The organism is Marinomonas sp. CT5, assembly GCF_018336975.1.
Taxonomy (GTDB): domain Bacteria; phylum Pseudomonadota; class Gammaproteobacteria; order Pseudomonadales; family Marinomonadaceae; genus Marinomonas.
This window is the reverse complement of the sequence record NZ_CP025572.1, coordinates 3,538,008-3,581,011: the sequence shown is the minus strand read 5'-3', so window position 1 is coordinate 3,581,011 and position 43,004 is coordinate 3,538,008. Positions and strand designations below refer to the sequence as shown.

Annotated in this window: 42 protein-coding genes and 5 tRNA genes; 24 read left to right on the top strand and 23 right to left on the bottom strand. The window is 41.6% G+C overall.

All coding sequences use genetic code 11. The annotated features are described in order from the left end of the window. Window positions 1–915: 915 nt before the first annotated feature. The 5 genes from C0J08_RS17180 (at window position 916) to C0J08_RS17160 (ending at window position 4,784) form a co-directional block, all read left to right on the top strand. Entirely contained in the window at window positions 916–1,125 is a 210-nt protein-coding gene (locus C0J08_RS17180; protein WP_024024079.1) for a cold-shock protein, read from the top strand. Window positions 1,126–1,275: 150 nt separating this feature from the next. Next, window positions 1,276–1,818: a DUF2058 domain-containing protein gene (locus tag C0J08_RS17175; protein WP_212653134.1), complete on the top strand. Its 543-nt coding sequence runs from the start codon at window positions 1,276–1,278 to the stop codon at window positions 1,816–1,818. Between the two features lie 393 nt (window positions 1,819–2,211). Next, on the top strand, window positions 2,212–3,159 hold the full coding sequence (locus C0J08_RS17170; RefSeq protein WP_212653133.1) for a porin: 948 nt from the start codon (window positions 2,212–2,214) through the stop codon (window positions 3,157–3,159). Window positions 3,160–3,406: 247 nt separating this feature from the next. Continuing rightward, window positions 3,407–4,045 carry a cupin domain-containing protein gene (locus tag C0J08_RS17165; protein ID WP_212653132.1) on the top strand — a complete coding sequence of 213 codons (639 nt, stop codon included), beginning with the start codon at window positions 3,407–3,409 and terminating at the stop codon, window positions 4,043–4,045. A 31-nt stretch (window positions 4,046–4,076) separates the two neighbouring features. Beyond that, window positions 4,077–4,784, top strand: coding sequence for a fumarylacetoacetate hydrolase family protein (locus C0J08_RS17160; protein ID WP_212653131.1), 708 nt, complete (start codon window positions 4,077–4,079; stop codon window positions 4,782–4,784). Here C0J08_RS17160 and C0J08_RS17155 read toward each other — a convergent pair. Beyond that, on the bottom strand, window positions 4,774–5,232 hold the full coding sequence (locus C0J08_RS17155; protein ID WP_212653130.1) for a DTW domain-containing protein: 459 nt from the start codon (window positions 5,230–5,232) through the stop codon (window positions 4,774–4,776). The genes C0J08_RS17160 and C0J08_RS17155 overlap by 11 nt on opposite strands. Before the next feature lie 146 nt (window positions 5,233–5,378). After that, window positions 5,379–6,590 carry an ammonium transporter gene (locus C0J08_RS17150; protein ID WP_212653129.1) on the bottom strand — a complete coding sequence of 404 codons (1,212 nt, stop codon included), beginning with the start codon at window positions 6,588–6,590 and terminating at the stop codon, window positions 5,379–5,381. Window positions 6,591–7,013: 423 nt separating this feature from the next. On the opposite strand from C0J08_RS17150, the gene C0J08_RS17145 reads away from it, so the two are divergent. Both C0J08_RS17145 and C0J08_RS17140 read left to right on the top strand, forming a co-directional pair. Beyond that, window positions 7,014–7,226: a cold-shock protein gene (locus C0J08_RS17145; RefSeq protein ID WP_212653128.1), complete on the top strand. Its 213-nt coding sequence runs from the start codon at window positions 7,014–7,016 to the stop codon at window positions 7,224–7,226. Window positions 7,227–7,339: 113 nt separating this feature from the next. Then, window positions 7,340–7,999: a glutathione S-transferase gene (locus C0J08_RS17140; RefSeq protein ID WP_212653127.1), complete on the top strand. Its 660-nt coding sequence runs from the start codon at window positions 7,340–7,342 to the stop codon at window positions 7,997–7,999. 20 nt (window positions 8,000–8,019) lie between these two features. On the opposite strand, the gene C0J08_RS17135 is transcribed toward C0J08_RS17140, so the two are convergent. Further along, window positions 8,020–8,862, bottom strand: coding sequence for an outer membrane protein assembly factor BamD (locus tag C0J08_RS17135; RefSeq protein ID WP_212653126.1), 843 nt, complete (start codon window positions 8,860–8,862; stop codon window positions 8,020–8,022). A 159-nt stretch (window positions 8,863–9,021) separates the two neighbouring features. Here C0J08_RS17135 and rluD point away from each other — a divergent pair, with 159 nt between their 5' ends. The 3 genes from rluD (at window position 9,022) to clpB (ending at window position 13,571) form a co-directional block, all read left to right on the top strand. Continuing rightward, window positions 9,022–10,005 carry a 23S rRNA pseudouridine(1911/1915/1917) synthase RluD gene (rluD, locus tag C0J08_RS17130; RefSeq protein ID WP_212653125.1) on the top strand — a complete coding sequence of 328 codons (984 nt, stop codon included), beginning with the start codon at window positions 9,022–9,024 and terminating at the stop codon, window positions 10,003–10,005. A 63-nt stretch (window positions 10,006–10,068) separates the two neighbouring features. Next, a complete protein-coding gene (pgeF, locus tag C0J08_RS17125) occupies window positions 10,069–10,815 on the top strand; it encodes a peptidoglycan editing factor PgeF (protein WP_212653124.1) in 747 nt (248 codons plus the stop codon). 173 nt (window positions 10,816–10,988) lie between these two features. Then, the gene (clpB, locus tag C0J08_RS17120) at window positions 10,989–13,571 is read left to right on the top strand and encodes an ATP-dependent chaperone ClpB (protein ID WP_212653123.1); all 2,583 of its coding nucleotides are present in this window, start codon (window positions 10,989–10,991) and stop codon (window positions 13,569–13,571) included. A gap of 78 nt (window positions 13,572–13,649) precedes the next feature. Here clpB and C0J08_RS17115 read toward each other — a convergent pair whose 3' ends face one another. The 13 genes from C0J08_RS17115 to C0J08_RS17055 form a co-directional block, all read right to left on the bottom strand. Next, window positions 13,650–14,222 carry a TIGR04219 family outer membrane beta-barrel protein gene (locus C0J08_RS17115; protein WP_212653122.1) on the bottom strand — a complete coding sequence of 191 codons (573 nt, stop codon included), beginning with the start codon at window positions 14,220–14,222 and terminating at the stop codon, window positions 13,650–13,652. 118 nt (window positions 14,223–14,340) lie between these two features. Further along, window positions 14,341–14,415 (bottom strand) — tRNA-Gln (locus C0J08_RS17110). Window positions 14,416–14,426: 11 nt separating this feature from the next. After that, a tRNA-Met gene (locus C0J08_RS17105) sits at window positions 14,427–14,503 on the bottom strand. A gap of 29 nt (window positions 14,504–14,532) precedes the next feature. Beyond that, a tRNA-Gln gene (locus C0J08_RS17100) sits at window positions 14,533–14,607 on the bottom strand. An 11-nt stretch (window positions 14,608–14,618) separates the two neighbouring features. Further along, window positions 14,619–14,695, bottom strand: a tRNA-Met gene (locus C0J08_RS17095). A gap of 11 nt (window positions 14,696–14,706) precedes the next feature. Beyond that, window positions 14,707–14,781: transfer RNA gene (locus C0J08_RS17090), tRNA-Gln, on the bottom strand. Between the two features lie 114 nt (window positions 14,782–14,895). Continuing rightward, on the bottom strand, window positions 14,896–15,987 hold the full coding sequence (gene ychF / locus C0J08_RS17085; RefSeq protein WP_212653121.1) for a redox-regulated ATPase YchF: 1,092 nt from the start codon (window positions 15,985–15,987) through the stop codon (window positions 14,896–14,898). A 25-nt stretch (window positions 15,988–16,012) separates the two neighbouring features. Then, entirely contained in the window at window positions 16,013–16,597 is a 585-nt protein-coding gene (pth, locus tag C0J08_RS17080) for an aminoacyl-tRNA hydrolase (protein WP_212653120.1), read from the bottom strand. A 19-nt stretch (window positions 16,598–16,616) separates the two neighbouring features. Then, window positions 16,617–17,195, bottom strand: coding sequence for a 50S ribosomal protein L25/general stress protein Ctc (locus tag C0J08_RS17075; protein ID WP_212653119.1), 579 nt, complete (start codon window positions 17,193–17,195; stop codon window positions 16,617–16,619). A 68-nt stretch (window positions 17,196–17,263) separates the two neighbouring features. After that, window positions 17,264–18,211: a ribose-phosphate diphosphokinase gene (locus tag C0J08_RS17070; RefSeq protein ID WP_212653118.1), complete on the bottom strand. Its 948-nt coding sequence runs from the start codon at window positions 18,209–18,211 to the stop codon at window positions 17,264–17,266. A gap of 70 nt (window positions 18,212–18,281) precedes the next feature. Next, window positions 18,282–19,157 carry a 4-(cytidine 5'-diphospho)-2-C-methyl-D-erythritol kinase gene (gene ispE, locus C0J08_RS17065; RefSeq protein ID WP_212653117.1) on the bottom strand — a complete coding sequence of 292 codons (876 nt, stop codon included), beginning with the start codon at window positions 19,155–19,157 and terminating at the stop codon, window positions 18,282–18,284. Then, window positions 19,142–19,720 (bottom strand): lipoprotein insertase outer membrane protein LolB, encoded by a 579-nt coding sequence (gene lolB, locus C0J08_RS17060; RefSeq protein ID WP_212653116.1) that lies wholly within the window; start codon window positions 19,718–19,720, stop codon window positions 19,142–19,144. The genes ispE and lolB overlap by 16 nt, the downstream gene beginning before the upstream one ends. Then, complete coding sequence (locus tag C0J08_RS17055) at window positions 19,717–21,510, bottom strand: tetratricopeptide repeat protein (RefSeq protein ID WP_249344356.1); 1,794 nt, start codon at window positions 21,508–21,510, stop codon at window positions 19,717–19,719. The genes lolB and C0J08_RS17055 overlap by 4 nt, the downstream gene beginning before the upstream one ends. Before the next feature lie 221 nt (window positions 21,511–21,731). On the opposite strand from C0J08_RS17055, the gene hemA reads away from it, so the two are divergent. From hemA to prmC, 3 genes are read left to right on the top strand one after another with little or no spacing between them, the layout of a single operon-like run. After that, the gene (gene hemA / locus C0J08_RS17050) at window positions 21,732–23,000 is read left to right on the top strand and encodes a glutamyl-tRNA reductase (RefSeq protein ID WP_212653114.1); all 1,269 of its coding nucleotides are present in this window, start codon (window positions 21,732–21,734) and stop codon (window positions 22,998–23,000) included. A 3-nt stretch (window positions 23,001–23,003) separates the two neighbouring features. After that, window positions 23,004–24,092: a peptide chain release factor 1 gene (gene prfA, locus C0J08_RS17045; protein ID WP_212653113.1), complete on the top strand. Its 1,089-nt coding sequence runs from the start codon at window positions 23,004–23,006 to the stop codon at window positions 24,090–24,092. A gap of 21 nt (window positions 24,093–24,113) precedes the next feature. Then, window positions 24,114–24,956 carry a peptide chain release factor N(5)-glutamine methyltransferase gene (gene prmC, locus C0J08_RS17040; protein WP_212653112.1) on the top strand — a complete coding sequence of 281 codons (843 nt, stop codon included), beginning with the start codon at window positions 24,114–24,116 and terminating at the stop codon, window positions 24,954–24,956. Window positions 24,957–24,991: 35 nt separating this feature from the next. Here the strand turns inward: prmC and yaaA are convergent, their stop codons facing one another. Then, the gene (gene yaaA / locus C0J08_RS17035) at window positions 24,992–25,774 is read right to left on the bottom strand and encodes a peroxide stress protein YaaA (protein ID WP_212653111.1); all 783 of its coding nucleotides are present in this window, start codon (window positions 25,772–25,774) and stop codon (window positions 24,992–24,994) included. Between the two features lie 91 nt (window positions 25,775–25,865). Between yaaA and C0J08_RS17030 the strand changes: the two genes are divergently transcribed. The 3 genes from C0J08_RS17030 to C0J08_RS17020 all read left to right on the top strand — a co-directional run bounded on the left by C0J08_RS17030 (window position 25,866) and on the right by C0J08_RS17020 (window position 28,699). Continuing rightward, complete coding sequence (locus tag C0J08_RS17030; RefSeq protein ID WP_212653110.1) at window positions 25,866–26,051, top strand: hypothetical protein; 186 nt, start codon at window positions 25,866–25,868, stop codon at window positions 26,049–26,051. Between the two features lie 54 nt (window positions 26,052–26,105). Next, on the top strand, window positions 26,106–27,017 hold the full coding sequence (locus tag C0J08_RS17025; RefSeq protein WP_212653109.1) for a hypothetical protein: 912 nt from the start codon (window positions 26,106–26,108) through the stop codon (window positions 27,015–27,017). 134 nt (window positions 27,018–27,151) lie between these two features. After that, window positions 27,152–28,699, top strand: coding sequence for a methyl-accepting chemotaxis protein (locus C0J08_RS17020; RefSeq protein WP_212653108.1), 1,548 nt, complete (start codon window positions 27,152–27,154; stop codon window positions 28,697–28,699). Between the two features lie 64 nt (window positions 28,700–28,763). Here C0J08_RS17020 and C0J08_RS17015 read toward each other — a convergent pair whose 3' ends face one another. Genes C0J08_RS17015 through hemC form a run of 4 tightly spaced genes read right to left on the bottom strand, consistent with a single transcriptional unit; the run spans window position 28,764 to window position 32,945 of the window. Continuing rightward, the gene (locus C0J08_RS17015) at window positions 28,764–29,993 is read right to left on the bottom strand and encodes a heme biosynthesis HemY N-terminal domain-containing protein (RefSeq protein WP_212653107.1); all 1,230 of its coding nucleotides are present in this window, start codon (window positions 29,991–29,993) and stop codon (window positions 28,764–28,766) included. Further along, window positions 29,990–31,249, bottom strand: coding sequence for a uroporphyrinogen-III C-methyltransferase (locus C0J08_RS17010; RefSeq protein WP_212653106.1), 1,260 nt, complete (start codon window positions 31,247–31,249; stop codon window positions 29,990–29,992). Before C0J08_RS17010 ends, C0J08_RS17015 begins: the two co-directional genes overlap by 4 nt. Further along, the gene (locus tag C0J08_RS17005; protein WP_212653105.1) at window positions 31,242–32,003 is read right to left on the bottom strand and encodes a uroporphyrinogen-III synthase; all 762 of its coding nucleotides are present in this window, start codon (window positions 32,001–32,003) and stop codon (window positions 31,242–31,244) included. Before C0J08_RS17005 ends, C0J08_RS17010 begins: the two co-directional genes overlap by 8 nt. Window positions 32,004–32,021: 18 nt before the next feature. Continuing rightward, window positions 32,022–32,945 carry a hydroxymethylbilane synthase gene (hemC, locus tag C0J08_RS17000; protein ID WP_212653104.1) on the bottom strand — a complete coding sequence of 308 codons (924 nt, stop codon included), beginning with the start codon at window positions 32,943–32,945 and terminating at the stop codon, window positions 32,022–32,024. Between the two features lie 156 nt (window positions 32,946–33,101). Here hemC and argH point away from each other — a divergent pair, with 156 nt between their 5' ends. After that, on the top strand, window positions 33,102–34,502 hold the full coding sequence (gene argH / locus C0J08_RS16995; RefSeq protein ID WP_212653103.1) for an argininosuccinate lyase: 1,401 nt from the start codon (window positions 33,102–33,104) through the stop codon (window positions 34,500–34,502). Window positions 34,503–34,576: 74 nt separating this feature from the next. Here argH and C0J08_RS16990 read toward each other — a convergent pair whose 3' ends face one another. Beyond that, complete coding sequence (locus C0J08_RS16990; RefSeq protein WP_212653102.1) at window positions 34,577–35,458, bottom strand: hypothetical protein; 882 nt, start codon at window positions 35,456–35,458, stop codon at window positions 34,577–34,579. Between the two features lie 175 nt (window positions 35,459–35,633). Here C0J08_RS16990 and lptM point away from each other — a divergent pair, with 175 nt between their 5' ends. From lptM to trxA, 6 genes are all read left to right on the top strand, one after another. Further along, window positions 35,634–35,753, top strand: coding sequence for an LPS translocon maturation chaperone LptM (gene lptM / locus C0J08_RS16985; RefSeq protein WP_212653101.1), 120 nt, complete (start codon window positions 35,634–35,636; stop codon window positions 35,751–35,753). Between the two features lie 14 nt (window positions 35,754–35,767). Continuing rightward, window positions 35,768–37,021, top strand: a complete 1,254-nt coding sequence (gene lysA, locus C0J08_RS16980; protein WP_212653100.1) for a diaminopimelate decarboxylase — start codon at window positions 35,768–35,770, stop codon at window positions 37,019–37,021. Between the two features lie 10 nt (window positions 37,022–37,031). After that, on the top strand, window positions 37,032–37,862 hold the full coding sequence (gene dapF / locus C0J08_RS16975; protein ID WP_212653099.1) for a diaminopimelate epimerase: 831 nt from the start codon (window positions 37,032–37,034) through the stop codon (window positions 37,860–37,862). Between the two features lie 7 nt (window positions 37,863–37,869). Next, window positions 37,870–38,535, top strand: a complete 666-nt coding sequence (locus C0J08_RS16970) for a DUF484 family protein (protein WP_212653098.1) — start codon at window positions 37,870–37,872, stop codon at window positions 38,533–38,535. Continuing rightward, entirely contained in the window at window positions 38,532–39,245 is a 714-nt protein-coding gene (locus C0J08_RS16965) for an HAD family hydrolase (protein ID WP_212653097.1), read from the top strand. Before C0J08_RS16970 ends, C0J08_RS16965 begins: the two co-directional genes overlap by 4 nt. Window positions 39,246–39,350: 105 nt before the next feature. Then, window positions 39,351–39,677, top strand: a complete 327-nt coding sequence (gene trxA, locus C0J08_RS16960) for a thioredoxin TrxA (RefSeq protein ID WP_212653096.1) — start codon at window positions 39,351–39,353, stop codon at window positions 39,675–39,677. A 73-nt stretch (window positions 39,678–39,750) separates the two neighbouring features. On the opposite strand, the gene C0J08_RS16955 is transcribed toward trxA, so the two are convergent. Continuing rightward, entirely contained in the window at window positions 39,751–41,157 is a 1,407-nt protein-coding gene (locus tag C0J08_RS16955) for a peptidoglycan DD-metalloendopeptidase family protein (protein ID WP_212653095.1), read from the bottom strand. Between the two features lie 108 nt (window positions 41,158–41,265). On the opposite strand from C0J08_RS16955, the gene tyrS reads away from it, so the two are divergent. Then, window positions 41,266–42,570, top strand: coding sequence for a tyrosine--tRNA ligase (gene tyrS, locus C0J08_RS16950; RefSeq protein WP_212653094.1), 1,305 nt, complete (start codon window positions 41,266–41,268; stop codon window positions 42,568–42,570). The last annotated feature ends 434 nt before the right edge of the window (window positions 42,571–43,004 follow it).

Below are 43,004 nucleotides of genomic sequence, written 5' to 3'. Positions count from 1 at the left end.
TGATCCCATCCCGAACTCAGAAGTGAAAAGCGCCATCGCCAATGGTAGTGTGGGAGATCCCATGTGAGAGTAGGTCGTCGTCAAGCTTTATATTGAAAAGAACCCCGTCCTGCTCAGCAGGGCGGGGTTTTTTCGTATTGGTGGTGTAATAGGGTTTTCCTCCCAAGCAAGTGCGTGTGGGGTTCTTTATCAAAGACACGCATGTGAGAGTCGGCATCAGTCGTTAAGCTTTACATTAAGAAGGCCCTGATCGCTAACGCTGTCAGGGTTTTTTTTCGCCTGCAAGAAATGCCATCTTGCATTGCTTCGCTTGCGTCTGTTTCGCAAGCTCAACGCGTCAGCGCGAATCCAATGCCAAGACAGTATGAGTCCTATCGTAAACCGCCATGAAATAATGAGGCAATGTCATATCCGAAGAGGCATATACTCGTCATTCCTGTTAAGGCATGAATCTAGTTGGCTAGTTATTTACCCTAAAGTGTCATACTTGTTCTGGTCATAGAAAGCATCTTTTTTGGTTCATCAAAGTAAATTTTAATCTTTTAAATTTAGAATAGGCGATATAGTTTCTGCAACGAGTAAATTTTTATAATTTTTTTAGTGACTTTATTTTTTAATTTTTTAAAGAAAAAATCTTTAAATACATAAAGATAGGTTTTTTCTGTACGGATGGTTAGTCTTTAAGTTCCAATATTTTGCTAAATTTATGTAGAACATGATTGACCCCATGGATGAAAGCGGACTACAATCAATTTCGTTTAAAAGAGTTGGCAATATTTATGTCCAGAGTTGCGAATATTACGTCATGTATGTTCGGTCCTGTTAAGTCATAAGTAATACCGAGTTTTTTTAGCACTATAACGTAGATGGCTTTCATATACGTATAAATTAACTTAACCTACAGGATAAACAGACATGTCTGACGTAGTAACTGGTACAGTAAAATTTTTCAACGAAACTAAAGGTTTCGGTTTCATTACACAGGATTCAGGTCCTGATGTTTTTGTTCATTTTTCTGCAATCAACACTTCTGGTTTCAAAACTTTGGCTGAAGGCCAAAAAGTTGAATTCCAAGTAGCTCAAGGCAAAAAAGGCCCAGAAGCTCAAAACGTTACTCCTTTATAAGGTAACGTTGCTGAGGATTCTCTCAGCAGTGCGAATGCTAAAAAGCGACTTTTATAGTCGCTTTTTTTGTTTTTATAGCATGGGATTTCCCTTTTTCATTTGGGTCATAATGTCATAAGAAGGTTTTGGTTAAATAGTGAGGAGATATAGATGGCAGCGAAATCTTTACAGGAGCAGTTGTTGGGCGTTGGACTTGTTGATAAGAAGAAAGCTAAAAAAATAAAAGCGGAGTCTTTACAGCACAAACAGAAGGTAAAAAAAGGTAAGGCAGTTGCTAATGATAGTGAGCGTCAGCTTGAATTAAAACGGCAGAAAGAACAAAAAATTGAAAGAGACAAGGCTTTGAATCTTGAGCGTCAGAGACTAGCTGAGCAAAAGGCTGTACAAGGTCAGATCCGTCAGATGATAGAGCAAAATCGAGTGCGTAAAGAAGATGGCGATATCGCTTATCATTTTACAGATAGTAAGAAAGTTAAACAGCTTTATATAAGCCAATCTATGCATGATGACTTGAGTCGAGGTCGCTTAGCCATTGCTAAACTTGATCTTCAATACGAGCTTATCCCAGAACCTATCGCAGTGAAAATAACTGAGAGAGATCCGTCATATATATTGGTTTGTAATAACCGACAAGAAAGTATGGAAGATGATCCCTATGCTGATTTTCAAATTCCTGATGATTTAATGTGGTAATTCTCATTTTATTAACTAGAGGGGCTTTCCCTCTAGTTTTTTTACACTGTATTAGCTAATTCCTTCGATTATTATTTTTTTAGCTCTGCTTAATTATTGCTAAGCTTTTCAGATTTTCCTTTTGTCCTCATTTAGTAAAGATTTTTTTGTTACACATTTATTGCTAATAAATATTAGGCCGTTGATTTTATTGGTTTTTTTATTTTTTTTATTTGTTGATAAATTCTTTAAAAATCTTAATTTCACAAAAAAAGAACATAAAATGGATACTTGGTGCAATTAGTTTGTGTCTAGTTGTGTATTTCTGCGAAATGTTTAGATTGTTATCACGTTGCTTGCATACATCAAGCGCCTACAAGAAAAGCGTAAATACCATTTAAAAGGGAAACGAGAATGAAAAAATCGATTATTGCTATTGCTGTTTCAACTGCAGCACTTGCTTCTGTACCTACTTTTGCGGCTGAAGGTTCTACTGCAGATGTTTACGGTAACATTCAATATGCTTACTCTAATGACAATGCAACTGGTAAAGGTAGTAACTTTGAAGACAATGGCTCTACTATTGGCTTGAAAGGTGAAACAACGGTTTCTGATAGTCTAACTGCTTTTTTTAAGTACGAAGTAGAGATCGAAGCTGATCAAAAAGCAAATGGGCCAGATTCCGGTAAAGTTAATCTTGATCAAGCCTATGTAGGTTTGAAAGGTGACTTTGGTAAAGTGCAAGTTGGTTCTTTCGATACTATCTACAACAATGCAATCCAAGATGGTATTAACCAATTCGAATACCTAAGCCCTACTAAAGCTGCTAATACTTCCGAAGGCGATACTATTGCTTATTTCTCTCCTTCTATGAATGGTTTTGAAGTTCAAGTTGCAGCACAAGTTAAAGGTGATAACAGTGAACTTGCAGCTGCTAAACAAGATGGTACTGCTGCAATGGCCGTTGTTAAATACTCAACAGGCATGGTTTCTGTAGCGTTGGGTCATGATACTCGTGATAATACAGCTGCGTCAGACGCTAAAGCGACAACAGGTTTATCTGTCACTGTAGCTCCTCTAGAAAACCTTTCTGTTATTGCTAAGTACGAAACTACAGAAGACACTAAAGACATTATTGGTTTAGCTGCTCGTTACGGTTACGGCGCAGGTGATGTTTACGCTTCTTACCAGAATGTTGATGAAGACACGGCTGGTGCAGATAAGTTTAACGAAGTCGCTGCGGGTGTTACTTACAACCTAGCTTCAAACGTATATGTGTTCGGTGAAGTTGGTAGTTTCGGTAATTCAGCAAACAGTGATACAGATACAAAATCAGCTGTAGGTGTTTACTACGGTTTCTAAAATCTCCTTTTAGTTGATTTTATTTACTCTAAGGCTCCTGTTTATTTAGGAGCCTTATGTTAAGTAAGATCATTCAAGGTTCCATATTTCTTCTCTTGTAGGCTGATTGTTGGAACATTTGGCACCTAGTGGCAACACTCGGTGCCTTTTTTATTTTATGGCATTGCCATCTAAACTTAGTAAATGCTTGATTGTTATTTAACCAAACCGTTAAACTGAATTTTCATCCTAGAATTGGTGGACATTTATGCTTAACATGGATTTTGCTCAGACAGTATTTATGGACACAGATAAAGCTGATTGGGTGGCGAGTCCCATGTCTGGCGTATACCGCAAGCCATTGGCAAGAGAGGAGGCAGAGCGGGGGCATGCTACAAGTCTTGTGAAATATGAAGCTGGTTCTGTATTCCGACCTCATCCTCATCCATTGGGCGAAGAAATTCTTGTTTTAGATGGTGTTTTTTCTGATCAAAAAGGTGATTTCAAAGCGGGTAGCTACTTTAGAAATCCTCCCGGAAGCAGTCATGCACCTCATAGTATTGATGGTTGTTTATTATTGGTTAAGCTCCATCAGTTTCAAGTGTCCGATTTGAATCAAGTTTATATTGATACTCCAAGCATTTGGTCATCTTCTGTGTCTGAAATTTGTCCTCTTTATGAGTTTGGTTATGAGAATGTTTATTTAGTTCGCATTCAAAATGGTGACAATGTATTGAGCGAGTTGGACTTATCTGGCTCTGTTGAGTTATTTATCATCTCAGGCCAAGCTCAATATGGTGATGTTTCTTTGCCTTCTCGGGCTTGGTTTCGAGAGCCAAGGTTTAGGGTCGATCAATGGAGCGTGACGTCGGACTGTTTACTTTGGTTAAAGTCTGGACATTTCTAGGTTTTACTATTTTTTGTTGGTTGAGGTTTGAGTGAATAATATTGTTCCTGAGCAATCTAGAGCTTATTTGCCTATTGTAGGTTCTGATAAAGTATTACCTGTTGGTCGTGTTTATTGTGTTGGGCGAAATTATGCTGCACATTCAAAAGAAATGGGTGATGACCCAGAGAGAGATCCGCCATTTTTCTTTGCAAAAGATGCTTCTTGTGTTGTGCCTGCTATATTTTCTGGTGTTACTTGTATTGCTTATCCTATGGCTACAACACAGTTTGAATATGAAGTGGAGCTTGTTGTTGCTATAGGAAAAGGCGGTCGTGAGTTAACACTAGAGCAGGCCGCTGACTCTATTCTTGGCTATGCAGTGGGTTTAGATATGACTCGTCGTGATCTTCAAACGCAAGCAAAAAAGAAAGGCCGTCCATGGGAAGTGGGTAAGTCATTTGATGAGTCTGCACCAATTAGCCCTATTTTGTTAAAAACAAACTGGCTTGAAGATAATATTTCTAAAGCTGAAATTGGTTTGAAAGTAAATGACAACCTTAAGCAAAGGAGTAGCGTTGCTAATTTAACTTGGTCAATTGAAGAGGTTATTTGCAAACTGTCAGAGGTTTTTGAATTACGACCTGGAGATTTAATAATGACGGGTACACCTGAAAATGTCGGTTCTGTAGTGGTTGGGGATGAAATGCTGGCTTGGGTTGAGCATTTAGGTGAAATTCGAGTAAGTGTTACTGATTAAACTTGGTAAACCTTTCTAATAAATTATGGCTCTGCGGATGCTGGTTTTGTTCGAGGAGGTGAATAACTGCTTCTGCAGTGCATAGACCAATTTTTTTTTGATTGCGGCGTTTTGAATAGACAGATTTTATATTTTGAATCTCGTAATGTTTGAATTTTTTAAGATAAGGGGACTGGTTGTACATTTTTCGAGCTTGTTGCCATGTTCCGTCAAGAATAATGATGTTCTCGATAGTGTCAGGGGATATCTGATCAAGTGGCTGTTCTATACTTTCAGTAAGATAAATAAGTAGTGTATTGTTGGGAGATAGTGCCAATACTTCTTTGTCCGGTACGACTCTAGACCAAGTTACCACTTCACAATCATTTTGTAGTATCTCTTTAACTAATTTTCCTGTTCCTGAGTTTTTTTTCAGCTCTTCGCTGTGAGTTAGCAGCCAAATCTTCATTGCGTCTCTTAGTTTCGTTTATACAGTCTAGGTAGGGTTATTATTATACGGATACCTAATTGACTTAGAAAATAAAAGCTCGACTTCTCTATCTGATATTTATTGTATAGAAGTCGAGCTTAATGGGGCGGAGCTGGAAGTTAAGGTTATTCTTTACCTATGGAGCCGATTTTGTGGATGGATAAGTCGGCTCCGTTGAATTCATCTTCTTCACTGAGTCGTAATCCACTTAATGCTTTAATTATTCCATAGACAACAAAGCCACTTAATGATGCTATGAGGATACCCCCAATACTTCCTATGATCTGAGAGGCCATACTTACACCACCAAGGCCTCCTAGTTGTTCTGACCCGAAAATTCCTGCTGCAATGCCTCCCCAAGCGCCACAGACACCATGTAATGGCCAAACTCCAAGAACATCATCTGTGTGTCTGAATTTTTGTTGAATAATTGTGAATAACATAGTGAATATCGCGCCAGCGAACGCTCCTGTAATTAAAGCGCCAATAGGGTGCATGATGTCAGATCCGGCGCAAATGGCGACCAATCCGGCTAGCGGACCGTTATGAATAAAGCCGGGGTCATTTTTTCCAAAAAGCATTGCAGCAATGATGCCACCAACCATGGCCATTAAAGAATTAACGGCTACTAGACCGCTGATGCCATCTAACGTTTGTGCTGACATAACGTTAAAACCAAACCATCCGATACATAGGATCCAGGCGCCCAATGCAAGAAATGGGATATTTGAGGGGGCGAACGCAACTAGCTTTCCATGTTTAAAGCGGCCACGACGAGTACCTAGTAATATAATAGCGGCTAGAGCAACCCAACCTCCAAAGGCGTGGACAACAACTGAGCCTGCAAAATCATGGAAAGGTGCGCCATATTGGTCTGTTAGCCAGTCCTGCAGGCCATAATTACCATTCCATACAATGCCTTCAAAAAAAGGATAGGCGATACCAACAATAATGGATGCTGAGATGAGCATAGGATAAAACTTTGCTCGCTCGGCTACACCGCCAGAGATAATGGCTGGTATGGCTGCAGCAAAGGTCATTAGAAAGAAAAACTTGACCAAACTGTAGCCATGTTCTTGTGATAAAACGGTGGCACTGTCAAAAAAATTAATGCCGTAGGCAATTTGGTAGCCGATAAAAAAATAGACAAGAGCAGACACAGCAAAATCGGTCATTATCTTAACCAGTGCATTTACTTGGTTTTTATGTCGAACGGTTCCTACTTCTAAGAAAGCAAATCCAGCATGCATAGCAAATACCATAATGGCGCCTAGAAGGATAAAAAGAGTGTTTGAGCTAGAAACTAGCATTTCTACTGCACTATTTGAGGGTGTCACAAGTGGCTCCTAAAATTATTTTTTGCACCGAAAAGGTTTGCTCTTATCCTTAAGTGCTCTTTTTTGGGGCTTTGTTGGTTTTAAATTGGGGTAATCATTTACTGATTTTTTATAAAGCAATAAACGTTCCATTTATGCTTTTTTTTGGTGCTTTTTTTGTTGTTTAATGTGTTAGTGCACTATTTTAGTGTTGTTGATTTTTGATAAGGTTAAATCTAACTATGAAATTGATCTTAAGAATAGGAGGAGGAAAGCTGGTATTACTTTTTTACAATGCTTGCTTTCTATTTTATTTTTTACGACATATTATCTTTGAGTAAGCATATTTATAGGGATGTATAGACTGCTAAATATGCTTAACATTTTAAATGTGATTTCTAAAAAAGATTGCTTATCAAAGAGCAGCATAAACATGAGGTTATTATGTCAGGTCAGTTAGTATCAGGTATTGTTAAGTGGTTCAATGACGAAAAGGGTTTTGGTTTTATTGAGCGTGAGGGTGGTGCAGATGTGTTTGTCCATTTCCGTTCTATAAATGGTACTGGACGTCGTACTTTACAAGAAGGTCAAAAGGTTACATTTGAAGTGACTCAAGGACAAAAAGGTCCACAGGCGGAAAATGTTACTATCGCGTAATTAATTTTACGTTTTATTAAAAGCCATGCAATGCGACAGTTCTATAAGAAAGAATCGTTGTTTGCATGGTTTTTTTATTGTTACGGTGAGTTAGGGATTGGTTGGAGGTTTACTTGTTGCCTATTTTGTATTCGTTTAGGCGCTGCCCATATGCTATTAGAGCTAGATATGTCATTGCTTATTTAGATATACAAGTTCATTTGAGAGAAGTACTTTTAAAGTCTAAACCTCCTGAGTTATTGGCCTTGGGAGGCCGCTCCACTATCCCGCAACTGATAGATAGTCATGGTGAACGTTATCCTGAAAGTCTCGATATTATCTTCTGGGCACTTTCATTTTCAAAAAATCATGAACGAGCATCTCAGTTGTGGCCAGAGACGAGTAAAGAGCAGAATAAAATACGGTCATGGATTGTCTACAATGATCATTTTTTTAAGTATTGGTTGGATCGTTATAAATATGCAGACCGATATCCAGAGTCCTCTCAAAGTTTTTATCGTTACAAAGGTGAAGTGTTTTTGCATCGTTTGGATAAGCGCTTAAAAGTTCATTCGTTTTTATTTGGGGAATGTCTTAGTGTCGCTGATATTGCTATTTTTCCGTTTGTACGGCAATTCTCTTTAGTAGACTGGGATTGGTTTGAGCAATCACCTTATCATAATGTAAAAGCTTGGCTGGCTGGCTTTTTAAACTCTGACATTTTTAAAAGTGTCGTCATGGTGAAACATGATGTATGGAAAGCAGGGCAAGAAGACATACTATACCCTGCGTAGTAAACATCTTTAGATATTGATCAATCTACTAAACCAAAGGTAACCCAATAAAGAAAACTAGGGTTAGCATCATTTGGTAGTTTTAATGGAATGAAATTCCCTTTTTCATCTACGTGGGAGGAGTTAGGGAAATTCTTTTTCAATACTGCAAGATTGGTTTGCATTAAATCAGGTTGATTCAAATCACTGTAGGATTGGATGCTAATTGCTAACGCTTCTTCTGTGGATCGTGTGCTCGGATAGTGTTGAATTACTTCTTGGCTGCGACGTAGAGCAGAGAGGGGGGCTTTTCTTTTGAGATAATAATGCGCTACTTGTAGCTCGTGACGCGCAATTATTTCCCTTAAATAGTACATGCGTGCTTTTGCATCTGGGGCGTAAGTACTATTAGGGTAACGAGCAGTAAAGTCTGCAAACTCCTTGAACGCTTTATTGAGTTCTTTAGAGTCTCTTTCACTAGGATCTAAGTTTAAGTAGCGAGTCATTAGGCTTTCTGCTCCCTTATAGGTAGACAGTGCGCGCATGTAGTAGGCGTAATCCGTAGAATCATTTTCAGGGTTATTTTTTATGAATCTTTCGGCACTAGCATGTGCAGCAATATAGTCACTGGCTTCCATTTGAGCATAAATTAAATCTAACTCGGCACGGATACTATATTCACCAAACGGGTAGCGAGAGTCTAGATCTTTGAGGTGTTTAATGGCTGTCGAAGGAAGGTTCTCTTCTAGCGCTTGTTGTGCTTTGTCGTAATAAACACGTTCGGGAAGGTCTGGTTCCTGCACTTTTGTGCTTGAGCAAGCGGCAATTAATAAAGAAAAACTTATAATTCCAGAGAATCGGAGCAACGAGTGATGAAATCCCATGTATAATCAAAACCTTGATATGGTAGTAGATAAGCCTCAATCGGCATTTTGTAGCGTTAAATTGCGAAAGATGATGAAGAGCAAGGCGCTACACGTTTTTTTACTTTCAGCCTAATGATAAATTTATTAAGTTGAAAACAACAGATTAAAGTACATTGTATGGCAGAGCGCATAGTAAAAGAAGCCCAAGTTCCTTTCGATTTGGGTGGTAATCGATTTGATCAGATCGCAACAGAGCTGTTTAGCGATTATTCTCGTTCAAGGATACAAAGCTGGATTAAAGAAGGTGTCTTGGTTGTAGATGGTAAGGTTACTAAATCTAAAGAAAAGTTATTTGGTGGCGAAAAAATCACACTGGATATTATGATTGAAGACCAAGAAGATCATGAAGCTCAAGAAATGGAACTGGATATCGTTTATGAAGATGACGATATTATTATTATAAATAAGCCTGCGGGCTTAGTGGTGCATCCTGCGGTTGGTAATCGGGATGGAACCTTGATGAATGCGATTCTTCATCATGCTCCACAAACTGCTCATATTCCACGAGCAGGCATTGTACATCGTCTGGATAAAGAGACTACAGGATTGATGGTGGTTGCTAAAACACTGGCTGCACAAACGGATCTCGTGACTCAGCTGCAAGAACGTAGCATGGGACGAGAATACGAAGCGATTTCTATTGGTGTAATGACCGGTGGTGGCGTAGTCGATGAGCCGATTGGCCGTCACCCTCATAACCGTCAAAAACAAGCGGTAGAGCCTGTTAATGGTAAAGATGCCGTAACACATTACCGCTTAGTCGAGCGTTTTAAAAATCACACCCATATTCGCTTAAAGCTTGAAACTGGCCGTACCCATCAGATTCGTGTGCATATGGCGTTTATTCAATATCCATTGGTTGGTGACCCGCAATATGGCGGTCGTTTGAAGATGCCAAAGGCTTGTTCTTCTGAATTGCAAGATGAATTGCGTCATTTCCGTCGACAGGCCCTGCATGCCAAAAAGTTAGAATTGGCACATCCCGTTACCGGTGAATGGATGGAGTGGGAGATTGACTTGCCAGACGATATGAAAAAACTGCTGGATGCTCTCAAAAGAGATATGGTGCAGTCTGGCAGTAACGACTCAGACTATTTCTAATCTTTTTGTGTTACCAAGGCAGCCTTATGGCTGCCTTTTTCATTTTTATTTTCGGAGCATGTCATGTCTTCTGATTCCTCATCCTATATTTGCCCAACCTGGCCAGCCCCTACTTCTGTTCGAGCGTATGTTTCAACCCGCATAGGTGGTGTTAGTAATGCACCATTTGATGGGCTTAATTTGGGTGATCATGTACAAGATGACCCCGCTGCTGTGAGGCAGAATCGACAGTTATTTTCTTCCTATATTGATATGCCAAACTCTGTTACTTGGTTAAATCAAGTGCATGAGACCGATGTAGTGACTTTACCTTGTGATGTTTTACCAAATAGCGCCGATGCGGCATTTTCCAGTTCGGTTAAGCAAGTTTGTGCTGTGCTGACTGCAGACTGTTTGCCTGTATTCTTCTGTAACCAGCTGGGGACGCAAGTTGCAGTTGCTCATGCGGGTTGGCGAGGACTTTGTGCTGGTGTTTTAGAATCGACTTTGAATCAGTTTGATGACGTTAGCCAAGTGATGGTTTGGTTAGGGCCTGCAATTGGGCCAACTGCATTTGAGGTGGGAGGTGAAGTTAGAGAAGCCTTTATGTCGGTGAGACAAGAAGCTAGATTGGCATTTACTCCGTCGGTCGAGTTAGAAAAGTGGTTAGGAAACCTGTATTTATTGGCAGAACAGCGTTTAGTTGCTGCTGGTGTTACTCAAGTTTATGGTGGCGACTGTTGTACGTTTACTGAGAAAGAACGCTTTTATTCCTATCGACGGGATGGAAAGACTGGACGTATGGCCTCTGTTATTTGGCTTGATGGTTAAATAATTTTGTTTTTATTGATGGGTGTCAAAAAAATGACACTAGAGATCTTGAAAAGTCATTTTTAGGAGCTATTAAGCTTTTAACTGAAAAAATCCATCTTATGAGATTTCTGCACCAAGTAGAAAATAAGGCTTAGTGCGGTATCTCTTTATACTACAAAAGGTGTCATATCATGCGTATAGACCGTTTAACTAGTAAGTTACAATTAGCGCTTTCCGATGCTCAATCCATCGCGCTTGGGCAAGACCATTCTTATATTGAACCACTTCATTTGTTAATGGCTTTGTTGGATCAACAAGGTGGAAGTACCCGTCCCATTCTACAGCAAGCTGGAATACCTGTTGCCAAGTTCCGTGAAAGCTTGAATGAGTTGTTGTCTCGCCTTCCTAAGGTGAACAATCATGATGGTAACGTGCAAATGTCGCCAGAATTGGGACGCTTACTGAACCTTGCAGACAAAGAAGCACAAAAGCGAAAAGATCAATATATTTCATCTGAACTTGTCTTGATGGCAATGTTTGATGGAAAAGACGATCTTGCTAAGAGCCTAAGAGAAAGCGGCGTAACTAAAGCCGATATTGCGGCTGTAATCGATAGCATTAGAGGTGGTGAATCTGTGGACGACCCCGATGCTGAGGAAAATCGCCAAGCATTAGATAAATATACCGTGGATTTAACGGAGCGTGCAGCAGAGGGGAGGCTAGATCCTGTTATTGGTCGAGACGATGAGATTCGCCGGACGATACAAGTCTTACAGCGTCGCCGTAAAAATAATCCAGTATTAATTGGTGAGCCTGGTGTGGGTAAAACCGCCATTGTTGAAGGGCTAGCGCAGCGAATTATTAATGGCGAAGTCCCTGAGGGGTTGAAAAATAAGCGAGTTTTATCGCTTGATATGGCTGCACTAATCGCTGGTGCAAAATATCGAGGGGAGTTTGAAGAGCGCCTAAAAGCCCTGTTGAATGAGTTAGCGAAGCAGGAAGGTCAAGTCATTTTATTTATTGACGAAATCCATACCATGGTGGGGGCGGGTAAATCTGAAGGCTCCATGGATGCTGGGAATATGCTTAAACCGGCTCTTGCTCGGGGAGAGTTGCATTGCGTCGGTGCAACGACACTAGATGAATATCGTCAGTTCATTGAAAAAGACGCTGCTTTAGAAAGACGATTCCAGAAAGTATTAGTTGAAGAGCCAAGTGTGTTGGATTCGATTGCTATTTTGCGCGGATTAAAAGAGCGTTATGAAGTTCATCATGGCGTTGATATTACGGATTCAGCCATTATTGCGGCTGCGAAACTGTCTCAGCGTTATATAACCGATCGTCAGTTACCTGACAAAGCGATTGATTTGATTGATGAGGCGGGTAGTCGTATCCGTATGGAGATGGATTCCAAACCAGAAGATATGGATCGTTTGGAGCGTCGCTTGATTCAGTTAAAGATTGAAAAAGAGGCGCTTAAGAAAGAAAAAGATAAGGCTTCGAAACTGCGTTTATCTGAGTTGGATGTCGAAATTGATAACTTGCAAAAGCAGTTCTCAGATTTAGACGAAATTTGGAATGCGGAAAAAGCCGCTGTTCAAGGGGCTCAAAAGCTAAAAGAAGAGCTTGAGACAGTGCGTCATGAAATGGAAGAAGCTCGTCGTGGTGGTAATTTAGCGAAGATGTCCGAGCTTCAATATGGCGTAATTCCGATGTTAGAGGCAGAGATAGAGAAAGCCAGTAATGCTGAAGAGACCACTGAGACCCGATTGCTGAAGAGGCGTGTTACTGAAGAAGAAATTGCAACGGTTGTTTCCCGTTGGACAGGGATTCCAGTTGATAAGATGCTTGAAGGTGAGCGTGATAAGTTATTGCGTATGGAAGACGCATTGCATGAATCGGTAATGGGGCAGGATGAAGCTATTCTAGCGGTCTCCAGTGCTGTTCGTCGCTCTCGTTCAGGTTTGGCGGATCCAAATAGACCAAATGGCTCTTTCCTTTTCTTGGGCCCTACAGGCGTTGGTAAGACGGAGTTGTGTAAATCCTTGGCTCGCTTCTTGTTTGATACTGAACAGGCTATGGTGCGGGTTGATATGTCTGAATTTATGGAGAAGCATTCTGTCGCTAGATTGATTGGTGCGCCTCCGGGTTATGTCGGTTATGAAGAGGGTGGGTATTTAACAGAGGCGGTAAGGCGTCGGCCTTATTCCGTTCTTCTACTGGACGAAGTGGAAAAAGCGCACCCTGATGTGTTCAATATTCTTCTGCAAGTATTAGATGATGGGCGATTGACGGATGGACAAGGCCGTACTGTAGATTTTAGAAATACAGTGATTGTAATGACTTCAAACTTAGGGTCGGATCTGATTCAAGAGTATCAGTCAGCTGATCAATATGAAGAAATTAAATCGAAAGTCATGGAGGTTGTAGGAACACATTTCCGTCCTGAGTTTATTAATCGTATCGATGAAACAGTAGTGTTTCATCCATTGATGAGATCTCAGATAAAAGGCATTGCAACCATTCAGTTAGCGCATTTAAATGATAGGTTGGCAGAGATGGGGATGACGTTGACCTTAACAGATGCAGCCGCCAATCAGTTAGCTGAGGTTGGGTATGATCCAATTTACGGGGCGCGTCCATTGAAACGAGCTATTCAGAAATGGATAGAAAATCCATTAGCCAATGAATTGCTCGCGGGAAATTTTGTGAATGGAGATAATATTATGGCAGATGTGTCTGATGGGATTATTGGTTTTTCAAAAGCAAGTTAACAAACGTTGAATCAATGAAGAAATCAAGAAAGTCCGCTGAGCCATTTGCTCAGCGGACTTTTTTATAGGTAGTCATGTTTAGAAATCTACAAAGGCTCCAAGGAATACGCCTTTGGGTTCAGTTTTGCCTTTTGATTTAAAGTCTTCGTTTACTGTTCTGTATCCAAGTTCCAGCCCTGCAAATATAAGTGGCTGGAATTTTACTTTAAAAGTTGTGTCGGTAATGTCTGCATCACTACCGCCGCCAGACTTAACTTCTCCGCCAACGGATAACGCGGTACCTGGAATATCTAAAAAAGCGGACACATATAATAATGGATAGGTGTCATCTATGCTGGTGTTATTATCAATTTTTCTAAATGTTGCACCTACATCTAAGTTTACTAAGGTGAGTCCATCTAATAATTCGTAGTAGAGGGTGTAATCGTTAAAAGAAAGGTCGATGTTGCTTGAACTTTCCATTGACTGATGTTGCAAACGAAAATTTGGAATCAAAGGGATTGGGTGTTCAATTGCAACACCAAAATAAGAGTTTAAATCACTATTGCCACTGTTTGAAGCATAAGATCCAGCTTCAGCGGTTAATCCCAGTACATCTGCGTGAGCGGCACTGGCTAATAAGGCAGTAGATAGTAAAAGTGCTGATTTCATAATGAATACCCGTATATCAAATAAGACAGATTTTGCTCATTATAGGTCGAAGAGAGTTAAAAACCAATGAAATAAGGAGAATTCATGGAGGGTGGTGATGAATATTTACAATATAATTTGGCTGGGGTAGCTGGATTCGAACCAACGCATGACGGGATCAAAACCCGTTGCCTTACCGCTTGGCTATACCCCAATATCAAATTGTGGTGGCTATGACTAGATTCGAACTAGTGACCCCATCATTATGAGTGATGTGCTCTAACCAACTGAGCTACATAGCCTTAACTGTATTTACTGACATATTCATCGATGGCTGGGGTAGCTGGATTCGAACCAACGCATGACGGGATCAAAACCCGTTGCCTTACCGCTTGGCTATACCCCAATATCGAATTGTGGTGGCTATGACTAGATTCGAACTAGTGACCCCATCATTATGAGTGATGTGCTCTAACCAACTGAGCTACATAGCCGTTCGTCTGTATGGCTGGGGTAGCAGGATTCGAACCTACGCATGACGGGATCAAAACCCGTTGCCTTACCGCTTGGCTATACCCCAACAGACTAATACAAAAACAGTTTATGCAAATCGATCTACTGCCTCTGTGGCGCGATATTATTCATATAACCTGTTAATGGGTCAAGTGTTTTTCTTAAAATGTTTTATTATCTATTAAACATTAAAACGGAAATGCATCACATCGCCGTCTTTTACGATGTAATCTTTACCTTCAAGGCGCCATTTGCCCGCTTCTTTAGCCCCGCTCTCACCTTTATATTGGATGAAATCGTCATAACTGATAACCTCAGCACGAATGAAACCTTTTTCAAAGTCCGTATGGATCACACCAGCGGCCTGTGGGCCGGTTGCGCCTTGTTTGACCGTCCATGCTCGAACTTCTTTTACACCTGCTGTAAAGTAGGTCTGAAGGCCTAGGAGTTCATATCCTGCACGGATGACTCGATCCAGTCCTGGTTCCTCCATCCCCATTTCGTCTAGAAATTCTTGCATCTCTTCAGTGTCTAGTTCAGAAATTTCGGCTTCAAGCTGATTGCAGATAGGAACCACCATTGCACCTTCAGCTTCCGCGATTTCTTTAACTTGGTCTAAGTACGGATTGTTTTCGAAGCCATCTTCGGCGACGTTAGCGATGTACATGGTTGGTTTTGTCGTTAGAAGGTGTAAAGAGCGGACTTCTTTTTTCTGCTCGTCTGTCATTGTCATAGAGCGTACGGGTAGTCCATCTTCTAGGTGAGCTTTGATGCTTTCTAGAAACGCTTTGTGAGCGATGGCGTCTTTATTGCCACTTTTGGCGTTTTTCGCTGTACGGAAAATTTGTTTGTCGATGGACTCGATATCCGCAAAGATCAGTTCTAGGTTGATCACTTCAATGTCTAGCTTTGGATTGACGTGGTTAGAAACGTGGATAACGTTTTCGTCTTCAAAGCATCGCACGACGTGAGCAATCGCATCGGTTTCGCGAATATTAGCTAAAAATTTGTTACCAAGACCTTCACCTTTTGATGCACCCTCTACCAAACCTGCAATATCAACAAATTCCATTGTCGTCGCAAGAACACGCTCAGGTTTCACTATTTCAGCTAGGGCATCCAGACGTGGGTCTGGCATGGCAACAACGCCAGCATTTGGCTCAATAGTGCAGAATGGAAAGTTTTCTGCGCCAATGCCGGCTTTGGTTAATGCATTGAATAGAGTAGATTTACCAACGTTAGGTAACCCAACGATGCCGCAATTAAAACCCATAGTGAGATTCCTAGTAGTTAAGTGGTTATGCTTTGAAGCTGTGTAGTTGATTCATCACAGCATTTAGGTTGCCGCGCACAATATCATCTACATAGCGCAATGATTCGTCGATTGTTTGTTCTATCTTTGTATAGTCGTCTGGCGATGCTTTTTTCAGAACGTAATTGGCCACTTGGCTTGCATGACCAGGGTGTCCAATACCTATTCTGAGACGACCAAATTCTCTGTTGTTCGCCAGCTTGGAAATAATGTCTTTTAATCCGTTGTGACCACCATGCCCACCGCCTTGTTTTAATTTGACGGTACCTGGTGGGATATCTAATTCATCGTGAACCACAAGGATTTCTTCTGGAGGGATTTTATAAAACTGACACACGGCTTGAACCGCTTTGCCACTTAAATTCATATAGGTGGTGGGAATAAGTAGATAGCACTCTTCACCAGCTATATAAACTTTACCAAATTGGCCGAAAAACTTTTTTTCTAAACGAAGAGAGCATTGGCTCTGACGAGCCAATGCCTCAATCCATTGAGCGCCTGCATTGTGGCGAGTATTCTCGTATTCGTTGCCTGGGTTGCCCAAGCCGACTAATAATTTGAAACCTGCCACAATACTGCCTTCAATAATCTTAACGTTTAGACTTACCGATACGAGCGATAGGTTGGTCGTGATCTTCGCCTTTCAACAAAGAAACCAATTCTACGCCTTCAGGAAGAGCAACATCTGACAAGTGGAAGATTTGATCAAGTTGACCCTTGATAACGTCTACTGTCAATACTTCAGGAAGGTTTGCTGGTAAGCAGCGAACTTCAGCTAATTTAGACTCGACAGTCAAACGACCACCTTGGCTCTTAACACCTTCACTTTGTGCAGCGTTAATGAAGTTTAAAGGAACACGCGTTGTGATTTTTTTGTCTGCTTGAACACGCTGAAGGTCCATGTGCATAACATCACCAGTAGCTGGGTGGCGTTGTAATGCTTTAACAAGAACTTGTTCTGCTTTGCCGTCAACAGATACTTCAACTAGACCAGTTAAGAAGCCTGGAGTTCCAACGGCTTTAAGTAGTTCGTTGTCTTTGAAAGCAATAGATGCAGGAGCAGCTTCACCACCATAGATAACAGCAGGCACTAGGCCTTCGTTACGAAGGCGGCGGCTCGCACCTTTACCTTCTTGAGTACGTGCAACGGCATTAATAGATAATGACATGATATTTTCCTAATAATTAATAAGTTTGTGCCCAGAACTGCGACCCGTTCCGAGCGTAAATGTTTGGCTTAGGCCCCAAACATGGCACTGATAGACTCTTCGTTGCATACACGACGAACAGTCTCAGCCATAATGTCGGACATCGACAATTGGCGTATTTGAGGGCAGTTAAGCGCCTCTTGTGTCAATGGGATGGTATCAGTCACGACCAACTCATCAAGCACGGAATTTTTAATATTTTCGATCGCTTTGCCAGATAGAACTGGGTGCGTGCAGTAAGCTAATACTTTTGCTGCGCCGTGTTCTTTTAGCGCTTTTGCTGCAGCGCAAAGCGTACCGCCGGTATCACACATGTCATCGACTAAAACACATGTTTTGCCTTCGACATCGCCAATCAAATGCATGATTTGTGCTTCATTAGCACGTGGGCGGCGTTTATCGATGATGGCTAAGTCCGCATCATCGAGTAATTTCGCAAAAGCACGAGCTCGAACAACACCACCAACATCTGGAGAAACTACGGCAATGTTCTCGTGACCTTGGCGTTGTAAATCGTCAAGCAGTAAAGGCGTTGCGTATACGTTATCAACCGGTATATCAAAGAAGCCTTGGATTTGGTCTGCATGAAGGTCAACAGTTAGCACACGGTTAATACCTACTGCGGAAATCATATCAGCAACCACTTTTGCTGTAATTGGAACACGAGCAGAACGCACTCGGCGATCTTGGCGGGCGTATCCAAAGTATGGGATAACAGCGGTGACTCGAGTGGCAGAAGCACGGCGTAATGCATCGGCCATGACAATAAGTTCCATCAAGTTGTCGTTACTAGGTGCGCATGTAGATTGGATAATGAAAACGTCTTTACCACGTACGTTTTCATTGATCTCGACCGTAATCTCTCCATCACTGAACTTACCAACGGTTGCGTTTCCGATAGGTAGCCCTAGGCGGCGAACCACCCTGCGAGCGAGTTCAGGGTTTGCATTACCGGTAAAAACCATCAACTTGGACACTGTGTATACCCTTTGTATTTTGTAGCAATGAAAATAGACTGGCTGAGATAGTGCAAATGCTTTTGGGGCACTAACCTCTATTTTGCTCAATCCACTGGTTCAGCGCAGCATGTGTTGGAGAAGTGTTACAGCCGCGGCAAACCCAACTTTGCCATTTTGTCGGTGTAGACGATCTTACTCGCTCAGCGTCATGCAAATTATCGAAGGCTAAAAATAGACAAGCGCCAGTTCCTGTAAGCTTTGCATCCCCATGATTTTTCAACCATAAATACGCTTCATTTACCTCAGGATTGTGCTTTCTCACCACTTCTAAGCAATCATTATGGCCACCCAGCTTCAAGGCGTGCGATATTCTGAGGGGAGGGGTGTCTCTTGTCAAATATTTATCGGTAAAAATTTGACCAGTTGAGACATGGCAATTGGGCTTGATAAGCAAAAAATAGGGGGTGTCTAACTCGACTTTTTGCAGCTTCTCTCCAACCCCTTCCGCAAAGGCGGCAAACCCCATGACAAAAACAGGAATATCGGCACCTAATTTTACCCCCAAGTCGGCAAGCTTTTCTAATGAAAGGTGACACTCCCAAAGTACGTTTAAAGCCAATAGTGTAGTGGCTGCATTGGAGCTACCGCCACCAATACCACCACCCATAGGTAATTGTTTTGTGAGAACAATATCAACACCTAGAGCCGGATTTTTTTTGAAAGGCGTTAGTAGGTTTGCCGCTTTATAAATGAGGTTGTCTTCAGTAGGTAACTGTTCAATAACCGGTGAAATGGTGACCCGATTATCGTGAGTCACTGTGAAGTCCAGTGTGTCGCATAAATCAATAAACTGAAACAAAGTTTGCAGCTCGTGATAGCCGTCTTCACGTTGTCCTGTAATGTGTAAAAATAAATTTAATTTTGCTGGAGAAGGTAGTTGCATGTTGCTTACTGAATTGTCCATTGATTAATAATGAGATTGACCCTAAATGGAGGGTTAGATACCTGCATCTTTTGTGGTAGTGATAAACCATCTACTTTGGTGAAATTACGGTAGCTAATCGTCCAGCCATCTTGTTCTATTTTTTCAGGAAGTTGGTTTTTTGGATCTTTGGTTACTTTTGCCATTGAAGTCGGAGCGGCGAGTCCTCTGATCCAATAGGTGACTTGATTTACTGGAAACTCCCAACCTAACTCTTGCTGTAACAAAGACGCTGGGTCGTTGCCTGTAATGACTTTATCTTCATAAGATAATGTCACTGTCCCATTAGCCGACTGGTTGAGGTTGGTCGCCCCTTGGCCAAAAGGGCCCACAATATTTAACGCAAAAGTGGTTGGGTCTTTTTGCCAATTAAAGTTGCCAGAAATGGCATCATTTTTAGTTCGTATACCCACTCTGCCAGAGGTTTCCCATTTTGTAATTGCATCAACGCTCTCCGGGGGCGGTGTTGTGGGTCCTGTCGGTCTTGAGCTGCAGGCACTAATGAGCGCTGTAAAAGCAAGAATGTAAAGAGTGCGATAAGTCATGGTGAGTTGTCCTGTTTTTGTTCTTCGAGTAACGACGGCGACAGTCTTTGAATAGTATCAAGTAGTAGGTGATTTCTGGGGGACGTTTTTAATGCCGTTTTCCATATTTCAATAGCCTCATTGTAATGACGCTGCTTCCAGAGAGATTCTCCGTAATGGGCAGCAATTTCAGCGTCAGGTAAAAGAGACCAAGCCTTTTTTAAATAATAAGAAGATTGCTCAAATTCGCCTTTTAGAAAAAATCCCCAGCCGAGGCTGTCTATAATTGCAGGGTCGCTACTGGCTTTTTCATAAGCTGATTCTATATAGCCCATGGCTTCATTGATACGAGTGGTTCGAACTAACAAAGTGTAGCCTAAGGCATTAAGGTATTGTGGATTTTCAGGATCCTTCTCTAACAGGTATTTTAATTCCGTCTCGGTGACGTCCCAGTCTCCTAGTTGCTCCGCGGTAAGAGCTTTTCGATAGCGAAGCGTATCTGAATTAGGGTGAGAAATAAGAGCATGATTTATTAAATCATATGATAAATCAATACGTCCTTTTTCTTCGTGAAGGCGGCTGATGTTGTCTACTTGTTCAGGTATATTTTCACGTTGAGAATATTGCAAAACCATATTGTTGATATCACTTTCTTTGCCATCCTCATAAAGCCATAGAGCAACTTGGTTAATGGCATTAATTTGCAAGGCCCCATCAACGCTTTTCATTAGACCAATGGCCTGTGTCATTTTGTTCTGTTTTGCAAGAGCTATAGCTGTTAAATAATTAATTTGGTTAGATAGTCCGAGCTGATCTTTGGGAAGGCTATCTGCAACGGATAATGCTAACTTTGGTTCCTCATGTTCAATCAAAGCCCGCATTAGGTTTATACCGACTTGTAGCTTTTCTGGCGTTTCTAAATGCGTAGTTTGAAAAAGGTCACTAGCCGATTTTGATTGTTTGTTTTCAACCAAAAAATCAACAAGAGGAGTTAGTATTCTAGTGTTATTAGGGAATTTAATAGCCGCCGATTGTAGGGTTCTAATAGCATTATTTAAGTCCCCATGATTTTTTTGACTAAAGGCTAAAATCAAATAGAGCGTTTCAGTTTTTTCGCTATTGTCCTGTGCTAATAGTTGTTCGGCTGTGTTGATCGCTTGCTGGTATTTTCCTGCAAGTAATAGAAGGTGTGCTTTGCTTAATTGCACAAACTGATTTTTTTGTGATTCAGCCGGTAATGCCGCGATGGCCTTATCTAGGCTGTTGATTTGCTCTGCGTCACGCACGTGGTCTTCTAGGTAAAGCGGAAGAAATCGTAGTGATACTTTATGTCGAGTGGCATTAGTAAGCAGAGTGGTTACTTCTTCAGTTCGGTTATCTTTGAGAAGGACTTGTAATTTTAATGAATAGGCTGTTTCTGATGTCGGGTCGGAGGAAAGCCACAAATTTGTACTTCTTTCGATGAAAATAGGGTTTTGAGAAACGACAGCAATATGTGTTAGTCGCTCTATTAGTTTTATGTCGCCAGATTCGCTTGCAAGTTCATAAAAGGGAGTGAATGCTTTATTTGGCCCTTCTCTTTGTAGAATGAACTCAGCGTTGAGTAGGGCTTCTATGTCTGTGTTACTGGATAATATATCAGCCGGTGGTGCTTCTTTGCTTATATGAGGGGCATTGACATTTGGCTGTGTCTCATCGCGAGCGCAGCCATTTATAAAGGGTAAGCACAGAAATATAATAAGAACAAAAACACCATTGAAATGGTATCTCCGTGTACTTGTTTTGAATAACGCGCCTAAAACAACAGGCATATAATTTCTCGATGTAAAATTCATATAGCTCTTATGGTATCGCTAGCAGCTCTTTATGTCAGTCATAACTATAAATTAATCCTATTACTTTTATTGATCATTTGGGGTGCGAAAAAAAGCGAATTTCTCGTATAATGTGTCTCCTTTATGTAAAGAGTCATGTTAGGGCAGTCACTGCTCCTGTCATTACCTTAAATCTCGATCTTTGAGAAGAGTCCTGAATGCCGCTAATTACTGTAGGTGTAAATCATAAAACAGCGCCAGTTTCGATACGTGAGCGTGTTGCTTTTGCGCCAGAGAAAATGATAGACGCCTTGTCCTCCTTGCTTTCTGAGAAAAAAGCGAATGAGGCTGTTATTGTGTCTACCTGCAATCGCACGGAGCTTTATTGTTCTGTGGAAGATCTTAGTAATGTAGATAAGGTCATAGCTTGGTTAGGTGACTATCATGGTATCGATTTGCAAGAGTTGCAGCAGTATTGTTATATGCATGCCGACGATGACAGTGTTCGTCATATTATGCGCGTGGCATCCGGTCTAGACTCTCTGATTTTGGGTGAGCCGCAAATTCTTGGACAGGTCAAGTCTGCTTATGCCGTATCGCAGGAAGGCTCTTGCATTGGCCCGGAGTTAGAATCTTTATTTCAGCGTACTTTCTCAGTTGCCAAGCGAGTACGTACCGACACCGCTATCGGTGAAAATCCTGTTTCAATTGCTTTTGCTGCGGTTAGTTTAGCGCAGAGGATTTTTGCTGATATTCGTAAAAGTACCGCGTTGTTAATTGGGGCTGGGCAAACCATTGAGTTAGTGGCAAGACACCTGAAAGAGCAGGGGGTGAAACGAATAATTGTTGCTAATAGAACGTTAGCACGAGCACAAATTCTGGCCGATGAGTTAAATGCTGAAGCCATTATGTTGGGCGACATTGGCGATTACTTATCGCAAGCCGATATTGTGATTTCATCTACCGCTAGCCAATTGCCGATTATTGGTAAAGGCATGGTTGAGCGAGCGACGTCGCAACGCCGCCATTCTCCCATGTTGCTAATTGATATTGCTGTGCCTCGGGATATTGAGCCAGAAGTGGAAGATGTGAACGATGCTTACCTTTATACCGTTGACGATCTTCACTCAGTGATTGAAGAAAACGTTCGGGCAAGGCAAGATGCAGCGAAAGCGGCCGAGCAGATGATTGAGGAAGGCATTGATTCCTATCGGCGAGTCGTTGAGTCTAGGAAAGTGTCGGATCTGATAGTAACTTTTAGAAAATCCGCTGAAACGATAAAAAATACTGAACTGGAAAAAGCACTTAAAGGGCTTGAAATGGGGCAGTCTCCAGAGCAAGTGGTTAACAAACTTGCTCATAGTTTAATGAATAAGCTCATTCACTCTCCCACCCGTTATTTACGTGACGCTGGGGCTGGCGCTGATCAAGACGCATTAATCATTGCCTCAAACGTATTGGGCATTTACGAAGAAAAAGATAATTAAAAAATGAAAGAATCCATAAAGTTAAAGTTAGAAAGTTTATCTGACCGTTATGACGAGTTAGCTGCTCTATTGGGTGTGGCTGAAGTGATCATGGATCAGGATTTATTCCGCGCCTATTCGAAAGAATACGCCGAGCTTGAGCCGGTTGTTAAATGTTTTAATGAATTTCAGCAAATTGATGAAAACATCGCTGAAGCTGAGCTGATGATGACAGATTCAGACCCAGATATTAAAGAAATGGGCGTTGAAGAGTATAAATCAGGCCAAGCACAAAAAGAGGAGTTGCAGTTAGTACTGCAAAAGCTTCTTTTGCCTAAAGATCCGAATGATTCTAAAAACGTATTTTTAGAAGTGCGTGCCGGAACAGGCGGAGATGAAGCGTCTATATTTTCCGGTGATTTATTTCGTATGTATTCGCGTTATGCAGAAACGCAGCGCTGGAAAGTTGAAATCATTAGTGCAAGTGATGGCGAGCATGGTGGCTATAAAGAGGTTATCGCTCGTATCGTTGGTGATGGTGCGTATTCTAAACTGAAATTTGAATCAGGAGCGCATCGAGTCCAACGTGTTCCTGCTACAGAGTCTCAGGGGCGAATTCATACATCGGCGTGTACTGTGGCCGTGATGCCTGAAATGGATGAAGTTGACGATATCATAATTAATAAAGCCGATTTACGAATTGATACTTTCCGGGCCTCTGGCGCTGGTGGTCAGCACGTAAACAAAACCGATTCGGCTATTCGTTTAACACACATTCCAACCGGTGTAGTGGTGGAATGTCAGGAAGAACGTTCTCAGCATAAAAACCGTGCTAAAGCTATGTCATTACTTGCTTCACGCTTACAAGCGGCTGAGCAAGAAAAAGCCGCTAGCGAACAATCTGAAACGCGTAAGTCTTTGGTTGGTAGTGGTGATCGCTCAGAGCGTATCCGTACTTACAATTACCCACAAGGCCGTGTGACTGATCACCGTATCAATTTAACTTTGTACAAATTAGATGAAATTGTCGCGGGTGATTTGGATGTGTTGATCAATCCTCTAGTCAATGAATTCCAAGCAGAGCAGCTTGCTGCGCTGAGTGGCGATAATTAATCTTTGAGGTAATTATCATCTATGCAAATTGATGAACTACTGAAAGGCGCTTCTCAGCGCCTTTCTTCTATGTCGGACACAGCGCAGCTGGATGCCCAGCTTCTACTGGCTCACGTTCTCAATGTATCTACGGCTTATTTTTACACTTGGCCAGATAAAGACGTATGCGAGACAGATAGAGCGCAGTTTGATCGTTTGTTGGCTCGCAGAGAGAGAGGGGAGCCCGTAGCTTATTTGCTTGGGCAACAGGCTTTTTGGAGCTTGGACTTAGAAGTGGCGCCGTGTACTTTGATTCCCCGTGCAGATACAGAAAGGCTGGTGGAAGTGGCTTTATCACAGCTGGGTGTCTGTGAGACACATCGTATTTTGGATCTTGGTACTGGGACGGGGGCAATCGCCTTGTCATTGGCGGCTGAGTTACCTAGCGCCCATGTGGTGGGTGTCGACTTGGTGAAAGACGCTGTGGTTTTGGCTCGTCGTAATGCAAAACGTAATCAGATTAATAATGTGACTTTTCAGCAGAGTAGCTGGTTTGAGGCTCTAGAAGCGGATGAGTTATTTGATTTAATCGTCTCGAACCCACCCTATATTGATCCTGAGGATAAACATTTGTCTCAAGGGGATGTTCGTTTTGAACCCAAAAGTGCCTTGGTGGCCGAAAATCACGGTATGGCGGATATCGAGCACATAGCTCGAATGGCCCCTAAGTATATGCGCCACAATGCCTATCTGATGTTTGAACATGGCTATGATCAGGCGGCAGCCGTTCGACAATGTTTGACTGCATCAGGATTTGTTGCTGTTGAAAGTTTTCAGGACTTAGGTGGTAATGATCGGGTGACCATAGGGAGGAAAAACCAATAAGTTAGAAAGCGCCCGAGGCGCCTTCTAGCGTTGTATTACTTACTTGGTTGTGCGCTTTCCGGGCGGATAAACACAGGGCTGTCTTCCTTAGACTGGGTTGGATCATAGCGATAACCCGCAAGATTAAAGGACTTAAGTTCTTCTAGTGTTTCGCAGCGATTTTCAATGAGATATCGCGCCATCAAGCCACGTGCTTTTTTGGCATAAAAACTGATGACTTTGAATTGGCCATTTTTCTCGTCAAGGAAATTTGGTGTGATTAATGGTGAGGTTAGTTTTTTCTTGTTAACGGCTTTGAAATATTCGTTAGACGCTAAATTGACCAGTAATTCCCCTTCCTCAAGAGATTCGTTAATCTTGTTAACTATGATGTCTCCCCAAAACTGATACAGGTTTGTTCCTCTATCGTTCTTAAGGCTGGTACCCATTTCGAGGCGATAGGCTTGCATTAAGTCCAACGGTTTTAATATTCCGTACAAGCCGCTTAGAATACGTAAAGATTTTTGAGCGTACATCATATCGCTTTCACTTAACGAATAAGCATCTAACCCTGTGTATACATCGCCCATGAAGGTATAAACTGCTGGGCGGCTGTTAGCTTGTGTGTGTTCTTTTTGCCACTCTTGGTAGCGTGAGACATTAAGTGTTGCTAGTTTATCGCTCAGCTTCATTAGAGAGGCGATATCCGCTGGTGAATAGGGTTGTATTGTGTCGATAAGCTCTTTAGATTCGTTTAATAGTTCAGGTTGGCTGAACCTATCAATACTAGGAGTAGAGGTTAAGTCGAGTGTTTTTGCCGGTGATATTAAAAACTTCATAAGGGTTCCATCTGCTCGATCGTTGCGTTTCTTAAAGATTATCCATAGAGTGTCGATAAATATCCAGACAATGCTTTGATAGAGATAATTTATGAAGAATAATCTGATACCATTTCCTTCCTCTCGCCAGGACAATGATGAAAAAGAAGTTTCTATTGCACCTAGCAGAGAGTTAAAAGCACTTCGAGCGGCTTTTGATAAGGCTCGTGCTGATTGGGTGGTGGAGCTTGCTGAATTGCCTGAAAATAATAAAATTTATTGCGGCTCTAAAAAATAATTAGTTAATTGACAGTTGTTTTATGAATGGGCCGCCTATTAAGGTGTTTTTCCCATGTTGTTGTTCCTTGTTCGAAATTCTCTTCCTTTCATGTTTGTTTTTGCTGTGCTTGGCTTTTTACTACCTTCCGTTTCGGTCGCTTTTTTTCCTTTTTTGCCTATTGTGTTATTTGCTCTAATGTCGCTGACTTTATTGGGGATGAAGCAGCATGAATTAATTAAACGATTAAGAAGCAAGGAGGTATGGTTTTATTCTGTTTTGCACTCGCTTGTCTTTATGGCTGGGGTGGGAGCTATTGGCTGGTGGTTATCATTTGAGTCAGACCTTTTACTTGCCGCTGTCGCTGTAGCGGCAACTGGGTCATTGTTTGCTACACCTGCCATAGTTCGAGCACTCGGTTTCGATAGCTTACAAGCTATGGCGATGACTATTGCAACGACATTAGTTTTGCCGATATCTATTTTTATTACACTGATTGTTTTTCAAACTAAACAAGTTGAGCTGGATTGGGGGAGTTATTTAATGCGTTTGGTCATTTTTATATTTGGCCCAATGTTGTTTTCATTTTTAGCTCATCGCTTTTTTCCAGAAGAAATATTAAGTCGATTTCTAATTAAAATCTCGCCTTATACCATTTTATTGGTGTTTGCTTTTCCTTTTGGATTAGTGGGCAGTTTTCGGTTGTTATTTAATCAAGATTCAATAATGGCATTGAATTATTTTCTAATAGCGACGGGACTTTGTTTTCTATTTTTTATCTTCTCCTTTGTTTTTTATTATAAGAAAGGTAAAGCGATTGCGCTGACTGCCGCGATTACTTCGGGAAACCGCAATGTATTGCTGACTTATAGTATTGCTGGTGCTTTGTTGGGGCCTGCTTTTTTACCTTTGGCTGGTGCTTTACAAATACCTACATATTTCTTACCTATTTTTACTCGCTGGTTAAACAGAACCTTACTAAAGTAATCTCTAATACACTGTTTAGGTCAGTTATGTAGTTAAGATCAATTACGCAGTGAGACAGTTCCAAATTGTTTAGTAACTTTCTTAATATCTAGAAAGTTACTATCTCTACTTAATGTCTAAAGGATAGCTGCTTTATGCGTCAAAACATGCCAATAACAAAGCAAGAAAAAACGTTTGATGAGAATGAGAAGCTAATATCTACAACGGATTTAAAGGGAACAATCCTTCATTGCAATGATGCATTTGTAAAAATTAGTGGTTTTGATAAAAGTGAATTGATAGGAAGTCCTCATAATATCGTGCGCCACCCAGATATGCCAAAAGAAGCTTTTCAGGTTATGTGGGAAACTTTAAAGCAAGGTAAAGCTTGGATGGGGTTAGTGAAAAATCGTTGTAAAAACGGCGATTTTTATTGGGTAGATGCCTATGTGACACCCGTCACGGAAGCCGGAAATGTGGTGGGTTATGAATCTGTAAGAACCGTGCCAAAAAGACAGGATGTCGAGCGTGCCGAGAAAATCTATCGAAAAATTTCGAAAGGGCAAAACGTATTTTCGCGTACTTTTATGTCATGGAAAATATTACTTCCTGCCGTTAGTGTTGTTGCCGCCAGTGTGGCTGCTAGTGTTGACATGCTTTATGGGGTTGGTGCTTTAGCTGCTGGCAGCGTATTGTTTAATGGTCTGTTGTGGTTCGATAACTCCACGATGAGAACAACGCTAAGAGAGAGGTTGTCGACTTCTTTTTTACATCCTTTGGCCGGGATTACCTATTCTGATAAATCAATTGATATTGCTGTTTTGGATGTTGGTGTGAAGAGTTTATTGTCTCGTATGGATGCGGTGTTAACTCGTTTCGAAGATGAGTCGCTAAAGGTTTCAGAGCAATCCAAAATAGGTCTCGCCCTTACCATGGAAACAACAAAAGGTATGGTAAGCCAGCAACATGAGACTCAAGATGTTGCCGCGGCAATGCAGGAAATGACAACCACCATTAACGATGTTGCTCAACATGTTCAAATGACGGCAGACAGTGCAAAATCTTCTTCTAAGTCGGCTGAAAGTGGACAGAAAATTGTAGAAGAGACACGTCAGTCAATTCATCAATTAAGCGATACTGTCAACAACATCGGTGCGACTGTACAAGAATTGGCCGATCGCTCAGAGCAGATTGCGCAAGTGGCGCAAATGATAGATCAAATTGCTGAGCAGACCAATTTACTCGCTTTGAATGCGGCCATTGAGGCGGCACGAGCAGGAGAGCATGGTCGAGGCTTTGCTGTCGTGGCAGACGAAGTACGTCAATTGGCACAAAGAACTCAAGATTCCACTAAAGACATTCATCATATTATTGAAACCTTGCGAAGTGGTGCGCAAAATTCCGTTGCCATTGCTAGTCAAGGTAAACAAGATGCTTCACAAGGTTTAGAAAAAATCATGGAGATGGAGAGTGCTTTCGGTAGCATTGTTCAGGGTGTGTCTCAAATTTCGGAAATGGCGATGCAAATGTCCGCAGCGGTTGAGGAGCAAGCTCAAGTGTCAGAAGACATTAATCGTCAGGTGGTACGTATCTCTGATTTATCAGTGCAAAGTTCTGAAAAGTCCGGTCAATCAAGTGATAGCATTCGAGCATTGCAAGATGTTGCGAATAATATGCACGAGTTGGTTATTCGTTTTAAATAAATCCATTCCAAAGTTCAGGTAAAAACGCTGTTAGTAAATAACAGCGTTTTTTTTAGGTCTGATATTAAGGTAGTGGTAATGGTTTTAATTGGCTACTGGCATAACTAAGGTTAATCATCATTAGGTCTTGGCTAGCTTTAGTGTCTCCCATCGCTTTAAGTAGTCGACTTAATTCTGCCAGGGCTTCGTTATGGGAATCGAGAGAGAGTGCTTGTTCATAATAATCTTTAGCTTTCCCCCAAAGCATCATAGACTGGCTTAAGCGGCCACAGACAAGATATAAATTGGCGCTTGATGGTTCTTTTTTTAGCCAATTTTCACAGTTGGTTAAAAGCTTTTTGGTATTGTCTTGTTTAATATTGCCGTACTCATACACCAAGTCTTCTGACCATTTTTGATTTAAGCTACTCTGAATGAAACGTTCTGCTTTCGTATCATCACCAAAATATATCAGTGTTTGGGCGTAAAGTTGTCTCATTCTGTCATCTTGAGAGAGCGTATCTAACTTGTTCCATAAGCTTTCAACCTCGCCGACAAGTTCTTTGTTATTTTGTCCAAGTTTGCTGCGAAATTTGATTTTATCGAGCAGGGCTAAAAATGCATTACGTTCTAGCTCAAGCATATTGTCGACATCAAATATGCCTTCTTTTTTCAGGGTCGGAGTGAGTTTTAACAAGGCATCCCAATCTTTCAGCTTTTTATAAACGGTTACCAGCATTTTTAAGACTTGCTTGTGTTTTGGTTTTAGTTTTTGCAGACGAAGAAGTGAGGCAAGTGCACCTTCATAATGCTCTTGCTTTATTTGTATCTGGCTTTGCGCGAAGCCTATTGCAAATTCTGCTTGAGGGGCCGATTTATGTGCTAAGCGTAGCAGGGATTTTGAACGTTCTTGTTCATCTTGCTCGCTTGCTGCGTAGGCCGCGCCTATGTAATTGATTAATGGGTAAGGAACTCTTTCTGCACTATTAGTGAGTAATTTTTCTGCTTTGTTCCAATTGCCACCGACTAATTCGAGCATGCCTCTGATGGTATTTCTAGACGCTCTTTTTTGCGCTAGATTCCCCGTAACTTTAGCCAGTGAATTACCTGGTCTTATAGCGATAATAAGAATGCGTTTTATCCAGCTTAATACAAAGAGGGCGATAATAATGGCGACGATTAAAACCCATAGGCTGGTTTCAATTGTGACGCCATTATAAGCCACTAAAACATAGCCGCTGTCTTGGCGCATTAATAGCCCTAGCACACCACCGACAGCCATCATAATGACAAGTAAGAAAAGGAGCTTTCTCATACCTTATCTCCTATGTCTGTTTGAGGGAGTGAAGTATTTACGTCTTCAGCTTGTTTTGGCTCTGTAATATTGTCTTTAGTTGCGCTAGGTGTATTAGTGTCACCATGATTCCATTCCTTCATGAGCAACTTCATTGAGGTTAAAGATTCTCTTGGTAAAGGTAAATTCGGCGATGGGTTTAGCTGTTGTAAGGCTGTAAGGCTCGCTAAGAAGGATATAACGGTGCTCGATTGGGTTTCGAAATGTTCAGTAGTCGCATTGGCTATTCGTTCTAGGGCTTTTTGATAAATAATGGGTTCGCCTTTAATTAGCGCGATTTGAGCAACTTCTAGTTGCAGCTGCATCCCAGTTATAAGCTCTTGATATTCAGCAGGGGGGAGTAATGCCTTGATTGGTTTGTGGTTATAGTTAATTACTACAAGTGAGCGGATGGCGCTCCATAAATCGTTTAGAGTTGATGCTATTTTGTTCCCTGTTGAGTCTTTCTGGATCGTTGTGTTATCAGTCGTATTTTTTTGCCACTCTTTAGAGGGTTCTCTTTGAGGAAGGCTTGCGACGTTATCATATAAAGCGTTTAGTTTTAGGTAGGCGCCTTCTAAATCAAACGGATTGATGGATTTTAGTGCTTGAATATCTTTCGCTAGCGATTTTCGTGTTGTAAAGACAATGGGATCTTCTAATTCATTGAGAATATCGTCGGCATTGATAAGTAAGGTGATAGCCCCATTGCTGTCGGATTCAAGTAATAACCTTTGATTGGCGAGGCGAATCAAGTATTCCGCCTCAGCCAACTTCCAATCTTCTTTCGTGGTGTTGTTAAGGCGATTAATCTTTGACTCAAGGGATAATAGCTTTTCACTTTGTTGGGTTTGTTGAGCCGTCAGTTCATTTTTTTGCTGAAGGATAGTTTGTTCTGCTGTTTTTACTTGTTGAACTAATCGAGTTAGCTGGGTTTTGTTAAGCGTATTGTCATTAAGCTTTTGATCTAAAATGATTTGTTGGGCGGCAAGTTGTTGAATGTCTTGGTGTAGCGTACTTTGTGTGCTCTGGAAGTAAAGCCAGCCACTTGTCGCAATGGCGATAGCGGAAAGCCCAAGAGACAGTGCTGCGAATGTATTGAGTGATGATGCAGGCTTTGCTTCTTTTGTCTTTGGAAGCTCTGTTTTCGGTTGTGTTGGCTTTGCCGTTTTTGATGCTTCCGGTGTTGTTTCCGTCACCTCGTTTGGTTCTTGCGCTTGCTTGTTGTTGTCAGTCATTCTGTTTTCCTATTTGAAATTCTGTGGCTTTGATCAAGCTGTTATCGTCAGCGCCATTTGCGCAAGAGGCATTTATCCATCCCATTTCTTTTGCTTGTTGATTTACTCTAATGCTCGGAGTGAGTATTGGTAAAGCTTTCCACTCAGGTTTATACAGTGATGCGTACTCTGAGAGGTTGAGTAAACTCTCTCCACTGGTGACCCATATTAAATTGATATCGGGCAACATGAAGAAAGTTTGAGCCAAATAGTGTGGTTTTTTTCTTTCATAGAGAGAAAGGTAGCTGACTTTTGCGCCTCGTTCTTCTAATTTATTACCCAACTCTGGACGGCCGCCTTCACCACGGATGATCAGTATTTTTTGATCTCTCATTTTGGCGGGTCTTAACCAATCTAGTAAGGCTTCTGTGGTGTGTCCTGGGTTTGATAAGGCGGGTACGTCTTTATCAAGTAAGGTTTGTGTCGTACCTTGACCGATTCCTATCCAATGAACATTGGCTGGTAGCATAGGCCAGCACTCATCGAGCCATTCACAGGCTAATCGAGCGGCATTTTTACTGACAAAAATAACGTAATCATATGTGTCGATATCAAACACTTGTGAACGAATAAAAGCCTGTTTATCTGTGTCTTTTATCGGTGATATTTCTAGCATGGGTAAAGGAACAGGGGTCCAGCCATGAGTAGATAATCGCTCACGGCTTAACGTATTTTCCGGTTCCGGTCGGGTGATTAGGATACGACAGTCTTGCACCAGCATGTTGCCTTTTGCTTATTGGTATATTGCGTCAAGGATGACATCGGCACCACGAGCAAGTAAATCATCGGCCAATTGAACGCCTAGTGATTTAGCATCGTCTTTGTGCCCACGAATTTCACCTTCAATCATGGTTTTGCCATCTGGGCTACCCACCAAGCCTCTTAGCCATAATGTGTCATTTTCCAAGATGGCAAAACAAGCGATAGGCGCTTGGCAACCTCCATTAAGACGTTCATTTACGGCTCGTTCAGCGGTTACGCGAATGGCTGTTTCTTCATGCTGTAATGGCGCTAATAGATTAATGGTTTGCACGTCATCGGAACGGCATTCAATGCCCATTGCTCCTTGACCGCCCGCTGGGAGGCTGGTTTCTGCTGGAATTCTTTGTTTAATGCGGTCAAACATTTCTAGGCGAATTAAGCCTGCGGTTGCCAGGATGATGGCGTCGTATTCTCCGTTGTCCATTTTTCTTAGTCGCGTATTCACATTGCCGCGAAGGTCTTTGACAACCAAATCGGGGCGGTTCATGCGCAACTGACAGGAGCGGCGTAAGCTCGATGTACCAACCACAGCACCTTGTGGTAGCTCTTCTAAGGAAGCGACTTTATTAGAAACAAAGGCATCGCTTGGGTCTTCGCGTTCGCAGATGACGGCCAAGCCTAGCCCTTCGGGGAAAGCCATCGGAACGTCTTTCATAGAATGCACCGCAATGTCAGCACGGCCATCCATTAAGGCGCTTTCTAATTCTTTTACAAACAGACCTTTGCCACCAATTTTCGATAGGGGGGAGTCCAAAATTTGATCGCCCTTTGTTGTCATGCCAAGCAATTCAACTTGTATTTCGGGATAGAGGCTTTCTAGTTTGGCTTTGACATTGTTGGCCTGCCAAAGGGCTAACTGGCTTTCTCTGGTCGCGATCACAATTTTGTCTTTCACTTCATCTCCTAATGACTTGTAGATGGACTAATATCTTTCAATTTCATGGGGTAATGATACTCGCTAAGATGCACTCCGTCATCTTTCAGTGCTTTATAAGTCGAGGCGCTTAATGTACTCTTGGCAGCTGTTTGAATTTGTGTGGGAACCAATCGAATGACTGATACTAATAAAACCACGAACCAGCAATGGGGTGGTCGTTTTTCTGAGCCTGTTGATGCGTTTGTAGCGCGTTTTACTGCGTCTGTTGAGTTTGATCAACGTATGGCAAAACAGGATATTCAAGGGTCTATTGCCCATGGCAAAATGCTGGCAAGTGTTGGTGTTTTGACAGAAGAAGAACGAGATCAGATTATTCAAGGGCTGACCGAAATTGAAGATGAGATTGCCCGTGGTGAGTTTGCTTGGTCTGTTGAGCTAGAAGATGTTCACATGAACATTGAAGCGCGCTTAACGCAAAAAATCGGCATTACCGGCAAGAAACTCCATACTGGTCGTTCACGTAATGACCAAGTCGCGACTGATATTCGTCTTTATATGCGTGACGAAGTTGATTTCTTATTAGAAGAAGTAACACGTTTACAGCAAGGTATTTTGAGTCTGGCGGAAAAAGAAGCCAACACCATTATGCCTGGCTTTACTCATTTGCAAACGGCTCAGCCAGTGACTTTTGGTCATCATTTAATGGCTTGGTATGAAATGGCTCAGCGCGATTATGAGCGTCTAGTTGACTGCCGTAAACGTATTAATATCTTACCACTTGGTGCGGCAGCGCTGGCGGGAACGACTTACCCCATTGACCGTAATATGACGGCCGAGTTATTAGGATTTGAACGTCCGACATATAACTCTTTAGACTCTGTCAGTGACCGTGATTTTGCCATTGAGTTTACGGCCACGGCTTCTATTATCATGATGCATTTGTCCCGTTGGGCGGAAGAAATGGTGATGTGGGTATCGGCTCAGTTTAACTTTATTTATTTACCTGATCGCTTCTGTACAGGCTCTTCTATCATGCCGCAGAAGAAAAACCCTGATGTGCCAGAGTTGGTGCGTGGTAAAACGGGTCGCGTATATGGCCATTTAATGGGCTTGCTCACCTTAATGAAGTCACAATGTTTGGCGTACAACAAAGATAACCAAGAAGACAAAGAGCCTTTGTTTGATACGGTTGATACGCTTAAAGGTTCATTGCGTGCGTTTGCCGATATGATTCCTGCGATTGAATCTCGTAAAGAACACATGTATGAAGCGGCGCGTCGTGGTTTTTCTACCGCGACCGATTTGGCTGATTACTTGGTTCGTCATGGTGTCGCGTTCCGTGATGCTCATGAAATTGTGGGTAAAGCTGTTGGTTATGGCGTTAAAGAAGGTAAAGACTTATCTGAAATGTCATTAGAAGAGTTGCAAACCTTTGGCAGCATGATTGAAGCGGATGTCTTTGATGTTTTGACTCTTGAAGGTTCGGTTGCTGCCCGTGATCACATTGGTGGAACGGCTCCAGCGCAAGTGTTGCAGGCAGTAGAGCGTGCTAAGGAAGACCTTTCTAAGAGATAGTTTAGAGAGGGGAGAAATAAGGCGGCGATTCTAATAGCGGGAAGCCGCCTTATTTTGTATTAACGTTAGAGTGTTTAATTTGATTGCTGGTCTAAATAGAAGGGAGAATCTGGGCTTAACAGCTCATTGGTAAGTACACTTGGTGAGATATTTAGCTCAAAGTGGAAGAGTTTTGATTTTATACCGCAGCCATCAAAGACGATGGCCCATCCTTCATTGCTGCCTTCTTTGGGTAAACGCCAGCACACTCCCTTAATGTTTACATAGCGTGTACCATCCGCATCTCTGGTGACCGGATAATCTTGCTCTTCTTCTTTTATTCCTTTCAAATATTCTTTTTGGGCTTTTTGTGACTCGGATATTTTATGTCTTAGCTCTTCAGAGAAGACCTTAGTTAGTTCTGTGTCATTTATATTTGCAGATAAGGAAAGTTTAGATAAATCGAGTAACTCAGGTTTTTGTGAACTTAAACTGAAGTCGGTGGAAGTGTTTCCTTCAGTTTCAAATAATGAATCTGTGGTTGGTTTCTTCTTAATACTATCGAGTGTTTCTTCTGGATTAAAAGTGTGTTCTTGCTCACTAAGTTGTTTACCATTTAAGCCACTATCGAGGGTGTTATTTGGTTGAGTCCTTGCCGTTTTTGTTTCTATATCATTGCTATTTACTTTTCTTGAGCTGTCGATTTTCTCGGTAGGTTTTTTTTCTACTTTGTCGTTGCTTGGAATGACCGCTTTAGGTGTCGTATTGCTTGGTGATGCTTCTTCCGGTAGTAAAATGAGTTCGAAATTTGCAGTTTGTGGTTTGATTGTAAACCAGTCCTGCAGGTCTGAAAGTGTAAAAATAACTAAGTGTATAATTATGGCGCAGCAAAGCGTCATTGCTAAAGGTGCAAGTTTGTTTTTAACCTTGCTGTTGAGCTGCTGTGTCTTGTTAATGTGATTGATATTTTGATCCAAGTTAGATGACATAGAAAATATAGCTGGTGGTTAATATATAAAATTCAAGCCGAAGAATGCTTCTATTCTATGTGAAACATTTTCAGGAAAGAATATCTGTGTAATTAGTACGCTAGGGTTGGGAAACGCATTAGCTGCAAGGTATACTGTTGGGATCAAAAATTGAAGAGATAAAATGATGTTTAAGTTGCTTTCAGTATGTGTTTTAGCTGTTTTTCTTACAGCTTGCGGAAATAAAGGCGCTCTTTATTTGCCGAGTGATGCTTCTGAAATACAGCAAGAAGCATCGTTGTAGCTGAGGATCCCCTTTTGGACTTTTTTAATTATTCTAACCAGACTCTGCATGCAGAGAATGTTGCTCTATCTGATATAGCAAGACAGTTTGACACGCCGTGTTATGTTTATTCTCGTGCGACACTTGAGCGTCACTATAATGCCTATGCCGATGCTTTTGCATCACATCCAACACTCATTTGTTATGCTGTAAAAGCGTGCTCTAATATCGCTATTTTGAATGTCTTAGCTCGACTCGGTTCGGGCTTTGATATTGTCTCAGTGGGCGAATTAGAGCGTGTTTTGAAAGCGGGCGGTGACCCTTCCAAGGTTATGTTTTCTGGGTTGGGAAAACAGGCGGGAGAAATGCGTCGAGCACTAGAGGTAGGAATTCATTGTTTTAACGTTGAATCAGAGGCCGAGCTTTACCGTTTAAATCAGGTTGCTGGGGAAATGGGTAAAATGGCGCCCGTATCGTTGCGTGTTAATCCTGATGTCGATGCAAAAACACATCCTTATATTTCAACGGGACTAAAGGAAAATAAATTTGGCATTGATATTAAAGACGCTGTTCGCATCTACAAAATTGCCCATGAGCTGCCGAATTTAAATGTCATGGGAGTGGATTGTCATATTGGTTCTCAGCTGACCGAATTGAAACCTTTTTTAGACACCTTTGATCGTTTGATTGGGTTAGTCGATGAATTGGCAGAAGCTGGTATCACGATTAAACATCTTGATCTTGGTGGTGGCCTTGGTGTTCGTTATCGTGACGAGGTTCCGCCTGAGCCTTCTGAATACGCTAAGTTAGTGCTGGATAAAGTCAAAGGGCGAGATGTTAAATTGGCCTTTGAGCCTGGTCGTTCTATTGCAGCGAATGCTGGAGTGTTATTGACTAAAGTTGAGTTTTTAAAATGTACGCCACATAAAAACTTCGCGATTATTGACGGAGCTATGAATGACTTAATCCGTCCATCTTTATATGGTGCGTGGATGAATATTGTTCCTGTTTCTTTGGCATCTACGCCGGAAGGTAAGCGAACTTACGATTTAGTGGGGCCGATTTGCGAAACCGGTGATTTTTTAGGTAAGGATCGTGAATTAGATATTCAGGCGGGCGATCTTTTAGCTGTGCGCTCTGCTGGGGCGTATGGATTTACTATGGCATCAAATTACAATAGCCGTAACCGTGCTGCTGAAGTCATGGTGGATGGTGATAATGCCTACTTAATCCGTGCTCGTGAAACGATTGAGCATCAATTAGCTGGTGAGCAAATTCTACCAGACTGAGGAGTTCGTCGTGTTGTTGAAATTTACTAAAATGCATGGTCTTGGTAACGATTTTGTTGTTGTTGATGCGGTGTCTCGTAAGGTGTTCTTTAATAAACAGCAAATCGAGCGATTAAGTAATCGTAACTGGGGAATTGGTTTTGATCAGTTATTAGTGGTTGAAACGCCAACTCATCCCGATATGGATTTCCGCTATCGAATTTATAACTCTGATGGTAGTGAGGTTGAGCACTGCGGAAATGGCGCTCGTTGTTTTGCTAAATTTGTTTTGGATCGAGAATTAACGAATAAGCGTATTATTAATGTAGAAACGAAGCGTGGTGCTATTCAGTTACGTGTTCTTGATGATGGTTTGGTTACCGTAGATATGGGGGCACCGAGTTTTACTCCGGAAGACTTGCCTTTTACGGCTGAGCAAAGTGATGACCTGTACAGTATTATGGCAGGTGATACTGAATATTTTATGACGCCTGTTTCTGTTGGTAATCCACATGCTGTAATTAAAGTTGATCAATTAAACGATGATGAAGTTGCTACGGTTGGTGCTCTCATTGAATGCCATGAGCGCTTTCCTAGAAAGGTGAATGTTGGTTTTATGAAGGTTATTAGTCCTACAGAAATCAATTTGCGCGTTTATGAGCGTGGTGTGGGGGAGACTCAAGCTTGTGGGACTGGGGCTTGTGCCGCGGTTGTAGCTGGTATTAAGCAGGGGTGGTTGTCTCCAACTGTAACCGCGCATTTACGCGGTGGTGATTTACATATTGAATGGCAGGGTGAAGGCTTGCCTATTCTTATGACGGGTCCTGCTGTAAAAGTATTTGAAGGTCAAATATACCTATAGAGGGATTATGAGCGAAGAGGAAGTGGTTCAATACCTTTCAGATAAGCCAGATTTTTTTAGTCGTCATGCTGATTTGCTGGAGAGTTTAACACTTCCTCATCCAGTCAATGGAAAGGTTATTTCATTGCTTGAGTATCAAGTAAACCTATTACGCAAGACGACGGAAGATTATCGTGGGCAATTTGAACGTCTTGTTGAAGTCGCACGGGAAAATGAATCAACTATGCAGAAAAGCCGCCGTCTAGTATTGGCTGGTTTAACATGTAGCTCGCTAGATGACTTTGCTGTTGTTGTTGATGATATGGTGCGTGATGACTTTGAGGTTACACAGCATGCTTTGATTTTATTCGGCGATGTTGGTGATAGTGCTGTAAGGTCGCATGAATTAGTTGAGGAAGATGCTTTTTTATCTCATGTTGCTGGCTTTAGTGAGTGCTTTTGCGGTGTGATACCAAAGCATGAAATGAGCTATCTTTTTTCAGAAAATGCTTCCACTGTTTGTTCTGTTGCTGTTTTACCTCTTCTTTCAAGGGAAGGTGGTGAAGTGAAAAAGTGTGGTGTGCTTGTACTTGGATCAGAAAGTGAATCTGCTTTTGATAAAGAGAAAGGTACTATGTTTTTACAGTACTTGGCGGATTTATTGAGCGCTATTTTATTGAGGTTGCTGCCGTGAGTTTGCTGATAACCTTCGATCTTGATAATACATTGTGGGATGTGGCTCCGGTTATTATGCGAGCTGAATATGCCATGGAGTCTTGGTTTGAAGACCGTTTTCCTGGTTTTTCTCAGCAGTATCCTTTTTCTGTTCGTGAAGAGTTGAAGTTAGAGGTGTTGTCTAATAATCCAGATATTGCGCCTAATTTGACGGCGATCCGCTTGGCTGTTTATAAGTTAGCATTAAAGCGGTTTGGCTTGCCTTCTGAGGAAGCTGTCTCTGTTGCTGGGGCTGCATTAGCCCATTTTTGTGAGTGGCGTCAGAGAGTGGACCTTTATCCCCATGTCGTTGATGTTTTAGAAGAGTTGAGTCAGGATTATTCGTTGGCTGTTATAACTAATGGCAATGCCGATGTTTTTCATCCTTATGTTGGGCTGGGACAGTATTTTGATTTTGCGGTTCGAGCGGATCAGTTAGGGATAGCGAAGCCATCAGTAGATGTTTTTTCTGTTGCGGCAAGGAATGCGGGTGTAGATTTATCTGAATTGGTTCATATTGGCGATCACCCAGTAGATGATGTGTTTGGAGCTTCTAATGCGGGAGCAAAAAGTGTGTGGTTCAATCGCCATGGCGCTCAGCGTTGGGGAGATGATTGGGGAGCGAGGTCTCATGCTGAAATTCATTCTTTGCTTGAGTTGCCAACGGTTATTCGTTCTTTGATATCATAGTGCATGACTATCGACTTAATTGAATGGAACTCGTTTTTACCCTAATCATTTAGTGTTACACTACGCCTTATTCATTAGTTAGAAATCGAATCTTAAGGAATTATTATGAGTGAGAATACAATTCAGATCACTGATGCGCAGTTTGCAGAAGAAGTGTTGAATTCAGAAATCCCAGTTATTGTTGATTTTTGGGCTCCTTGGTGTGGTCCTTGTAAAATGATTGCGCCAGTTTTGGAAGACGTTGCAGTCGAATATAAAGACAAGATTAAAGTCGTTAAATTAAATGTCGATGAAAACCAAGAAACGGCGCCAAAGTACAATGTACGAGGTATTCCTACGTTGTTGGTTGTTAAAGGTGGTGAAGTAGTAGCGACTAAAGTTGGTGCTGTTTCTAAATCTCAGTTGATGGACTTCGTTAATAGCGCTATCTAATTTATCGCTTGATTCTATGCGAAAAAAAGCAGCCCATTTTGTGGCTGCTTTTTTGTTTCTCTTTTCAGCTTTATTAGTCTTTTAAAGAGGCAAGTTTTTGAGAAAACGATGGGGAGTGTGAGTTTTCTAATGTTGCAACAACTTGTTTTGCGTAGGGTAAATATTTTTTTAAATCTTTTTTAGGCATTGGGTCATCATTTGGCAGTTTAACAGTAACTGGGTTTTTGTGAGTGCCATTGATTCTGAATTCATAGTGAAGATGAGGGCCTGTAGCCCATCCTGTTTGACCAACGTAAGCAATAATTTTGCCCTGTTTTACTCTTACTCCTCTCCTTATTCCTCTCGAAAAACCTTTGAGGTGAGCATAAAGTGTCTGGTAGCCTCTGCCATGATCGATAATCACAACATTGCCATAACCATTTTGTTTGCCTGCAAAGGATACTTTTCCATCGCCTGCTGCTTTCACGGGAGTGCCACTTGCTGCCGCGTAGTCTACTCCTCTATGTGGCCGGCTTGTTTTAAAAATTGGGTGCAATCTATTTGGGTTGAATTTAGAGGAAATACGAGTGAAATCGACCGGAGTTCGTATAAAAGCTTTGCGCATTGCTAAACCGTCAGGTGTGTAATAATTTGCACCTTTGTCAGTCTTATAGCGAATGGCTTGATAGGTCCTGCCGTTGTTAATAAATTGAGCAGCGATGATGTTGCCATGGCCTATTTTTTCTCCATCAAGATATTTCTCTTCATAGAGCATGCTTAGACTATCGCCTTTACGAATATCTAAGGCGAAATCTATATCCCAACCAAAAATGTTGGCTAGTTCAATCAATAAGGGTTGTTCTATGCCAGACTTCATGCCATCGACAAATAAAGAATTATTAATTTCAGCTTCTTTATAGGTTTGTATGATTTCGGGAGTTCTTGAAGTATCAATTCTATTAAATTTGTTGTCATTTTCACGTTCGAAAGTGACTGAGTCTAAGCGATTTAGAACAAGTGTTAGTTTGGTTAGTTCTCCTGATGCTTCATTAGTTGTGAAGTTCAATGTTTGACCAGGTCTCATTTTTAACAAGGTTTTTTGTTTTTTATCTGCTAGTGATACTTTGTAAATATCTTGTGCTGAAATCCCTTTGCTTGTTAATAATTTAGATAAAGAGTCTCCTGCGGCAACTTGCATAGATTGTTCTATGTATGTTGGTGCCATAGTTTTCTTCACTAAGGCTTCTGGTGCAGGGATGTCGTAGCTTGAATTTGTTTCGTTCGAGAAAAAAGCTGTTGAACTTGTTGTATTTGTTTTAGGCGTGAGTTTTTGTAAGTCCTGAAGCATCAGTTGAGATTGGTCAACAACCTCTAAATTTGCTTCCAGAGATATGGTGTTGTTTGCTATTTCCTCATCAGGTATTGCAATAAGAACTATGGCGAGGAGGGCGCTTACACCAGCAATAAGGAGTAAGTGCTTTGTTGGTAATAGCTTGATCAAAATGCGTACCTAAAAAATCTTTAATAAAAAGCCTTATAATCCTACCAATATTGCTTTTATAATTGAATGCTTAAGTAAGATAAACTAACTAGGATATGGATCAAAATAATGACTGTAAGCAGTAAAGACCTTTTGAATGACTTGCAAGCTCGTGGGCTTATCGCTCAAATGACGGCTGAAGAAGAGCTTAAAACACACTTAAGTGGTGGAAGTCGTACTCTTTATTGTGGTTTTGATCCGACAGCAGATAGCTTGCATCTTGGGCATCTTGTTCCTCTTTTAGTGTTAAAGCGCTTCCAAGACGCAGGTCATAATCCAATTGCACTTGTTGGTGGTGCCACAGGCTTGATCGGTGATCCAAGCTTTAAAGCAGCAGAGCGCCAGCTAAATACTTCTGATGTTGTGGCAAGTTGGGCTGATAAAATTCGTAATCAAGTAAGTCAGTTCGTCAAATTTGATGGTTTACCAAATCCTGCTCGCGTGGTGAATAACCTAGATTGGGCAGGGAAAATGAGCGTATTGGATTTCTTGCGAGATATTGGTAAGCACTTCTCTGTAAATTCAATGATTAATAAAGAGTCCGTTCAACAGCGTTTGAACCGAGAAGGTTCAGGTATTTCTTTTACTGAATTCTCTTATGCCTTGTTGCAGGGGATGGACTTTGCAGAATTAAACCGCACTTATGACTGTACTATTCAAGTGGGGGGGAGTGATCAGTGGGGTAATATTGTGGGTGGTATTGATCTTTCTCGCCGCCAAAACCAGTCTCAAGTATTCGGCATGACCGTGCCTCTTGTAACAAAATCAGATGGTACAAAATTTGGTAAAACAGAATCCGGTGCGGTTTGGCTGGATCCAGCTAAAACAAGTCAATATGCATTCTACCAATTCTGGATGAATACTGCGGATGCTGACGTTTATAAATTCCTCAAGTTCTTTACCTTCTTAAGTCTTGAAGATATTGATGCTATTGAAAAAGCAGACCAAGAAAGTGCGGGTAAACCCCAAGCGCAGTCTATTTTGGCTCGAGAAGCGACTCGTTTGGTGCATGGTGAGGAAGGTTTGCAAGCAGCAGAGCGTATCACTCAAGCCTTGTTTAGTGGTGAGGTTGATCAATTAAGTGAGCAGGATTTAGCGCAAATTCAGCTGGACGGTTTGCCAAGTAGTTCTTTGACGGGAGTGGATCTTGCCGAAACACCATTAACCACACTGATGGCGGACGCTGGATTGGCGGCAAGTGGTAAGCAAGTCAAGGATGCTTTGCAACGTAACTCTGTGTTTGTGAACGGCGTAGCAAAGGGTATGGAAGACAATATGAGTGCGGCCGATATATTTACTTCTACAAACGGCTATTATGGTAAGTACTTCTTGGTTAAGCTTGGTAAGAAAAAGCATCACTTGTTCGTCTTATAGACTGTAACATACGGTCAGATTGGAAATATTTAAAAAAGACACTTCGGTGTCTTTTTGCTTATTTACAGTCTGTTAAACAAAAAAAGCATTAATTAAAAAGAATTTTAAAAAAGTACTTGCGCTAAAAGTTTTAGGCGGTATTATACGCCCCCACTGACACGGACAACGAAGCAAACAAGAGTTTGCCACTTACTAAGGTAAGACGTTGAACGAAGGGTCAGACGCTCTTTAAAATAGATAATCAGATAATTTGTGTGGGCGCTCGCTGGAGGCTTCAGAAGATCCTTTTGGGATCAAAAAAATTGAAGTCTTGCGAAACGTCTAACACGTCAATTCGCTTTATGTTGGCTTGTTGTTCTTCGGGACAGTGAGTCGATTAAGTTATTGTTAGTGTAATAGATTTTGAGTAAGCAAACTTTTTAACTGAAGAGTTT

Bases quoted from the DNA above. Each gene is read 5' to 3' on its own strand.
- lptM (WP_212653101.1), top strand. From the start codon at position 35,634: ATGATGTTTAAGTTGCTTTCAGTATGTGTTTTAGCTGTTTTTCTTACA.
- C0J08_RS17115 (WP_212653122.1), bottom strand. From the start codon at position 14,222: ATGAAATCAGCACTTTTACTATCTACTGCCTTATTAGCCAGTGCCGCT.
- rluD (WP_212653125.1), top strand. From the start codon at position 9,022: ATGGCAGAGCGCATAGTAAAAGAAGCCCAAGTTCCTTTCGATTTGGGT.
- C0J08_RS16970 (WP_212653098.1), top strand. From the start codon at position 37,870: ATGAGCGAAGAGGAAGTGGTTCAATACCTTTCAGATAAGCCAGATTTT.
- C0J08_RS17055 (WP_249344356.1), bottom strand. From the start codon at position 21,510: ATGCCTGTTGTTTTAGGCGCGTTATTCAAAACAAGTACACGGAGATAC.
- C0J08_RS17175 (WP_212653134.1), top strand. From the start codon at position 1,276: ATGGCAGCGAAATCTTTACAGGAGCAGTTGTTGGGCGTTGGACTTGTT.
- C0J08_RS17165 (WP_212653132.1), top strand. From the start codon at position 3,407: ATGCTTAACATGGATTTTGCTCAGACAGTATTTATGGACACAGATAAA.
- C0J08_RS17020 (WP_212653108.1), top strand. From the start codon at position 27,152: ATGCGTCAAAACATGCCAATAACAAAGCAAGAAAAAACGTTTGATGAG.
- C0J08_RS17135 (WP_212653126.1), bottom strand. From the start codon at position 8,862: ATGGGATTTCATCACTCGTTGCTCCGATTCTCTGGAATTATAAGTTTT.
- C0J08_RS17025 (WP_212653109.1), top strand. From the start codon at position 26,106: ATGTTGTTGTTCCTTGTTCGAAATTCTCTTCCTTTCATGTTTGTTTTT.
- yaaA (WP_212653111.1), bottom strand. From the start codon at position 25,774: ATGAAGTTTTTAATATCACCGGCAAAAACACTCGACTTAACCTCTACT.
- C0J08_RS17015 (WP_212653107.1), bottom strand. From the start codon at position 29,993: ATGAGAAAGCTCCTTTTCTTACTTGTCATTATGATGGCTGTCGGTGGT.
- C0J08_RS17075 (WP_212653119.1), bottom strand. From the start codon at position 17,195: ATGTCATTATCTATTAATGCCGTTGCACGTACTCAAGAAGGTAAAGGT.
- prmC (WP_212653112.1), top strand. From the start codon at position 24,114: ATGCAAATTGATGAACTACTGAAAGGCGCTTCTCAGCGCCTTTCTTCT.
- ychF (WP_212653121.1), bottom strand. From the start codon at position 15,987: ATGGGTTTTAATTGCGGCATCGTTGGGTTACCTAACGTTGGTAAATCT.
- C0J08_RS17145 (WP_212653128.1), top strand. From the start codon at position 7,014: ATGTCAGGTCAGTTAGTATCAGGTATTGTTAAGTGGTTCAATGACGAA.
- prfA (WP_212653113.1), top strand. From the start codon at position 23,004: ATGAAAGAATCCATAAAGTTAAAGTTAGAAAGTTTATCTGACCGTTAT.
- hemA (WP_212653114.1), top strand. From the start codon at position 21,732: ATGCCGCTAATTACTGTAGGTGTAAATCATAAAACAGCGCCAGTTTCG.
- trxA (WP_212653096.1), top strand. From the start codon at position 39,351: ATGAGTGAGAATACAATTCAGATCACTGATGCGCAGTTTGCAGAAGAA.
- lolB (WP_212653116.1), bottom strand. From the start codon at position 19,720: ATGACTTATCGCACTCTTTACATTCTTGCTTTTACAGCGCTCATTAGT.
- pgeF (WP_212653124.1), top strand. From the start codon at position 10,069: ATGTCTTCTGATTCCTCATCCTATATTTGCCCAACCTGGCCAGCCCCT.
- C0J08_RS17010 (WP_212653106.1), bottom strand. From the start codon at position 31,249: ATGACTGACAACAACAAGCAAGCGCAAGAACCAAACGAGGTGACGGAA.
- C0J08_RS17155 (WP_212653130.1), bottom strand. From the start codon at position 5,232: ATGAAGATTTGGCTGCTAACTCACAGCGAAGAGCTGAAAAAAAACTCA.
- C0J08_RS17180 (WP_024024079.1), top strand. From the start codon at position 916: ATGTCTGACGTAGTAACTGGTACAGTAAAATTTTTCAACGAAACTAAA.
- C0J08_RS17170 (WP_212653133.1), top strand. From the start codon at position 2,212: ATGAAAAAATCGATTATTGCTATTGCTGTTTCAACTGCAGCACTTGCT.
- ispE (WP_212653117.1), bottom strand. From the start codon at position 19,157: ATGGACAATTCAGTAAGCAACATGCAACTACCTTCTCCAGCAAAATTA.
- argH (WP_212653103.1), top strand. From the start codon at position 33,102: ATGACTGATACTAATAAAACCACGAACCAGCAATGGGGTGGTCGTTTT.
- C0J08_RS17030 (WP_212653110.1), top strand. From the start codon at position 25,866: ATGAAGAATAATCTGATACCATTTCCTTCCTCTCGCCAGGACAATGAT.
- tyrS (WP_212653094.1), top strand. From the start codon at position 41,266: ATGACTGTAAGCAGTAAAGACCTTTTGAATGACTTGCAAGCTCGTGGG.
- clpB (WP_212653123.1), top strand. From the start codon at position 10,989: ATGCGTATAGACCGTTTAACTAGTAAGTTACAATTAGCGCTTTCCGAT.